Raw genomic sequence first — 56838 nt, 5'->3', positions numbered from 1 at the left:
CATTAAAAAATAGAACGGCTGCCTGGATATTGAACCGAAGTTTAATTTTCAGGCAGCCGTTTTTATATAAAATAATTGTATAAATACAATAATTGTGTATTGACAATTGATAAAAATGTTTTATATTTGTATATATACAACATTTACGATTAAGCAATTAAATGAAGGATCTTGGTTATAAAATCAACAGCAATAAAATTGGTCTAGTCTGGCGATGTAACTGGAAAATTTGAATCATATTGTCTTGCGAAGGCGGGTGTTTATTTAGATGGAGTAGTGTTCTAAGTGAAAAAAATAAAAAAATATTAATCAGAGGAGAATTAAAATGAAGTTATTATTACGCGTAGTTGTTTATGTAATGACATTCGTTATATTTTTTGGAGGGATTGGTGTGTATGGATATATTCGCACCAATCAGGAATATTGGAATCCTGCTCGACAAACACCAATCCCTGCTTTACAACGCGTGAGTGTGCCGGAATATAATCCAAAAAAACCAACAGTAGCTGTGATTTTATCCAATCAGACCACCGAAGTGTTTGATTTTATGGTTCCTTATGAAATGTTTGCGATGACTGAATCTTATAACGTGTATGCAGTTGCTCCAGACAAAAATATGAAAACACTCTCTGGGGGTTTGGATCTGATTCCGCACTATTCTTTTGATGAACTGGATCGATTATTAGGAAGAAGTCCAGACCTTATTGTAATCCCCGCCATGCCCATAGTTGACGAAGTAAAGTATAAACCTGTCCGGGAATGGATTCGAAAACATTCTGATACAGAATTGTTAAGCATATGTGCTGGAGGGTTGAATCTGGCGGATACAGGTCTATTAAAAGGGAAAGAAGCAACAACTGACTGGAAAAGTTTTGATTATCAAGAAGTTAATAAATATCCTGATACAAAGTGGAGAAGGGATTTGCGTTATGTAGTAGACGGGAACATTGTTTCTTCAGCTGCTATTACTTCTGGAATCGATGCCGTCCTCTATGTGATTTCAAAGCAATTAGGCGAACCAATGGCGGAGGAAATAGCAAATAAGATCCATTACCCTTCTTATCATTTCGTGAAAAATCCAAAGGTAGATCCATATTATGTGGATGGAAGTGAATTGATTTATACGTTCAACACAGCATTCCAATGGCACAAAAAAACAGCAGGGGTATGGTTGTATGATGGGATGGATGAGGGGGCGCTTACCACGATTTTTGATACTTATGCAAATTCTGGAACAACAAAAATCTACACCGTCTCAAATGCCAAGCAGCCTATTGTTACGAAGTATCACCTTAACCTAGTTACCCGATATCACATGTGGGATGTGCCGAAGCTAGATCGAATGTTCGTTCCGGGGGAAGAAGCGAAGTCTTTAGCTGCAGAAGAAGTCAAGGATTGGAACGTAAGGGGTAACAAAGTAAACCTCGAGTTTATTCACAGCGGCTACTCAGACAGATTTATGTTTGATGTTACACTCGAAGATTTAGCGAAGCAAGAGGACGTCCTAACCGCTAAATATGGTGCCAAGCGAATAGAATATCGTGCTGAAAATCTAAAATTCCAAGGCAGTCCGTTTTCCTATGAATCTTTCGGGATACCAGTTTTAATCAGTTTAGCTGCAATACTTACAGCTTTCTTTATTGATAGACGATTCTTTCGAAAAGAGAAGAAAGGGCGTCAAACAATAGCACTTTGATGAGTCGAAATCTTCGCTTTTTATGTATCTTATTGTTGGTACATTGGTTTATGTAGATACTATTTTTTATCTCAAAGTTTCCCGAAATCTTGTTGCGCATAAATACTGGGAGGGTTATCTCATGAATTCTTTTCTTTTGAATTGGGCAATATTTATTTTTATGGCTGGCCTTATCCTATCTTTGCCACTTGGAGCGGTATTTTACTTGAAAAATAGTCAGCTTAACGATTTTTTTACGAATCCGAGAAAACTTAAAGCGGCACATTTGGATTATATTATGCAATCATTTTCGATAGGTTTGGTCTTCCTATTAGAATTTACTATGAATATTAAATTGCCTATATATATGGTTATTCCTTTAGCATTTGGAACGTTTTGTAACCCGTTTATTTTTTTATTAGAAGCCACTCCATTATATAAAGCAGCCGTTAGCAAAATCATTTATCAAATACTTAAAGTCATAAGCCCTGCATCCTTATTTTTTGCTTGGATTGCCATTATGATTACATCCTTGCCTGCTTATATTTCTTGGCTGCTGCTATTTTTCACACTTATGCTTGGATTAGGAATCATAACAAATAAAAAGAAACTTGCCCTCATTACAAAGGGTACTCAATTAAAAAAATGAAATTATTGACTTTTTCAACAAACTAGTTAATCCAATATGAAAGTGTATAAGAATATTATTAGTAGGCGATACCTACACGTGATTTTTTATAATCGCTTGCTTCTATCTGTTTAAAGGTAAATTCTGCTGTATCCGGTACGGATATTTCAGCCCCACCCTCCGGCAAAAAGTCTCGCTCTATTCGATATCTGCCTACCCTTTCTCCATCCGGCAAGTACGTAGGACAGACAATCGTCCAATCGAGTATTGATTGTTTAAGCAATTCGTAAACTTTATGATGTTCTTCCGCTGCACGAGTTGATTTACGCTTGGATTCACTGGACTGATAACGCAATAAATTTGGCGTGGTTCTACTTTGCAGGATACCTGCAGTTCCTATAGTTATAATTCGTTGTATACCTTCGTTTTCCATTGCTTCGATAATAAATAGCATACTTTCTGATAGAGTGGTAGTGCCATCAGTATTTAGTGCACTAATAACTACATCAATCCCATGCATTGCACGTACGATATCATCTTTATTTAAAACATTCCCTTGAATAATGGTTAAATTTTGATTATTAATTTGAATCTTCTCTGGATTGCGAACTAATACAGTAACATGATGTTTGTCATGAAGGGCATAAGTCACTATTTGACTTCCAACTCGTCCAGTTGCACCTAAAATTAAAATATTCATAAGAATGAGGCTCCTTTTGTGTCTTGTTCAACTAACGGTGGCCGCGAAGATGGTGCTTCGATGGCAACTCTTTTTTATTGTTAGGGTAGCATGGTTCAAGAAGAATTTGTTATTAAATGTATCTAACATAAAAAAACACTAGATATTTTGTTAGATGAAAACGTAAAGCCATGTCCAGCTATAGCCAATGATAGGGAACTGAACAAAAATAACAGAAAAGAGTTTGGAAAAATGAAGTGACCCAATAAGTAACCTCTATAGTAATTAGACCAACTCGTTTTGTTAGGACTAAGTGAGGTCAGACCCCGGATTTTGTCCATTTGTGGGTCTGACCTTTATTTAAACCGGAAAAACGGCAATACCAGCAGGAGCGTCTCCGACTTTAATCGTATCAATTACTTTTTGGCGTTTAATATTAATCACGGAAACCGTGTCTCCGAGGTTATTAATAATATAAGCGAATTTGTTGTCCTTTGTTATTGCGACAAGAACTGGGCCATCGCCAACTGTTATTGTTTTTATGACCTTATTCTTTTTAATGTCAATGACAGAAACCGTGTCGTCACCAAAATTAGTGACATACGCTAATTTATTGTCAGGCGTAACAGCAGCTCCAATAGGTTCATTTCCCACTTTGATTGTTTTCACGATCTTTCGTTTTTTAGTATGAATAACTGACACTGTGTTATCAAGTCTATTGGTGATATAGGCAACTTTTCCATCGTTAGTAAATGCGATCTGGTCTGGACCTTTGCCAGTTTTTATCGTTTTAATTACTTTACGGGTTTTCTCATCGATTATTGTTAGTGTATTGCTGTTGAAATTAACAACGTAAACTTGACTGGGACCTTTACCGGGCAACACATTAACCCCACTAGGATTGTCACCCACTTTAATAGTAGCTAGGAGTTTTTTACCCTTTAAATCCAATACTGAGACAGTATCATCAGCTGCATTCGTAACATAGACAAATTTTTTTGAGGTACTAACATCGGTTGGAAGCCTCCCAACTTTGGTTGTGCGAATAACTTTATTTTTTTTTCTATCAATCACTTGAAGGGTGTTATCGTTCATATTTACAACATAGACAAATTTGCCGTTGGGTCCGACTGTGATCTCCCAAGGCTTATCACCTGTTTTAATAGTCTTAATAACTTTTTTTGTTTTCGTGTTAATAATCGATATTCTATCATCCCCAGAATTGGATACGTAAACAAGGTGTAAAGGAGTTTTACCACGCAAAGGGATTCACCACCTTTTATACATTCTTAGTAATGTATCCTATTCGATTTGCTGCTTTATAGAAACGGCTTATATCTTTATTGATTTTGTTTTTTTATTTCCGGTTCAATCCATTTTAGGACTTTTTTACAAGAAAGGGCTTTGTTCCTGAGCCTCGAAATCTATCTTGTGCTAACTGGGCATTTAGTAGAAGAATGCTCTTCTAAAAAGAAAAATGCCCAACCGATGTGGAAGGGCATGTTTTGTCATTTTTCTTTTGCAATTTCTGTTCTATTAGGTGCAAGTGGAGGTTGTTCTAGCCATTTATTTTTCACCATAATATTAAACCAGTTTTTTGTCACCATTAGATTTTGTAAAATAGTTGCTTCATAAGTGGTCACGAGGTCCGTTCGCATGGCTGTTGCAAGACCTGCCCCATGATAGGTTTGTGCAATTTGAAACAAAAATCCCATGTGGTACATTAATAACTTATCAGAAAATGGAGAGTCTGTTGAAATTGTTACTTCAGTTTCCATTGATTTTGGAACTGGTAAGTTATCAGCTTGGAGTATTTTTGCCAATGCTTTTATTTGTCCATCAGCCGTTTTCTCAGAATCAGTTAAAAATTTTCTAACTTCTTTGGATTCTGCTACCTGGCTGAATGCAATAGAAAGGGTTTTAGCCATTATACTTTTTTTCAGGTTAAAAGAAATACTAATGATTTCTGTAGCAGCAAGAGTTCTTCCCTTTCCAAAAAGACCATCTTTGAAATCATTGCTGGTAATAAATTGAGGGTGTTCATATGCATAGAATAATGGGTCTCTCTGAAAAAGCCCTTTTTCAAGCAATAATTCAATCGTTTGGTGATACATCTTTTTTGCATCATGGTCACAGGAGTCGTAAAAGTCCCTTAAGTCTTTTCTAACAGAAATGCTTAATGCAGTGATATGTCCTAATAATCCATGTAAGGTCATAATGTGTAAATAATTCAGGCAGAAAGCATCTGAAAACAATCTCTGTTTTCCTGCATGCAGGTCTGATTCATTAAACCCAATTGGGACTGGAAATCCCTCATTCTCAAAAAAAGTGATCATTTGTGTCTTTTGTTTTTCAAATGTCTTGAGAGCATCGTGAAAAATCGCCTTTATTGCTTCATCTTCAATAATTGAGTACATATATTTATTTATTACGTCTACCGCTGTTCCGTTTACATATTCACCCCACAAAGAACCAATTTCAGAAGATGTAAGTTTTAACTGTTCAGTATCCATATTTTCACCTCCCATGTATGTATTATTTCCCAATTTCAGTTGCGATATGTTTTCCTAGTTTTTATGTGACAAGAGAACCGTCCCTATGCATCATTTGCAACAATTGGTTTATTAAAAGCTAAAGAATAAGCGCAAATGATCTCCACCTTTAATCAGGACGGGGATTATTTACGTTTATTTTTATAAATGTAGACATATTCCTCATTCCTGGCATTAGTAAACACGGCTTCCGATTTTTGGGGTATTTCTATCAACTTTTGTAGGCTATTTTTTTGAAAATTGTATTCAGAAAATATTAAATATACTGATTGTTAACCGTTGACAGTTAACCGAAATTGTCTTACTATTAAAAATAGTTTGAGAAAACGCTTGCAAAGTGGTTTAGAAAGGGGGGCGCTTTCATTGGAATCGATTGTTAGAGATACACTAAATACCCAAATCTATCAAATATTAAAGAAACGTTTATTGGAAGGTGACTACATTCCTGGTGATAGATTGGTAGAAGCAAAACTTGCGGAAGAATTCGGTACCAGCCGCGGACCGGTGCGTGAGGCTTTAAAAATCCTTATTCAAGATGAGTTGCTTGTGCAACAGGGGAACGCCATACATGTGTTCAGCCCTTCAACATCCGATATGATTGATATTTATCAAGTTCGGCAGCAAATGGAATCGCTCGCAGCTAAATTAGCTGCACAAAAAATTGAATCCTCAGAATTAGAGGTGCTTGAAAAGATCGTTGAAGAAACTAAAGCAGCATGGTTAAAACAGGATAAAAATCATGTAGTGGAACTGAGTATCAAATTTCATGAGATGATCCTAAAGGCATCCGGTAACCGCCAGCTAATTTCCTTAACAAATATGATTCGGGATAAAGTGACCTATCTAAGGAACAGTGTGGTGAGAGAAGCCATGCAGGATGAGAGCCCTATCGAAGAACATTCACGCATCCTTTCAGCACTTAAAGAAAGGGATGGGGATAAAGCTGCAGAGGTAATGCTTGAACACATTGAGCATGACCTAAGGGCACTTATATCACTTTATAAGTAGAAATCTTCTTTAGCTTTAAACAGATTGAGACTATGGGGGGATGAATACATATGGGAAAAAAAGCGTTGGAAGGCTTAAAAGTGCTGGAAATGGGACAGCTAATTGCAGGTCCATTTGCCTCTCGGTTGTTAGCTGAATTTGGTGCCGAGGTTATAAAAGTCGAACCTCCCGCTAAGGGTGATCCAATCCGAGAATGGCGGGTTATGGAAAACGGTACAAGTCTATGGTGGTATGTTCAATCCAGAAATAAAAAGTCCATTACCATTGACCTGAAGCACCATGAAGGACAAGAGCTGATACGCGGACTGGTGAAAGAAATTGATATTTTAATAGAGAACTTTCGCCCAGGAACATTGGAAAAGTGGGGTCTCGGATACGAGGAATTAAAAAAAATTAACCCAGGTCTGGTTATGATTCGGGTGTCCGGGTATGGACAGGATGGTCCATACAAAGATAAACCGGGGTTTGGATCGATTGGGGAAGCAATGGGAGGTCTTCGCTATATCACGGGATATCCAGATCGTCCGCCGGTACGAGTAGGTGTAAGTCTTGGAGATTCCTTGTCATCGCTTTATGCGGTGATCGGTGCATTAATGGCGGTTTACCATCGTGATGTGAATGGTACGGGTGAGGGGCAGGTAATTGACGTTGCCCTCTATGAATCGGTGTTTAGTTTAATGGAAAGTATTCTTCCCGAATATGATCGTGCAGGATTGATTCGGGAAAGATCGGGAAGTATGCTGCCGGGGATTACACCATCGAATACATATGTTTGTTCGGATGGAACGTATATCGTTATTGGTGCGAATGGAGATGCCATTTTTAAAAGGCTTATGCATGCAATGGGACGAGAGGACATTGCTAAGGATCCGCGCTATGAAAACAATGCCAAACGATCTGAACATGCTGCATTCTTAGACGGTCTTATCGAAGAATGGACGAAAAGTTTGCCATTCGAGGTAGTAAAAGAAAGTTTAGATAAAGCGGGGGTCCCGGCGGGTTCCATTTATTCTGTGGAGGATATAGTAAATGACCCGCATTATCAAGCCAGGAAAATGATTCAGGAAGTAGCCGTTGATGGTCTTGGCATGTTGAAGATGCCCGGAATTGTACCAAAGATGAGTGAAACCCCTGGTGAAATCCAGTGGGCAGGACCAGAATTGGGGCAGCACACCGATGATGTTCTTGGCGGAAAGCTAGGCATGACTGAAGAGCAAATAAAGGATCTAAAAGCAAAAGGGGTTATTTAAGAGAAAAACAATCCCATCCAATTGAAAAAGCTTGGAATTTCTAAAAATAAGAGGGGGTGTCTTATGAATCTTCCGGATAAAGTAGAAATAATTGAAGTCGGACCCAGGGACGGGATTCAGAATGAATCTAATTTTATCCCGACCGAAAAGAAAATAGAGCTAATCAATGCACTTAGCAAAACTGGAATCAAACGGATGGAAGCAGTTTCTTTCGTTCATCCGAAATATGTGCCGCAAATGAAGGACGCAAAAGAAGTTCTAAACGGCATAGAAAAAAGCCCTTCCGTTCAATATATGGCGCTGATTCCTAATGAGAAGGGATATGACCGGGCGATAGAAAGCGATGTGCATTCACTATCACTGGTAGTAGGTGCAAGTGACAGCTTTAATTTAAAAAATGTAAAAATGAGCCGGGAGCAATCTATTACTAATCTTGCAACGGTAATCAAAAAAGCAAAAGCAAATGATATTTTTATCCGCTATAGTATTGCAACTGCTTTTTGGTGCCCGTTTGAGGGAAAAGTAGATGCTGATCTGGTTCTCAAAATGGTCGAGGAAGCAGAAATGCTCGGTGCAGATGAAATTGTTCTTGCCGACACCATTGGAAGAGCAAATCCAAAGCAGGTCTTTGAGTTATTTCAGGCTGCCCTTTCATTAAAAACAAAAGCAAGTATTTCTGCTCATTTTCACGATACATATGGCCTGGCACTTGGAAATGTTATGGCTGCCTTAGAAGCAGGGGTCACTCGGTTTGATGCTTCGATCGGCGGTCTTGGCGGGTGTCCATTTGCCCCTGGTGCAGCTGGTAATGCGGCAACAGAGGATCTTGTTTTCATGATGCATGAAATGGGCATTGATACGGGAATTGACTTCGAGCAGCTTCTAGCTTGCATCGAATTACTGAAACCATATACTAATCGGGAATTGACGGGTCATCTTCATAAAGTAAAAGGTTGCCAATCCTAAATAGAGGGACACAATAACTGAACACGATAGGAAGAACAGGGGATTTTGAGAGATTTATATTTAAATATTGAGAGGGAAGGGATGTAAAATGAAAAAGGTAATTTCAAGTTTTCTAGCCTTAATTTTATTAATGGGAATTTTGACAGCTTGTGGGGGAAAGGCAACAAATCAAGCAGCTCCTGCAAAAGGGGAAAAAGCTGAAAGCAACAGCGGCGTAGACGGGTACGAAGAAGCTACCATTCGTTTAGCGTACAATCTTCCTCAAGACCATCACATTTCTGTGGGTATTGAAGAATTTGCAAAAAAGGTTACTGAAAAATCCGGCGGTAAGGTAAAAGTGCAAGTATATCCAGCTGGACAGTTGTTAAGTGATAAGGAAATGAACCAGTCGATCCTGACAGGCGGGGTAGAGATGGGATTAAACTCGTCAACACTTTGGGCTTCGACCGTTCCTGCCATGGGAATCTTTGACGTCCCTTATGTTTTTCATGATTATGACGCTGCTGGTAAAGCACTTTCAGGTGAAATGGGTAACAAACTAAAGTCTGCTATGGAACAAAAGGGTGCAAAGGTATTATTATTTGCTGACTATGGTTACGCTCAATTTGCTAATAATGTTAGACCGCTTAAATCGCCTGGAGATTTTAAAGGCTTAAAGATCAGAAGTATTGGCGAAATTCCATCAGAACTAATTAAAGCATATGGAGCTTCTCCAGTGTTTATGGGCGCTGGGGAAGTTTATATGGCATTACAGCGCAATACAGTTGATGGTGCAACATCTGGAACAACTGCGATGCTTCAAAGAAAATATGATGAAGTGGTTAAATATTTAACCATTAACAATTATGCATATTTGGAGTTTATTTTAGCCGTTAATAAAGGCTATTGGGATAAGCTTCCTGCCAAAACACAAAAGTTAATTGAGGAAACTGCCGCCGAAACAGAACAATCGATTCGTGAAAAAGCAAAGGCTGAAGATGCGAGAACTGCTAAAGAACTAGAAAAGAAGGGTGTAGAAGTTTACGTTGTTCCTAAAGAAGATCTAAAAGTTTGGAAGGACGCGGCTAAACCAGTATATGATATTTTCGAAAAACAAGCCGGAGATCTTGGTAAGGAACTTCTAGACCTTGCTGAAAAACAAAACTAAATTAGTAGAATTATATAATCACCTGGGAGGACATGTCTCCCGGGTGAATTTTTAAATAATGTCGTTTCTGACATAGTTTGGAGGCAAAAATGGATTTATTTAAGACGCTTTATAAATTCATCGATAGAATCATTCGTCTTGGGGGAATCATTTCAGGCATATTCGTAGTGCTTATGACAGGAATGATCTTTTATGAGATCGTGTCTCGTGCTATTTTCAATTCCCCAACGATATTTGCGACAGAATTATCCATTTATTCGTTGATTGGAAGCTGTTTTATCGGAAGCGGATACGCGTTAAGAACCTTCTCACATATTACAGTGGATCTTGTAACAAATGCGGTGCCATTAAAAGTAAAAAATATTTTGGACGTTATCTCCAATCTTTTAGGGCTCCTTTTTAGTGTCATTTTCACATTTTACGCGATCCTGCATGTACAAGGGACTTATACAATTGGAACAACATCCTCATCATTATTAAGGGTGCCGATGTATTTACCGGAAATGATGCTTCCTATCGGCGGGGTATTGCTTTGCCTGGCATTTATTTTACAAATCATTGATGGTTTTAGTCGGAAAGGAGAGACTCACGCATGAATATATTTTTCCTTGGAGGAATGGGGACTCTCCTATTAATTGGTCTGCCCGTTGCCTTTACGCTAGGTTTACTTACGATAGGCGGAATGTATTTCTTTAATGGCGGAACACTAGCTTTCAATCAAATACCGATTATTTCATATAAGGCATTAGATTCATTTGAGCTAACGGCTCTTCCGTTATATGTATTAATGAGCCAGATTTTATTAGTTTGCGGTGTAGGGAAAGATTTATATGAAATGGCAAGCAAATGGTTCAGACATTTACCTGGCGGGCTTGCCATTGGAACTATTTTCTGCTGTGCCATTTTTGCTGCTATATCAGGTTCAAGTGTGGCAACCGCTATAACCGTTGGTTCAGTGGCTATTCCAGAAATGGTTAAACGAGGCTATACGAAAAAATATGTTTTAGGTTTAGTAGCCGCAGGCGGTACATTAGGGATTCTGATCCCGCCTAGCGTTCCGATGATTCTTTATGGAAATATCACTGGAGAATCTGTAGGCAAACTTTTCATTGCAGGTATTGTTCCTGGATTAATCCTTACATTACTTTTCACCATTTTTGCCTCCTGGCAGACAAGACATATTAAGGAAAAGGCAGCCACATGGGCGGAAAGATTTGAGGCATCCAAAAAGGCTGTATGGGGGTTAATCCTGCCCGTTATCATTATCGGCGGTATTTATTCAGGCATGTTTACACCAACAGAAGCAGCTGCAGTGGGGGTAGTCATTAGCTTATTAGTCGCTGGATTGGCTTATAGAAATTTAACGTTTAAAAATATGAAGGAAATCTTATTCTCAACCGTTCAAACAAATGCAATGATTCTTTTCATTATTGTTGGTGCTATGCTGCTAGGCTTTATTTTAACTGTTCTAAGAATCCCACAAACCATTACTGAAATGGCTACATCATGGGATGTTTCCCCTTGGGTCATTTTTATATTAATAAATATCGTATTGTTGATTCTAGGGTGTTTCTTGGAGACGGTTTCCATTATCGTGATTACTGTTCCAATTTTATATCCAATTATTACGTCGTTAGGTTTTGATCCAATCTGGTTCGCTATTATTTTGGTTGTTAATATGGAATTAGCATTAATTACACCACCTGTCGGTTTAAATTTATTCGTATTAAAGGGAGTAGACAAATCTGCCTCTATGTCAGAAATTGTTAAAGGTGTTTTTTCATATGCGATAATCATGGTATTATTCATCGGACTGCTTGCGCTATTCCCAGAAATAGTCACATTCCTTACTAATACGGGGAATATAAAATAAGGAACAGTACTTGACCGGCATCATTAGGATGCCGGTTTTTTTGTGACGGGCAGGGTAAATTTTGTAAAAATTGTTCAGGAAATTTTACACTTAATAATCTGTACATACGGCAACGGTTCCATTAAGTGATCTTAAAGTTAAAAAAGTTAGCTGTACAATTTTAACGAATGATACCAGTGCTTTTCTAATAGGTTTATAAATATCCGATCATAACAGTTGAGGTTTGACGAAAGTGAGGAGGATTTATGATGCCTATACCACTGAAGGAGCCAGTTCTAATTTTTGGTTTAGCTGTGTTAATTTTTCTGCTGTTCCCTATACTCATGGGAAAATTAAAAGTGCCTGCAATTATCGGTCCCATTATCGCGGGAATTATTATCGGACCAAACGGGCTGGAAATATTGGCACGTGATTCAACAATCGAATTGCTTGGAACAGTCGGATTGTTGTTTATCATGTTTATAGCAGGACTTGAGCTGGATCTAGATGGTTTCAAAAGATACAGAAATCGCAGTATTTTATTTGGCTTACTCACGTTTTCAATCCCTTTAATTCTTGGAGTCATATTGGGTTTATGGCTGAATCTCAGTATATTATCGGCCATTTTATTTGGTACCATTTTTTCCTCCCATACGCCTTTAGGGTATCCCGCCATAAGCCGGCTTGGCATTGCGAAAAACAAAGCTGTGACAACAGTGATTGGCGGTACATTATTAACAGATAGTCTAGCTATGCTGTTTCTTGCTGTCATAACAGGGGCAGCTGAAGGCCATTTAAACTTTGGATTTTGGATGTACTTGATTATTGCAACAACGCTCTTTGCTGTAGTTGTTCTCCTAATCACCCCTTCCCTGACAAAGTGGTTCTTTAAACGCTCCAATAATGAAGGAACGATCGAATTTAACTTCGTCTTGGCCATTCTATTCGTCGCCGGGGCGATATCATTATTTGTGGGCTTGGAACCAATTATTGGAGCATTCCTGGCCGGTTTAGCCCTGAATCGATACATTTATGATCATGGTCCATTAATGAACAGAATCAGATTTACGGCAAATGCATTGTTTATTCCCTTCTTCTTATTATCCGTGGGTATGTTAATGGATCTTCGTGTTCTTGTAACCAGCTCCGATGCGATCCTGCTAACCTTGTTAATCCCAATTGTAGCGATTGGCAGTAAACTGTTTGCCAGTTGGACAACAGGGAAAGTATATGGTTATTCCACAGCGGAAAGGAAGGTAATGTTTGGGCTTTCTACATCACATGCAGCAGCAACCTTAGCCATAACACTTGTTGGATATCGCCTTGGTTTATTTGACCAGCAAATCATAAATGCTGTCATTATTATTATTTTAGTTACGTGTATTATGGGCCCGTACTTCTGCGAAAAATATGGCAGGAAATTAGCCATTGCACGAGAGGAATCGGTAATGGATGAAACACTTCCTGAGCGTATATTAATCCCGATGGTAAATCCAGATACAATGGAATCCCTGTTGGATTTAGGATTTGTCGTAAAAAACGCAAAAAAGACAGAAGAGCCGCTTTACCCATTATCAGTCGTTCAAAAAGACTTAAAACAAGCAAACAATGAAGTAGCTCAAGCAGAAAGAATGCTTGAACACTCCGTCATGTATGCATCAGGGGCAGATGTTGCTGTTAAGCTGTTGACACGGGTGGATTATAATATTGGAAGAGGGATCGAACGCGCCGCTACGGAAGAACGAATCACAACCATCATTGTGGGGTGGGATGGCAAAAGCGAAGGAGGCCGAAAAATCTTCGGGAGAGTCATTGATAATTTCCTTGAACATACGTATCAACGCTTGCTTATAACCACTATCAAGCAACCGTTAAATACGATTGAAAGGGTCATTCTTTTGTTGCCCAATAATATCGTGCACAAACCAGGTTTTGCTGATTCCATATCCATTATGAAGAGCATTGCCTCACAGCTCAGTGCTACAACGAAGGGTCTTGTCATTCGTGATGATTTAGACATGTATGAAAAGACATCTCAGCAAGTACACCCTAATGTAAAAATCGAGTTCGAATCCATCGATAGCTGGAATTCCTTTTATAAAAATCATTTAAATAATGTTAAATCAACGGATCTTGTGATTGTATTAAGTGCCAGAAGGGGAACCGTAGCATGGCACCCGGAACTGGAGGCTTTACCGAAAAAAATTGCTTCAATGAATCTGGAAAACTTCATCGTGTTCTACCCAACAGAAATGAAGGAAACAGACATTCGTGGGTCACGGGGTACCGAGATCCCAAAGGAATTGCTCTTTAAGAAAGATTATGATGATTAAATGACACTTTTAATATTGGAATTACTGGAAAAAACGATAACAACACGATTAAAATAAAAATTCTAATCTATTTAAAGTTTAGGGGAGATATTCATCAATCTAGATGGTTGAAAATGACCCCACGAGCAATAGTTATGGTCACTTATCCAAAATATAGCGAATACTGAAGAAACACAATTATTTAATGACCCAACGTGGCTTTTTTTATTGTCAAACCGGCCTGTTTCGTGTAACAAGAAAAAAGTAAAATTCTAGACTTTTGCTAATAAAAGTACAATGAAGAAAAGTTTACAAATAGGCAAATATCTATTCCTTTGTAAATAGGGACACATACACTATTTTTGAAACAAATTGAGGAGGAGATATAAAATGGAAAGACAATTCTTTGGAAGCGGTATGGGTTATGGTATGGGTATGGGATATGGAGGCTACCCTGGTTATGGTATGGGATATGGAGGATATCCTGGTTATGGTATGGGATATGGAGGATATCATGGTTACGGTATGGGTTATGGAGGATACCCATTCCATCACGGATTTGGAGGATACCCATTCCATCACGGGTATGACGGCTATCCACTCCATCATGGTTGCGGCTGCTGTTAGAGATGGTTTGAATTTTTAAGCAAATGTTTAGTATCAAGACGCAAAAAATAATTGCAAAATTGGTTAGACAGCTAATTAATAATACAAATGAAAGCAAATAGGTTTAGTTTGATTGTAATATATAATAGTCCCGGCTGCTTGGGGTTAAAGATTCAGCTGCCATTTTTGGTGGCTGTTTCTTATCAAGCAAACGGAATTCTTATGTTAAAGATGGGATGGTCTGCGGCGATCCCGTTTTCTTATTGTCTAAAAGGGCAGTTGAAGAATCAATTAATGATTAACGTTGCATTTGACCAAGAAATGCGAAGCAGGAGGAGTTATCTCCCCCATAGTCTTGTGGTATTAAGTGGTACTATAACTCGTCCGTTTATTTGTTTATGAATGATTGGGTTTTTAAAAGGATCATATGCCTCACTATCATTAACAGAGGAACGCGCCCGAACATCTATACCTAATATGCTTCGGATGCCATTGCTGTTTGTCATATAATCATCTCCTTCTATAGGTATTGATGTAATTATTTTCTTTTAAACAATAAAAAATACATAAAAAAGATGGATAATATAAAGCTAAAGTTATCCTTATTTGACCTAAATTGCGAAGTAAAAAAGAAGCGTTTTAAGGCGCTTCAATTAAATCCTATATTTCATGCTCTTTCAAGTATTAAAAACATTGTAAGGTGAACCTAACCTGATCAAATTGCTTCATTGCTAATTCCTCTTTTTTTATACAAAAGTAAAGCAGCCCGCAATCTCCCCACATCACCCCTAAATCCTCTTCATCGGAGTCGATTTGGAACAATAATAACGGTTCCTTTTCTTGGTCATAAAGTTCTTCAAACACATCGTTTTGCACATTAAATGGTTCGCCAAGCATGTAGTGAGCGGGGGATGTGTTGCCTTCTTCATCTTCCTGCTGCATTAATTCTTGACGAAAGTTCCAAAAGCGCTCTTCGTCGTCTTCGTTTTCAAATGTAAGATTAGCAGGATTTTCAGATATCGTAGAGATGTTCTTGAAATTCACCTTGTATGCATTTAATGGATAATAGTCATTGGTGATCTCCGGATATTCTTTTCTTTTCAATGTGGTCAAATCACCATCAAAATAAAGTACTTTAAAGCATCCCTCATCCTCTTCAAAGCCCCAAGGCTGCTCAGCGACATCGTAAAAAAGATACAATATCCCGTTGCTGGGAAGCAAGTTATCTTTATCATATGGCTTTATTTCTTTAAGGTTAAATTGGCCGACAAACGTTAAGTAGCCTTTATCATATTTGGGGAATTCCATTTCATCAGGCAGATCTGGCAAACCTCCTAATTTCGAAGAACCAATTGGAATAAACTCGTTTACCTTTGTTTTTTCTATTTTAATAGAACTCTTCAATGCTAAGATAATATCTGATTTTTTATGGTACAACCCATATTCGCGAAGTAATGTGTCAATGTGCTGCATAAACCAGAATCCCCCTTTTTCAGCCGTTTTTTTACAACTATCAAAAATCCGCTTTAAATGTATTATATAAAAAATTTCAAAGCTTGTTTGTAACGTTTCGGTAAATGCTGATTATAAGCACTGCATATGGTCATCGTACTGTTGATTACTTATATAAATTGGTAACATAATTTCGTAACTTTCTGTGGTATAATTATCCAAAACAAATGGAGGTTCGCAAATGAATGCAATTTTTCCAATCGTAACTTTCTTATTTTACATAGTTCCTATTGTATTTGTGATTTGGTTTCTGGTTAAATTCCTTAATATACAGCAGGAAAAAAATAATATTTTAAGAACTATAGCTGACAAGCTAGATAAGCTAAATAAGTAGACGGGAAACACCGTCTCTTAATCGCCAAAGCATTTGCTGGAGAATCTAGTCCTTATTTTTCAACCATCTAACGACCCCATAAATAATAAGCAGGAACGCCCCCATCTCGATTGCATGGTCGGCCAAGTTAAGAATTCCACCGGAGCGAATGATAAAATCTGTCACCTGCCCAAACAAAAGTCTATCAATGCCATTTCCAATCGCTCCTCCGACTAGGAATCCAAAACTACTATCGATGAGGGCACCCTTCATTTCTTCGTTTCTTCGAAAATATAAAACACCTATTACAAAAATCACAGCTACAACCCCGAAGAGTCGTGCATTACCTTGAAATAGGCCTCCTGCCATTCCGCTATTTTCGATATGTGTGAGGTGTACTCCCCATAATGAAAATGTTTCATTGATATCAATGTAGGCCCGAATTAGAAACTTAGAAAGCTGATCCATCATAATAACGAGGATGGCAATTACATAAAATAGCATATATTGTCCTTCTTTCCTGCAGAATAACTTGCATCCTAATCATCATTATAATGGAAGGCTATGGAAGAAGTAATTGGTTGTAATTATTCATATTTTGTTGAATGAAATTATCTCAAATTCGAGACATTTTGTTTGACTAATACAAATTTAAGGGGTACTATGGTTACATAAAGTATATTTGGTAACTAAAAATTACCTTATATATCGTACCAAAAGCAAAAAAGGCATGCCAATACAGTAGATTTACTGAGAATTATTTTTTGTTGAATAGTGATTATATATTGAAGCCGGCTAATTCTAAAATAAAAAATATTCCGTTGACAAATAATAGTTGTGAGGTCGATAAGTTAGTTGATTTTTCCTTACAGATGTTAAAAGTATATAATTTTTATATAAAATTGGAGGAATGCATCATGGGTAAACTAGACGGTAAAGTAGCCATTATTACAGGGGCAGCACAAGGTATGGGTGCTATGCATGCTCGTAAATTCGTGGAAGAAGGAGCAAAAGTAGCCATTACTGACCTTAACTTGGAGGGTGCACAAAAACTAGCCGATGAATTAGGGGAAAACGCAATCGCTCTTAAATTAGATGTTGCTAGTGAAGAGAATTGGATAGAAGTTGTAACAAAAACAGAAGAAACCTTTGGTCCTATCAATGTGTTAGTAAATAACGCAGGGATTGGTATCTTCAAAACATTGGAAGAACTAACTGTCAAAGACTTTGAATTAACATTTAAAGTAGATGAGCTTGGAGTATTCCTAGGAATGCAAAAAGTAGTGCCTTCTATGAAAAAAGCTGGTGTAGGTTCCATTGTTAATATTTCATCTGTAGATGGTTTGGTGAGTGCACCAACGGCTATTGCTTATAGTGCTTCTAAACATGCTGTAACTGGTATGACAAAGGGTGCAGCTGCTGAGCTTGGACAATATAACATCCGTGTAAATTCTGTACATCCAGGAATTATCAAAACTCCTATGGCTGACCAACCAGATGTAGAAGAATATCTAAAGCAACTTGAACAAGATATTCCTCTAAGAAGAAGAGCAGAAGTAGAAGAAGTATCTAATTTAGTTATATACCTTGCTTCTGATGATTCAAGCTATTCAACTGGAGCCCAATTTGTAGTAGATGGTGGAATGATCTCTGACTTATAATTGATAAAAACAACTCATGGTTGGAAAAGAAAAATAAGGATGCATGGGGACGGTTCTTTTGCATCATTTTAGCTGTTCTCAGCTCATTTGCCGGAGATGGACCCTAAACCGGCATAGTAAGAAAAGAAATAGGTTTGTTACACTATTTGGCGCATTTCTATTAAGAAGAAATGCGCCAAATTTTATTTTTGAAAAATAAATTTATTTATGAAATGCAGCAAGCCAATAAAATGGAGAAAATGACTTAGAAATGTTTTTTACATAAAAAAGCACTGATTATTAAATAGTAACAGCTGAATTTCTTTCTACTACATTCGTGTAACAAATAGATTCATTTGTTAAAATTTTTTTGCTTTTGTTTGAATTTATTTTAAGAGATTGTTAAATCTTGAACAATCCTCCCTGAAGCCAAAATACATTTGCTATGCTGTGAATGTATTGAAACTAAATTGCGGAGGTGTTGTTAATGTTAGTAAATTGGTTAAGACAAAGGAAAACTGCATCTGGTATTTTACTTGTTCTTCGTTTATATCTTAGTTACGTTTGGCTCACGGCGGGGTGGCACAAATTATCAAGCGGAGATTTTGACGCTTCGGGATTTTTAAAAGGAGCAATCGCTAACCCAGTTAAAGGTCCTGAAGGTGCGGTTGTTTTTGGCTGGTATGTTGATTTCTTAAAACATGTTGCATTGCCTAATGCCCATATCTTCAATACGATTATTCCTTTAGGTGAATTTCTTGTTGGTTTAGGATTATTACTAGGATGCTTAACAACAGCTGCCATGTTCTTTGGTCTATTGATGAACTTCTCTTATTTATTTGCTGGAACGATTTCTTCGAACCCATTAGATATTTTATTAGGAGTTATAATCCTATTTGCAGGCGCTAATGCTGGAAGAGTCGGACTAGACGGCTGGATAAAGCCATTCATTAGAAAAACAGTACTTAAACGCAAAGTAAAAGGCAACAACCAAACCGTAAAAGATAACCAATCAGTCATAGACAATAAACCTGTCAACCTAAATTAGATGCATGGGGACGGTTCTTTTGCTTCATTTTCAGTCGTTTTCAGCTGCATTTGCCGGAGATGGAACCTGAACCGGCACTGTGGAATGGGACAAGAGAACCGTCCCTATGCATCATTCAAGAGGGATAGCCTCCATTACAAGTTTGAATGATGCAAAACAAATGTAAGAGGCATATTTTCAGGCGAAGCATTAATTTAGCAGATTGAACAAACGACAGCGTAACCGCTGCTGTTTTGTCAATCTGTGAAACCAAAAAGACCTGCCATCAGGCGGCTTGAAAAAAATAAACACAGCAATCTCATCAAGAGTGCTGTGAGTCCTAATATTTTTAACTTGAATTGTCGCGAAATAAATCAATATACAGGTTTCCTTTTGATCCTACAACAGCGTAGGAAATTTCAGAGACCTGAACGTTTCTCTTTTTTAATTCTGCCAAGAACCATTCTTTATCGTATTCGTGGTTAGAAAAATTCTTATCTAATATTTCTCCATCAATAACCAGTTCTACAGGACCTTACTTGAGGGTGGGACCAAATTTAGGTCCTTTCGCATTACATTTTGGTATTCTGCTTTTTTTAAAACCGATAGAGAACCATTTACTTCTAAAATGGCACATTCAACTTCTTCTATATTAAAGATATCTTTTCCTCGTAATGCCTGTGTAAGCATATCTAATGAATAACCAATCTTCTTAAGTGATGCTTCCATGATTTTTCCTTCTTGAATTAAGAAAATTGGTTTCCCTGCAATCCATTCTTTATAGCGGTGTTTTTTAACAGCGAGGGTATTCAATGTAAAAATAACAGCACCCATGATAACGAATGAAAGGATAAAATACCGGAACTTAATATTTATATTGAATGCTAGATTTCCTGCAATGGTTCCCATTGTAATCGTAGCGATGAAAAGGTGATACGTCTTTTGGAATATGGTCTGTTTCCCAAGAATATGTAAAAAAACCCATAACATGATAAATGCTGTTAAGGTTCTAAAGATGATTTCTAAAGATACTGGCATCACTGTTCTCCCTTGCAAAAGTCAAACCTTGGCATCTTAAGTTAAAGATATTATGTTCTTCCTGCAAGTGGATTATCCGGTGTGTTCATAATTCATAAACTATCCATTTTAAATTAAAAAATGTAAATACGAACGTTCCCTTAATGGTGTTTCTTTAAAAATTTCAACACTTCGTTAAAAGCATTTTGAAATGATTGTTCATTAAATTTAGCAGAGTGCGGGTCACTAAATCCGTGTTGACCGTTAAATTTATGGATCTCGATATTTTTTTGAACAAGGTTTGAAATTAACTGATCCACATTAAAGGATTGTTCCTCTTCTGGAAAGAATAACACCGTTGGACATTGCGGCACGATTTGTTGGTAATTTCTAATTCTCGAACCATAATAGGCAACGACTCCATCCAGACAATCTTCCTCACTGCACAGCCAAGCAGCAGTTGCGCCAACGCTAAATCCAATCAGATATACTTTTTCGTAATCGTTTTTAACATCTAACAATAGGTTCTTTATTTTTTTAACAGCTTCGGAGAAACCTACATTGTTCATAAAATGATGGTAGGCAATCTCTTCTTCAGAATAAGTAAAAGGGTGTTCCCGCTCTAACAAGTTCGGGCAGATCACATCAAAATCGTGTGTTGATAATAATTTACAAAAGTCTTCCATATGTTGATTAATGCCATAGATTTCGTGTATGACAATAATCAAATGACTTGAATTCTTCAGTATTTGGAGCATTTTATCCCCCATAAAGTGTCAATATTTTAAAGTAAGCTTTCCGCAAATTGCTCTTCGGAAATGACTTTAAATCCATTTCTTTTTAGTAAGGCAGAAGTGACTCCTATTCCCTCTATTTTTTCGCCAATAAATTTGCCGTTATAGATCATCGAACTCCCGCAGGACGGACTGTTTTCCTTAAGAACCACTAAAGTCGCCTTTATTTCTTTTGCTTTTTCAAGTGCAGCATAAGCTCCGTTTAGATAAAGCTGGGTAACATCATTTCCTGATTGATCTACTACTTTCGCCTTTCCATCCAGAACATCTTCACCGTTACCGCCTATGATTTCAGCAGGCGCTCTTGGCGTTGAAAAGCCGCCAAGTAATTCTGGACAAATGGTAATTGCTTTATTTTCCTCTACTAGTTTCCTAATTTCATTATTTAAACTATGTGTACCGTTATATCGCACTTCCAACCCCGCTAAACACGAACTCACCAATATCATTTACGAACCCCCTTTCATGTAAATTTTAGCATATTCCTAGGGGGCGGCTGCCTTTTGGGATAGTTTATTCTTATTAGCTAATAGAATTAGTAAAATTAAAAATTTTGAACTGATTTCCTAAAAAAAGACATTCCTTGAAAGAATGTCTTTTGCTAAATTATTTGTTTCTGTATTTTTTTATCTTTGCTGAAAATAATAAGTTCAGGGTGATAAAATGGCAACTGCTAAAATCGGCGATAATATTGTATTTAAGCGTGAAGGGAAAAGCTATGAAGGAATTGTTACGGTTGTAAGAGAAAATTCTGTTATTGTTGAGTACGGATACAATAAAGCAAAAGGCGAACCCATTACAACCATAGTCAATCATAAAAATTATAAAATTACTTAGTCAACTTTGTGAAAAAATAACTTAAAGTAAACGGGTGCAAGAGTTCAACAAGGGGCTGCGGGAGCGGCTCTTTTTCTTGTTCCGCCTTAAATTATGTAAAGATTCAGAACACTGCACCAATAACGATAGAGGGCCGTGACGGTGATCCGACCGCCAATTATCATTTCTTAAATGAATAGGTGGTTGAATGCCAATGCTTAGAACTTGTTTTGGCTTTGCCAATCCAACCTGATTTTAATAGTTCCTTTGCTATCAACATATTAAAAAATCCGTGTTTGCAACAAAATGATGCATGAGAACCGTCCCCATGCATCATTTGTTATGTCCAACATATTGAAATGAGTAAATATGGGTTTTCGTTAGTTCAATGGCTTCTTGGATAAAATGTTCAGGCGGTTCTTTGAAGCCATTTTCGATCCAATTTTGGAGGAGTCCATAGAAGCCATAGGCTGTATAGCGTTTAAAATAATCCATATTAACTGGGATATTATTGATCGTTTCGAAAATAAATTGTTCCTTATAGATTTTTATGATAGTTTGAGGAAACCGAGTATGCAATCCTGGTAGGGTGTCATCGTAGTTGATCAATGTAAAAAAATTCTGGTTTTTGTAGATATAAGAAACGATATTAAAAGATGGTGCACCTATCTTGGCTGTAAAAACCTTTTGGCCAGATACATATGCTTCGCCTACTGAAGTTTCTAACCCCTGAAGCATGGAAACAAGTAAATCCTCAGCCAATTCCATTTTATCTATGTAATGGATATAAAAGGTACTGCGATTATAGGCGGCGTGATCGACGATGTCTTTTACCGTGACGGAGTGGTAGCCCTTCTCTTTTATGAGTTCAATCAGTGCTTGCTTTAAATGTGCTCTTGTTCGATTTTGCCGTTGAGACGTTGTATTTTGTTCATTATTCATGAAAAAAACTCCCTCAATATAGACAGATTTAGCAGAAGTGTCTAACTAGTCGACACTTAATGATATCTTAATGATTGTTAGTTGTGAACAAAATAGTACAATTAAATTGTGAACAATAAAGCACAGATAATAGATTTATCTATTATTTTTCTCTAGACTGTGCTAAAGAATTCTTGAATACGAGGAGGATTTAGGATGGGAAAATTACAAGACAAAGTAGCTGTGATTACCGGTGGAGCATCTGGTATTGGGGCAGCAACAGCACGTTTATTCGTTTCAGAAGGGGCCAAGGTGGTTCTTGTTGATTTAAATGAAGAAAAAGGGAAAGCTTTTGAAGCAGAATTGAAAACGCTTAATGCTGAAGCTCTTTTTATAAAAGCAAATATTACGAGTGAAGAAGAAGTCGCCAATATCTTTAAACAAACCGTTGAAACATTTGGCAAAGTGGATGTGGTCTTCAACAATGCGGGGATCGGACGTGTACATCCTTCACATGAGTTAGAATACTCAGAATGGCGCAACACTGTAAATGTTGACTTAGATGGCGTCTTCTTAGTAGCACGTGAATCCATCCGTGAAATGTTAAAAACAGGCGGTGGTACGATTGTGAATACGGCATCCATGTACGGTTGGGTTGGATCACCAGGTTCAGCAGCTTATAACGCAGCAAAAGGCGGCGTGATTAACTTAACTCGTTCCCTTGCGCTTGAATATGCAGAACAAAATATTCGTATTAATGCATTATGCCCTGGTTTTATCGATACACCCATTATTCCGGAAGAAAGCAAGCAAGCTTTAGCTGAAGTGACACCAATGAAACGTTTAGGTAAAGCAGAAGAAATGGCAAAAGCAGTATTATTCATGGCTTCTGATGATTCTTCATTCATGACTGGTAATAGTTTGACTGTTGATGGCGGTTATACGGCTCAATAATAAATCCTGTGAATTAAGTGTAAATGATGACTTTTCATGGGTATATATCTTTAATGTGAGATAATTTATTTCGAAATATTTTTTTTTAAAAAACAAAGGGAGGAAATTTTCATGAGTAATCGTTTTGATGGAAAAGTGGTATTAATTACTGGTGCAGGTTCTGGTTTAGGCCAAGCTTCAGCCCTACAAGTTGCAAAAGAAGGAGCCAAGCTTTCGCTTGTAGATTTAAACGCTGCTTCATTAGAAGAAACGAAAAGACAAGTCTTAGAAGTTGCACCAAACGCAGAAGTGTTACTGATCACTGCGAATGTGGCTGATGAACAAGCAGTTCAAAACTATGTAAATGAAACAGTTGAGAAATTTGGTAAAATCGATGGTTTCTTCAACAACGCAGGAATCGAAGGAAAACAAAACCTGACAGAGGATTTTGGCATTGAGGAATTCCAAAAAGTAGTCGGCGTCAATTTAAACGGTGTGTTTTATGGAATGAAACACGTATTGAAAGTCATGAGAGAACAAGGCTTTGGCTCCATTGTTAATACTGCCTCTGTTGGAGGTATTCGCGGGGTAGGTAACCAATCAGGTTATGCAGCAAGTAAACATGGCGTGGTCGGCTTAACAAGAAACTCTGGAATTGAATACGGCCAATACGGAATCAGCATCAAAGCGATTGCACCAGGCGCTATCATGACACCGATGGTCGAAGGTTCATTAAAACAAATGGATCCAGTTAACTGGGAAGAGGTCGGAAAACAATTTGTTCAGCCAAACCCAATGAAACGTTTTGGTAAACCAGAAGAAGTGGGCTATTTAGTGGCATTCCTGCTATCTGACCAAGCCAACTTCATCAATGCAACCGTTATTCCAATTGATGGCGGACAATCTTATAAATACTAGGAAGTGTGGAGATGGTTCTCCTGCTTCAACTAATCTAGCGATAGGCGCATTTCTATAAGAAGGAATGCGCCTTTTTATATTTTAGAGGAAAGGAACCAGGGGAAACGGCGGCCAAGGTACCCGGTGCAAGGTTTGTTAGGTTTTGGTAAAATTGGTTATGGATGCATTATTTTTAAAAAATACATCCAATGAATGAAAAGGGGTGGGCCTAATGTTAGTGAGAGAAGTGACTGAAGCTGAATACCTAGAAACTATGAAACTATCTGAATACGCATTCCAATATAAGGTTCCAGAGGACAGCATACCGGCTCGGAAAGAAGCATTGAAAAACCACAAAATTTTAGGAATCTGGGATGAGGGCAATCTAGCTGCAAAACTACATATTATCCCGTTAAGCGTTTATATGATGGATGCTGAATGGAAAATGGGCGGCATTGCCGGAGTCGCTACTTACCCGGAATACCGAAGAACCGGTTACGTCAAATCACTCATGATCGAATCCTTAAAACAGATGCATGATGATAATCAGATCGTATCTCTTTTACACCCGTTTGATATCGGTTTTTATCGGAAATATGGGTGGGAGATTTTAACTGATAAGATAAAAGTGACGATTAAAAAAATCAATCTTAAGTTCCTCGAACCGCAACAAGGTTTTATAAAAAGATATTCAAAAGATACCCATAATGAGGAGATAGAAAGGATTTATCAGCAGTTTTGCAGTCAGTATACAGGGATGCTGAAGCGTGAGACCGATTGGTGGAAGCGGAGCGTGTATGATGATCATTCCCAGCTTGCTGTCTATTACCGTTCCGAAAAAGAGGCTTTGGGTTATATGCTGTACTATGTAAAGGATCAAAAAATGAAGGTGCTGGAGCTCGTTGCACTTGACCATGAAGCAAGAATTGGGCTTTGGAATTTCATCTGCCAGCACGATTCCATGGTTGACACAGTGACGATGGAACTTGCTGGTCATGATCCGTTTCCTTACTTTCTGCCGCAGCCGAATGTGAAACAGGAGGTTTCGCCTTATTTTATGGCAAGGATTGTGGATGCTGAGGAATGCTTAAAGAGATTTCCTTTTGTTCATGAAAATGAGCCCCTATTCCTGCATCTTGAAGATTCACACGGACCCTGGAATAATGGCAGCTACCTGCTCGGTAACGGAGAAATAAAGATGTTTAAAGAAAAAACAGGCAGCCAATGTGTCCATCCCCCTAAAAAAGGGATTCGTCTGAACATCAATTCCCTATCAGCCATCCTATTTGGCTATAAAAGACCAATGGAACTATATGAAATGGGCTACTTAAAAGGCTCCAAAAACGAGATTGAACTGTTTGAGAAGAAGGTCCCGCCAATCAAATCAGCATTTTTTGATTTCTTTTGATCTTTTATGATGCATGGGGACGGTTCTTATGCATCATTTTTAGTCGTCTTCAGTCCGTGCTCCAAAGACGGAACCTGAATCAGCACCTCAGAATGAGACAAGAGAACCGTCCCTATGCATCATCCATAAAATAATTCCGTCAAAAGTAGACGGAATTATTTTTTTATTGAAAATATAAAAATATTATATATAATATAAAATATATTAAAAAGTCCAACAATTATATTTAAGGGGGGATGCTTGAAGTTGGAGGTATGATAGTACCTTTCTAACGAATAAGTACGGACAAACTATATTGCGTGGATATATTTGGAAGCGTATACACAAAGAATGAACATGTCGACAAGGCTTTATATGCAAACTTCGCAACTGAATGGTAAAAACCAATAATTTCAGCAAGATAATATTAGAGAAGAACAGTTAGCCAATACAACAAAAGACCAATAATAGGGGATTGATGAATATGAATAAAAAAGGCGGCATTTTTTACGGATGGTGGATATTGGCAGCAGGCTTCATGATTATGACGTTTCTTTATGCTCCTATTGCAAACCTCGTCTCGCTTTTTACGAAGCCTGTTACAGAAGAGCTTGGAATTGGAAGAGCCGAGTTTACCATGTATTACACCATAATGGCTACAACTGCCATGATTACAGCTCCAATTGCCGGCAGATTAATGAAAAAGCTGGATATACGAGTATACATGACTTTATTTACCGTTTTAGGCGCAGGGGCATATATTGGGTTTTCCTTTTCAACTGCACTCATTCATTTTCTTATATTTGCAGTACCAATGGGTATGGCTCTAGCCGGGGCTGGTATGATTCCTGTCTCTGTTCTTATTACAAATTGGTTTCATGCCAAACGCGGATTAAGCTTAGGAATCGCCTTATCGGGAACTGGTTTCGGGTCAATGATTCTCAGTCCTTTAGTTACTTGGATGATAACAGACTACGGTTGGAGAACAGCCTATCTTGCAATTGGTATTTTAATATTAGTTGTACTCATTCCTTTAATTGTCTTTGTAATAAAATTAAGCCCTGCTGATAAAGGTCTATCACCACTAGGTGAAGAAAAAACGTCAAATAGTCTGCCAAATAAAGAATTAGTTGGATTAAACCAAAAGGAAGCATACAAGACAGTATCTTTTTGGGTTCTTTGCTTAGGAATTGTCGTAGGGGGAATTGTTGTTAATAGTATGATTATTAACCTGGTTCCTTATTTAACCGATATCGGTACCCCAGCTCAGCAAGCCGCCTTGCTATTATCATTAGCTTCAGCGATGGTAATTGTTGCGAAGCTATTAGTCGGTAGATTATATGACAAGATCGGATTAATCAAAACGTTGGTATTTATCGTTGCATCCGATATCATTTGCTTTCTGTTTTTAATGAAAGGAAATCTATTAGTTCCTGGCATCCTATATACCGTCTTTTCAGCATTAGGCTCAACGGCCGTTACGGTAACACCTGCTTATCTTACGGCAGCGCTCTTTGGTGAGAAAGAATACAGTGCAAAATATGGAACTGTATCTTTATTTACATCCTTAGGTGCGGCGATTGCTCCAATCGTATCTGGATTAATTTATAACATTAATCATTCCTATGGATTATTGATCAAGATGTTAATTGTTTTTGCGGTTGTAGAATTTGTATTATTTTTCGTAGCAGTGAAAACAAAACCAAAGTTTGCTTTAAATTCAGATATCCCGAGAAAAGAAGCAGTCTAATGTTGTTTTTAAAAATTTAAAAGATTACCATACCCTGCCCATAAAGGTGGGGTATTACAAGTAAAAGGAGGACCAGTATAATGACTTCTACTTTACCAATTAAGGTGAATTTTTTTGAGGAATCACAGAAATATGAAGAGCAAATCATAAAAGATCGCCGCTATTTACACCAGCATCCGGAACTTGGTTTCGATCTTCCAAATACGCAAAAATATATCCGGCAGCGTTTGGATGAAATGGGGATTGAAAATAAGCCATGCGGTGTCGTGCCAGAGGAAATTGCCAAAAAATATGCGAGAGCAGGATTTGGCTTACAGGAAAATTGTACAGGTGTAGTGGCAACGATTGGTAAAGGTGAACCTTGTATTTTGCTCCGTGCCGATATGGATGCCCTGCCGCTTGAAGAAGAATATGATTCCGAATATAAATCGAAGATTCCGGGTAAAATGCACGCCTGCGGTCATGACTCACACGTCGCCATGCTTTTGGGCGCTGCCCGAATGTTAAAGGATCATGAAGATAAGCTGCAAGGAACCGTTAAATTAATGTTCCAGCCGGGGGAAGAATGGGGCTATGGTTCTAAGTTAATGATTGATGACGGGCTGCTTGAAAATCCTAAAGTACATGCAGCGTTTGCCATCCATATTATGCCTGACCAAGAAGCCGGTACGTTATCTGTCACCAAAGGAACTGTATCTCAGGCAATGGATACGTATATTGTTGAAATTCAAGGAAATGGCGGGCATAGTTCACAGCCGCATAAAACCATTGATGCTAATATGATTATGAATCAACTATATACCAGCTTAAACTTACTATATACCCGCGAAGTGGATCCAAAGGCAAGTGTGACCTTCTCCATTGGAGCAATGAGCGGGGGGACAGTGACAAATATTATCCCGGATAAAGCAGTCCTGCAAGGGAATATGCGCAGCTTTGACCAACAATCGAGAGATCATATGTGCAAACGGATCCCGGAAATGATCGATCATATCGTCAAAGCGTGGCGCGGTGAGTATAACATTGTAGATTTCCATACACCAACAACCCACAATAATCCAGAATTTATTGATGAAGTTATGCCGGCATTAGAAGACATTGTAGGTAAAGAAAATGTTGTGGACCATGGCTGTTTGGGGGGATCAGAAGATTTTTCTCATATCTCTCAGGCCGTACCTTCTGCATTTGTCGTCTTAGGTACAGGTAAAGAAGGACAACCACCTGTCCACAACCCTCGCATGCACCAAAACGAAGACACCTTCAAATACGGCGCTGCATTACACGCCAATGTTGCAATGGAATGGCTAAAAGCCCAACATAAATGATGCATGGGGACGGTTCTTATGCATCATTTTCAGTCGTTTTCAGCTTATGTGCCGAAGATGGTACCTGAAATGGTACCGCGGAATGAGACAAGAGAAACGTCCCTATGAATCATCCTCTCAAATAAACCTTGCTTTTGTGGAGCAGGGTTTATTTTTGTGGGCTTAAGACAGCGCTCGGCAATTTTTTCTGTAAGTTAAAGCCGCGAACCTTTGATTTAACAGGGTTTTGGCCATTTTTACAAAAACGTTTGGTTAACTACATTTCCCTGGAAATTTGTCGAATAAAGGGGCTTTGTTGTAATGCTTTGAGAGCGACCATAGCCGCGTTTATGCAAGTAATCACGCATTTCTTTCCCCAGAGAGCATTGCGATGGGGGATACTGCAACTGAGAGTTAATAATTCTCGGTCGAAGATCTAAAGAGTATTTGTCACAGATTGTAGACAAAGGGGGTGCTACCAATGTATCAATGTCAGGCATTTCATGGACCAAAAATGACCATGGGCCAGCATCCAGAATGAAGCAGAAGAACCGTCCCCATGCCTCATTTCTTTGCCAATTCATCCCGATCCGCAGCCATTGGCGGCTGTTCCAACCATCCGTTTTCAATCAATATATTTGCTCCATCTTTTGCATACTCTGCTATTTCAGCAGAGAGCCTAACATATTGAAGCCCTATATCCTTTCGAGGGCTCACTGCCATACTTGTTCCATAAAATCCGATGCTAAGGGCGATTAATGATGTAGTATAAAACATCATTAGCTTATCAGAAAAGGTAAAAGCCGTTGACTCTGTTACTTCGGTATTCCATGTCATTGGTACAGGGAGGTCATCCTCACTAAGAAGGGAACCTAAAATTTCACAGTGTTTTTTAGCAATGTCCTTTCCTCTAACCAAGTACTCGGTAACCTCTTTTGACTGGGCAACTTGACTAAATCCCAGCAAGGTTGCTACCCCAAAAGCATTTCTTTGAATGTTAGTAAAGAGATTTGTAATTTCTGTACCTGTTAAACGTCTTTTTTCTCCAAAAAAACCTTTTAAAAAACTTTTCTTTTTAACAAAATCTATATCATCTGGTATGGGTAAATGGGGAGACCTGATATAAAGCCCTTTTGATAATAAAAGTTCCTTTACCTCTCTTAGAAATGGTGTTAATTGTGAAATGCATTCATTAAAATGGCTATAAACATCTCCCCTGACAGATAAGGACAGATTCATGCTATAACCTTGAAGGGCAATTTGAGCTGATTGATGGAGGTAATTTAACGCATATGAATCTGAATACAATCTAGGTGCAGATATATCGACATCTTCATCAAGTTTAAAACCATATGGAATTGGATACTTTTCTTTTTTGAAAATTTCAGTTAGAGTGTTAAGATTTCCTTGAGCAATATCAAAAGCCTTTTTAAGTAATGGTCTAATTTCTTCATCCTCAACCTTGGATAGAAAAAATTTGAACTTGCATGAAATAGCACTGTCATTGATGTAAGAAGCCCATAAAGATGTAATCTCTGCCGAAGTAAGCCCCACCTGATTTCCAAACTCCATAATCCAACCTCCAATGAATTAGACAAAATTCTCTAATATCAATTTCCCCAAAACACCCTGATATATGTAGCAGATGTAAAGACAGCCGAAAGGTAGGATACAACGCACAATTTGCCGTATCATCTCATTAATCTTTCATCAGATGATTTCTGTCAATCGCTTCCGGTTGTTTTTCTAACCATCCATGTTTAACCATAATATTGTATGAAATGGCACCAGCCTCCAAAGCATGGGTAAATACTTTGGTATAGTTTACGAGTATATCCGATCTAAAGCTGGAACCTAATGATGCACCATAATAAGTAAGAGCTGCATTTACTAAAAACCCTGCATGAAACATGATCAATTTGTCAGAAAATGGACTTACAGTAGAATCGGTAATTTCTGAATCCCATTTCTCAGGTATTGGCAAATGATCTTCTTGCAATATAGCGTCAAAGCTTTCAGCATCTTTCCCTGCTAATTTAACGTTTTTCAACATAAAGTTACGAACATCTTCATGTATTGCCACCTGACTAAATGCCAAACTTAATGACCTGATAAATCCAGTTTTCGTTGAATTAAAGAAAAGGGTGCTGATTTCAGAACTATTTAGTGGCCGTTTGTCGCCAATTAAATTTGAAATGAATCCTGGTGTTTCCATGAATTCCGCCCAATGAGGCGAAGGAATGGAGGGGACACTTGAATATTTCGGCTCGCTTTTAGCCAATTTCACTATTTTTTGGAACAATTCCTTAGACTCTTCCGTACATTTAAAAAAATAATTTTGAATATCTTCTCTTTCCGTATTTGTAACCGCTAAGCTATAAGCGGTTAACCCATGTATGGTCATAATATAGGAGTAAAATAGTAAAAATTGATCGGAAAACAGACGTGGGGCATTAACATTCACGTCATTCTCTGTAAATCCGATTGGGACTTGGTAATTTGCACTTTTCAAGAATGCGGTGATTTTCGTAATATGACCCTCAGCTAACTGTAAAGAGAATTCTAAGATGGATTTAATCTCATTATTTTCAACAATTTTAAGAAAATATTTGTAAACACAGATTGCCATACTATCGCCCATATACTGAAGCCAAAGAGCGGAAACTTCCGCTGCGGTTAATTTATTTGTCGACTTCTGCTTAAAAATCCCCAAAAAAATACCTCCAGTTTTTCCATTAATTATTCTGAAATTATTTTATGGTATTGATTATTAAGTATACAGATGAATTCGAGGGATTTTGATGCATGGGGACGGTTCTCATGCATCATTTTGGTCGTTTTTTTATTTAGAAGTTTGAGTGACATTATTTTTATACTTTTTTAAATTCGTTTAGTCACCCATTACTTATTACTACAGGAGAAAGTATAGATTGAAACCTAAAAAAAGCTGGTGGATTTTAATCATTGTATCCTTGGGTCTTCATTCCCTTTTGGGCTCCCTATTTGACATTTAATCCCGCATATAATCGTGTATCTTTCACAGCGGCGGTCATACAATTTCCTATCATGGAATCTGGACCGGCACCACAGATGAGGCAAGAGAACCGTCCCCATGCATCATTTTGCAAAGAACCAGCGACAAAATAATCGCGATATAAAGAATGAAAGGCAAATGGTAATCCAAGAAATATACCAGGCCCAGTGTATGTATGTAATGAGGTCGGTGTATTTTTCGATAATGATTTCACCGATTGTCAGCACCGTGCTATAGCCTACATAATATGCAAATTGAGTAAGAGTACTTCGGTTATTGGGATACCAGACATTAAAGGCGGCACATATGACTGGAAAAGCAAAGTACTCATATGTAAAGCTCGTCCGATTGACAGAAGGAAATAATCGGACAGGATATTCAAGCAGTCCAAGCTCCACGACTACTAAACCTATAAGAAAGGTAATAACCTGTTTGAACAATATAGCCACGACGGCAAGGCGAAATTTATTTTTCGGTATGAAAAAAAGAATCCCTGTTGACACTGCGTAGACGGATATTAAGATCCACCATTCCATTCTCATCAGATACCCCGCCGTTCTGTTTGAAACAAAGCTTTATCCTTAAAGAACCAATTGCACAAGACTTGACTCACGTAAAAGAGAAACCAAATGTAAATCCACATCCCCCACCACGTCAACCATTTATAATCTAATAAATCTGTAAATCTTTCGAGAGTAATATCAAACAACGTGACGGCAGAAACCCAAATAATAAAGTATATAAACCTGGACCATCGGCTGCCCTTTACTTTCTTATGCACGTAATATAGGGAAAACAAAATGGGATAAAACCAATAATCGATTGTAATGGGAAGATGGCTGGCTTTTGGGAACTCCCGAACAGGCGCACTAAACAAGCCAAAATGGAACGAAGGCATATCGCAAAGCCAGATGATACCTTGAAACATCATGAATGCCAAAATCCCCTTTCGCCAATCTTTACGTGGAATAAACAAAATAAAGCCAGCAAAGCCAAACAGCCACATTGCAGTCAAGATCAAACGCTCCATCTGCATGTCTAAGAAACTCCATCTCTCGTGTAGGATAATTTTAGAATGATGCATGGGGACGGTTCTTATGCATCATTTCCAGGTCATTCACTAAATAGGAACCCTGATTCGACACCGCAGGATGAGGCAAGAGAACCGTCCCTATGCATCAACAAGGATTGTTAAGTTTGAGTAAATTTTCTGAAAAAACCTTAAAAATTATATTTCCATTGTTTATAATTTTTATAGGTTAGGAAATTTTTCCAAACAGAACATCCACGAGGGAGGAATGGAATGACTGCGGGGGGTATTATAACAGGGGTAATAGTCGTAGGAGTTATCGTGCTATATATTTCGTCGGCGGGCAAAAGGCGGCCTAAATTAGTTAAGGAGAATATCCCGGCCAACTTAGGCGTGTTAAGTCATGTCCCGATACAGCCTTTGATTGATCAATTAAACACCTCACTAGAAGATGAATACATACAACAGGTAAAACAGCGCTTTTTAAAGGATTTTCCGAATCGGAGTGAAGATGAGTTTGAATGGCTGCTGTTTGAATTAAAGCGGTATTTTATCGTGGCCAACATTTTAAAGAAGGCGCCGATGTTTAGTGAAGACGTCGATGAAATCTGGCATGAAATGATTCTTTTTACAAAAAATTATCAGGCGTTTTCCGAGAAATTCTTAGGAAAAATGCTGCATCATACACCGAACACCAATCCCGAACCGGCACCACAGGAACGAGCCTTTTTTGACTGGATTTTTTCACAGCTGTTTGAAATTACTCAGTTCAGCTGGAAAACATGGGGGAGTTTTTTCAAGTACCCAATGGAGGAAGGGCTATTAAAAGAATTTAAGGAAAGCAGTACGGAAGCGTTGATTGAAAAATATTTTCAGCGGAGCGAGGAAAATAAAGACGTCCTTGAATTTTTGGTTAATCGGCTGAAAAAGCAATTAAGCGAAGCCGAAAATATGTATCATGCTAACCCGAAAGGTTCATTTTCGAAACAGCGGACGTATGGCGATATGGCTCCACTCGCGCTGGGGATGGTCTTTTTCTCGTATTTTTATTTTGATCATTATTGGGACTACATGAGAGCGTTTGCTTTTGCCGAAGCGGCAAAATATACAAGCGGCTGCACCACCGCTGTTTTTTGCGGATCCGCCTCTTCGGACGACTCTGGGAAGGATTCCGGGAATTGCGGCGGGGACAGTGGAGGAGGAGATGGCGGGGGAAGCAGCTGCTCTTCCTGCTCAAGCTGCGGAAGCGGATGTTCGTCTTAAGATGAAGCATGGGGACGGTTCTTGTGCCTCAAAAAAGTGAGGCACAAGAACCGTCCCTCTGCATCACTTTAGCTCGATAGTGATGGGGTCCATTTCTTTTGTTTCTAGTCCTTTTCCTGAGCCAAGGGAATAGTAGATGACTGGTACTAATGTTAGTGATTTTGCGTTTGGATGGATGGATTTAATCGTACTGCTCCATTCAAAGGATACTCCATTGTCACGGCTGACACCTCCGTTCCCATCAACGCTGTAGCTATTCCCTAAATCATCTTGTACACTTTTAATTTCTGCGGTTACATGCGGCCATTTGTCTAGAATACGGGCTTCCACCACTTGTTCGTAGTGGATCACTGTCGACAAACCATTCGTTTCAATGGACTTAATGTTAACTGTCACACCATGATTGGTAACGGACTGATTCACAAGTTTCGACTTGTTTTCCAAAGCGGACACTTCAAAGGCGAAATGCCAATCACCTGCAATGAATTCATCTGTTTCTAGATTTTTGAATGCCCCCGGTTCCCAGCTAATTTCAATACGGTCAGGTTTGCTTCCACGAAATGTAGGCGTTATTTTTTCTGTACCTACATATGTTGTGTCATTGACTTTTTTTATCGTGCCAGCCGCCCCAATTGCCTCTGCTCCCTTTACATTGAATGCTGATGACATGCCAGGACTTGTTCCTAAATCTTTATCAGTTTCAATCGCATAGGAAATCGTAATCGACGATCCATCAAATACAGCATCTTCAATCATGATGGACACACCATTACTTGACTGGGTTTGTGAAATAGATGTTGCGAATTTGGAATAGTTGCTAGTATAAGAGTTTTCATCTTTAAAGTAACTCATAATATTATTCATAAATGGAATCTGGGATGCGAGTGATGGTACGGCAAAACTCGCACCAATCGTGGCCCCGAGTGCAATCGTTGCTGCCACTGCCATATATTTAAAAACCTTTATTTTCTTCTTTGCGCCCACTCCCATAACATGCTGTTTCACGCGTTTTTTTTCAATCTCACTAACTGCCACAGGTTCGATTTCATCAATATTGAGATTCGCTAGCTTTTTATAGTAACTCATATAATGAATTGCTCCTTCAATTTCATATTTTCCGCTAATTTTTTCTTGCCGCGATACAATCGATTATCGACTGCAGCTTTTGATAGATGCAGTGAATCAGCAATTTCACTATTAGTCATCTCTAAAAAGTATTTCATGATAAAAATATCGCGATCTAGTTCAGCTAGTTTGCATAGTTCAAAAAGTAGCTCATTTTTTTGTTCCCGATCTAATACGGACTTTTGTAAACTCGTAGGTGAACTAATTTGTTCAAGTTCAACGGGAGGAGCCTCGCGTGCAGTCTGTTTTTCAAAGATTCGATAGTAATCAATTGATTTATACTTTGTGATGGTGCCGATCCACTTTTTGAAATCTGCCTCATCCCCATTAAATTGATGGCTGTTTTTCCAAACTTCTAAAAACACATCATTTATACAATCATCGACGGCATCACGTTTACCAAGCGGCTGTAATATTTTCAGTGAAATGGCTTTGACAAAGGGCATATATTCATCAATGACATACTCCAGGGCATCTTCTTTTTGCTTTTTTAAGCGTTTAATAAAATTCTTGTTAGAAACGGCCATATTATATCTCCTTCATTTTTTGAAAAAGCTTTTTCACTAACTATAACGAACCAACCATCCGCAAATTCTCAACTATTTTGAATTTATTTTACAATAATGAGGCATGGGGACGGTTCTTTTGCATCAAATCAGCGGATTACGTTGCACCAGGTACCGAATGTGGGCCAGGGCCGGACCGCGGAATGAGGCATGAGAACCGTCCCTGTTGATGTACCAGTCTCCATGCATCAAGACTTGATCGATTACCAAAAATAGGATATGATAGGTAATGTCAAGCTATCTTGTTTTGCAAGGTAGCTAAATTAAAACATAGTATCTTGTATTACAAGATAGCGATAAGGACGAAACGTTAATGTCTTTGAGAAGCCAATTATTAAAAGGGATTTTGGAAGGATGTATTCTATCAATTATTGAAAAAGAAACGGTTTATGGGTATGAACTATCACAGAAACTTCAACAATTTGGCTTGAATGATGTGAGTGAAGGATCCATTTATCCCATTTTGCTTCGTCTCCAAAAGGAGGGGTTAATTAAAGGTGAAATGCGCGCTTCCCCAACAGGTCCTAAACGGAAATACTACCAACTTACTATTCAAGGGGAAAAGGCAATAGCTGAATTTCGAGAGGAATGGGAAAATATTCAGAAACCTGTAGATAAATTGTTAAATAGGGGGTTGGATGATGAACGCTAAAGAGTTGATTGAACTAAATAATCGAAAACGAAATGAATTGACGAAAGAAAATGAAGAATATTACGGTAAAATGCTCGTTTATATCCGAGCGAGTTTGGCCGTTTCGGAGCAGCAATCAGAAGAATTATTAATGGAGCTTTTAGATCATATCATTGAGGCACAGAAAGAAGGAAAACGAGCTGTGGATATATTTGGAGAGAATCCATCTGCGTACTGTGATGAAATGATCAAGCAGTTACCTAAAGAACCGGGGAAAAGCACAGCCTATTTTATAGTCTTTTTGTTAGTGAAGCTGGCAGGCTTAATAGCTGTAGTGAATGGGATCGGAGACATCATAATCCACTATTTTAAAAATAGCGATCAGACAGTGTATGTCGGGACAGCCATTGTTACGTTTATAATCGTTGCTTGTATCATTTTCCTTGATGTGGTTCTAATCTTAAAATGGCTGCAACAATCTGTTTACAAAGTATCAAATAAAGTGAAAGATTTTGCGTTATTATCTTTCATTATGACACTATCCATACTCGGTATGGTTTTTCTCCCTAGACTTATTCCTAACTTTGGATATGTAATAGAAGTTGGAGGCTTTCTATACCTAATTGTCGGAGTCGCTGTACTCAGCATCTCCAAATGGTTAGACCGCAAATATTGTATTACAAAATAAAATTGAGGCATGGGGACGGTTCTTATGCATCAATTCAGGGATCTCGTTTGGTAGTATGTTGCAACATATACCGAATGCGGACCTTGTGCCGGACCGCGGAATGAGGCGGCAGAACCGTCCCCATGCATCATAAGAAAGGAATTAGGGCTGTCATGGAAATAAAAAAGGTATCAATTATTGGATTAGGGGCTTTAGGGATTTTGTTTGGCCATCATTTGACCAAGAAAATGCCAAAGAATGATTTAAGGATAATTGCCGATCAGGATCGAATTGGGAGATACCAAACTGACGGGGTTTATTGTAATGGTGAACGCTGTGAATTCCATTATGTAACACCAGAGGAAAAATGCGAAACAGCTGATCTATTGATTTTTGCGGTGAAATATGATGGGTTGGAGGATTCGATCCAAGCTGCAAGAAATCATGTCGGAGAAAACACAATCATTTTATCACTGCTAAATGGGATCAGCAGTGAGGATGTTATTGGCAAAGCGTTTGGGATGGATAAAATCCTATATAGTGTCGCCCAAGGTATGGACGCCGTTAAGGTTGGCAATGAGCTAACTTATGCCAATAAGGGAATGATTTGTTTTGGGGACCGGGAATTTGGAGTAATTTCAGATAAGGTTAAGAGTGTGGAGGCATTTTTTGAAAAAATGGAACTTCCTTATCAGGTAGACACAGATATGAAGAAGAGATTATGGGGCAAATTTATGCTCAATGTAGGTGTGAATCAAACGGTTGCTGTTTACAGGAGCGACTATGGTGAAATACAGCGGGAAGGACAAGCAAGAGATACGATGATTGCTGCTATGCGTGAGGTCATTGCACTGTCTGAGAAAGAAGGAGTCCATTTAACGGAGGCAGATTTAGACTATTGGTTAACCGTGCTGGGCACCTTGAGTCCTGAAGGAAAGCCGTCAATGGCTCAAGATGTTGAAGCAAAACGATTCAGTGAAGTGGATTTATTCTCTGGCACGGTTTTAGAACTAGGGAAGAAATTTGGCATTCCGACGCCTGTTAACAAAGAGCTTTACGAGCGGATTAAGTTGATGGAAAGTGAGTATGAATCATCGTATTTTTAAATAGTAAAAACAAAAGGGCAGACTCCCATAACAATTAACTAGCGGGAGTCACCCTTTTTTATTGGTTTCCACTCTGAAATTTTCGAAAAAATTTGAGGCAGAAGAACCGTCCCCATGCCTCATGAGTTTCGTTCGGAGGCCATTGGAGGCTGTTCAAACCATTTTTTTTCAATCATAAGACTCAATCCATCATCTAGGAAGGTACCAGTTTCCACGATGTATGACGCAAACATAGCGCTTAAATCTCTTCTTGCAACGACACTTAAGGCATTTCCATACCTGCTAATGGCGATTTCGACAAGAGAAAGGGCTTCGAACATAATTAATTGATCTGAAAATGGTGAAGTGGTGGAGTCTGTTATTTCAGATTCGTATGTGGCTAGAAAAGGCAAGCTCTCAATTGAATTTAGAGATTGGATTTTCTCTACTCGCTTTCCTGCTATATCCTTCCCTCTTTTACAATACTTTTGGACCTTCGGATCTTTTGCAATTTGAGAAAATGCCATAAGCATTATTTTTGCTAACATAACACCACGAAGACTATAGAATAGGCTATCAATTTCTATGGCACTAACGGGGCGTTGTTCCCCCCACCAACCTGCTAGGAAGGATTGTTCTTGAACTAATTCAGCCTGCTTAGGCGGGGCAATATAGACAGGTTGATGTTGGCACCCTTTTTTATGGATCGCTTCTGTAATTTTCTGATATAGTTCAGTCGAATTAAAAAGGCAATTTTTTATATAGGCAAGAACTTCAGGTGTTTCAGTTTTTCCCAATGTTAACCCGTATCCATATACCCCATATTCAGAGAGGATCTGAAGTACGAAAAGCACCAGTTTATCTGACATTAATCTAGGTGCATTTGGGATGGCATCTTTAATTATAGTGAAACCAATTGGTTGAGGAAAACCTGCTCTTTCATATAAATCTAAACCTTCTTTAACAATTTGGTGTGCTAGATCCTTAGAGCATTGTAATATCATTTTTAAATCTTCATCTTCCGCGTGTGAAGTCCAATGTTCAAGGAAGCAAAGATGTGCTTGATTACCAATAATGTATCTCCAAATATTCGAAATCTCTCCAGCCGTTGGTTTAAACTCCATATTTCTCTCCTAATTCATTCATTCTTTTCATATTGTTAAATTGAAGCAAGGGGACGGTTCTTATGCATCATTTCAGGTGTTTTGAGAAGTTTTCGCACTTACCCTGCACTAACACGGGCAAGATGCCGGATTTCGGGATGAGGCAGAAGAACCGTCCCCACGCATCAACAAAAAGGGCAGACTCCCATTACGATTAAGTAGTGGAAGTCTGCCCTTTGTTTATAGGGTTCAACTCTGATATTTGAGGCAAAAGAACCGTCCCCATGCATCACAACCAGTTCTGTGACCAGTCCTCTATGCTGTTCATGAGTGGTTTTAGTGCTTGGCCTTTGTCGGTTAGTGAATATTCGATTCGGACTGGAGTTTCCGGGAAGACTTCCCGTTTTACGATTCCCTCATTTTCCAAATCCTTCAACCTTTCTGAGAGCACTCTGCCGCTTACACCAATTGAAGATTCAATGGTGCAAAACCGCTGCGGACCAGATAAAAGCTGGTAAATGATCATACCGGTCCATCGTTGGCTCAATAACCCCATGGCTTTTTCAAAGCGAGGACAAATCGATTTATCCAATTGAATCAACTCCTTACTAATTATTATAAACATATTTAAAAATAATTAAATTGTTTTTTACAAATTACTTACTTGACACCATAAACTTATCGAAATATACTTACTTACATAAAGTAACTAACTAACAAATTGTTTTTAAAACAAAATCAAAATCAAAGGAGTGCATAGTAAATGGCAAGAAAAAATGAAGTGGTAACAACTATTTTACGAGTATTTTTGGGGGCAACCTTCTTAATACATGGGGTTGCAAAATTCCAAGGCGGCATTGAAAATACGGCTGGCTTTTTTGAAAGTTTAGGTATTCCGGGTTTTACAGCTTATGTGGTAGCTCTAATCGAATTAATCGGTGGCATCGCGGTTATTTTAGGAATAGGAACAAGGATAATTTCGATTCTCTTTGCGATTGTTTTGACTGTTGCCATTGTAAAAGTAAAAATCGCTGTCGGATTTCTTGGCAATGGTCAAATGGCAGGCTATGAGCTTGACTTAGCTTTAATGGCAATTTCAATTTATCTCGCTGCAGCAAATAAATCAGTTCTAGCGTTGGATAACGTCCTGTTTCGCTCTGAGAAAGCATAAAAAGGGGGCAACAAAAATGAATTTTCATCGTGAACCTATTACATTTGTAGGCCAAGTGAATCTAAAGGTAGAAAATTTACAACGTTCATTAGCTTTTTATCAACAAGTGGTTGGTTTTAAGGTATTGGATCAATCGGAGCGAACCGCTAATCTTACTGCTGATGGAAAGACCGTTTTATTATCGATCGAACAACCAACGAACGTGGTGCCAAAGCAGGGAAAAACAACCGGATTGTACCACTATGCCCTGCTTCTTCCGAATCGTTCAGATTTAGCGAGAATCGTGCAGCATTTTGCGGAAATCGGCTTGCGGTTCGGTTCCTCCGATCATCTTGTGAGCGAAGCTCTTTATTTATCCGACCCTGATGGAAATGGAATTGAAATTTATATCGACCGTGACCCTTCCGTATGGAATTGGAATAAGGGAGAAGTGGCAATGGCCGTTGACCCGTTGAATTTCTCCGACCTGCTTTCTGGCGGAAAACAGCCCGCATGGGAAGGGCTGCCGGCCGGCACGGTGATGGGACATATCCATTTACATGTTTCCGAATTAAGAAAGACTGAAGAGTTCTATACCAAAGGTCTTGGATTTGAAGTGGTAAACCGATTTGGAAATCAAGCACTTTTCATTTCCGATGGTAAATACCATCACCATATTGGCTTAAATACTTGGAATGGGGTAGGCGCGCCTGCACCTTCTCCTAATAGTGTTGGACTTGAAACATTTACGCTCATGCTGGCAAATGAGGAAAAGAGAAATAATATAATAAATCAACTGAAGAGTATTGGAGCATCTGTTGCTGAAGAAAATGGTTCGTTCATTACTTCTGATCCTTCAGGTAACCGCATCATCCTGAGAGTTTGAAAAAATTATCCATGATAACTGGGGGAATATCCTGTTATGCAAAAGGAAAAGAAAACGGGAATAGAAATTGGCCTCTATACACTTGGGGATATATGTGTAGACCCTCATACTGGTCAAACGGTCAGTGCAGGGCAAAGAATAAAGGAAATAATGGCTGCCGCTACACTTGCCGACGAAGCTGGACTTGATGTGTTTGGAGTGGGTGAACATCACCGCTTAGACTATGCCACGTCTGCCGTTCCAGTTGTTTTAGCGGCAATTGCACAAAAAACCAAACGAATTAAATTGACCAGTACTACGACCGTATTAAGCACGGTTGATCCTGTTCGTCTGTTTGAAGATTTCGCTACGCTGGATTTGCTTTCAGAAGGAAGGGCAGAAATCATGGCAGGCCGCGGGGCTTTCATAGAATCCTTCCCTTTATTCGGGTATGACATAAATGATTATGACGCCTTGTTCTCGGAGAATATCGATTTATTTTTAAAGCTTAACGAAAACGAGAGGATTACCTGGGATGGCCACTTTCGTTCCTCTTTAAAAAATGCTGAAATTGCTCCGCGGCCTTTCCAAAACCAGATACCCGTTTGGATTGGTGTAGGGGGAACGCCGGAAAGTGCAGCCCGTGCAGGCAGGCTAGGTGTTGGGATGGCTTTGGCAATACTCGGCGGCGACCCAGTTCGATTTAAGCCACTGGTAGAACTGTACCGTAATGCGGGCATTGCTGCGGGGCATGATTTGGAAAAATTAAAGGTAGGTGTTACGGGTCATGGGTATATTTCAAAAACAACCCAGCAGGCCAAGGATGAATTTTACCCTTATTATTCAAATTACTGGTCAAATGTAAACCGCCAGCGCGGGATGACAAGTGGAAAAATATCAAAATCAGATTTTGAACATATGACAGGTCCGGATACCGCCTTGTTTGTAGGAAGCCCACAACAGATTGTGGAGAAAATCCTTCGACAACACGAACTTTTTGGGCACCAGCGGTTTATGGCACAGATAGATATAGGCGGTATTCCATTTAAGAAAATAGCTGAAGGAATTGAATTGTTGGCGACAGAAGTAGCGCCAATCGTGCGGAGAGAAACAAGTAAATAAAAAATTTTAGGGGTGTCATGAAAATGGGCTTTATAGACAAACTATTTGGGAAACAAACGAAGGAGGAAATAGCTGTGACAACTGAAAAATTAAACATTGGAATTATCTTAGGCAGCACACGCCAAGGTCGTGTAAGCCCGCAGGTTGGAGAATGGGTCAAAGGGATTGCTGATAAACGCGGCGATGCTAACTACGAAATCGTCGATATTGCTGACTTTAATTTGCCATTTTTGGGAACAACAGATGGTTCCGAGCCAGGCATTGCTACTTGGAATGAGAAACTAGCCAGCCTTGATGGATTTGTATTCATCGTTCAAGAATACAACCACAGTATTACGGGTGCGTTAAAAAATGCCATCGATTTTGCTCGTGAAGCTTGGTATAACAAAGCTGCTGGTATTGTCAGCTATGGCTCGACTGGCGGAGCTCGCGCTGCTGAACATTTACGTGGAATTCTTGCCGAACAAAAAGTGGCGGATGTTCGCACACATCCAACATTGAGCCTATTTACCGACTTCGTAAATGGAACCGAATTTAAACCACAAGAATTACACCTCAACAATGTAAACGCCATGCTAGAAGAAGTTAATGCATGGAGCGGAGCATTAAAAACATTACGATAAAATAAAAATCACCAAAGAGGCTGACTCAACTTGAGCAGCCTCTATTTTTTTGAGGCATGGGGACGGTTCTCATGCCTCAATTCTTGTTTTTTCAGAAATATATACGGTACTATGTTTGAACACGGGTTTTTAGCTGTCACCGGTCGATGAGGCAAAAGAACCGTCCCTCTGCATCATTTAATACAGTAAAGCGTTAATTTGCTTCATTGCTTGAAAATTCTTAAATAATTATAATCTCTTAAATAAGGTAGTAGAAATGATTGGGATTCAAATTAGTAGAGGCATAAAGCTAGGAGGAGTAAGGGTTGGGGAAAAATCATCAAAGTGAGAAGTTGCAGCGAGGTTTAGATAATAGGCACATCCAGTTAATCGCACTTGGAGGTGCGATTGGGGTTGGTCTATTTTATGGCTCAAGTGCCACGATTCAAATGGCGGGTCCGTCTGTTCTGTTGTCATATTTAGTCGGAGGCCTGGTTATTTTCACCATTATGAGAGCGCTGGGAGAAATGGCTGTAGATGAACCGGTTTCAGGTTCATTTAGTTCATACGCCCATCGATATTTAGGTCCGTTTGCAGGTTACTTCACCGGGTGGACCTATTGGTTTATGTGGGTTGTCGTTGGAATGGCTGAGATCACGGTGGTTGGTGTTTATGTGAATTACTGGTTTCTAGATATTCCGCAATGGCTGACAGCATTGGCGGTACTTGTCGTGATTACACTAATTAATCTTGCCAATGTAAAAGCATTTGGAGAGTTTGAGTTTTGGTTTGCGCTGGTTAAAGTGGTTGCCATTATTGGAATGATTATTCTTGGATTAGGAATTATCCTTTTTGGCTTCGGAAATGGAGGTCAGCCGATCGCTTTTGAAAACCTTTGGTCTCATGGAGGATTCGTGCCAAACGGTATCAAAGGTATTTTAATGTCATTGGTTCTTGTCATGTTTTCATTTGGCGGAGTAGAATTGGTTGGAATTACAGCAGGGGAGGCAAAAAATCCTGAAAAGTCGATTCCATCAGCCATTAACAATGTTGTCTGGAGGATATTAATTTTTTATATTGGTGCATTAGGTATCATGATGGTTTTATATCCTTGGAATCAGATTGGCACGAAAGGAAGCCCGTTTGTGTTGATTTTTGACAAAGTTGGAATTCCGGGTGCCGCCGATATTATTAACTTTGTGGTCATAACAGCAGCATTATCCGCTTTTAATAGTGGGTTATTCAGTTCGGGAAGGATGCTATATAACTTATCATTGCAAAATAACGGTCCGCAATATTTCGGAAAGCTTAGCAAGAGTGGCAGTCCGAGACGTGGAGTCCTCTTCTCGTCATTTATTTTATTGGTGGCAGTAGTTTTGAATTATATTGTTCCTGAAAAAGTGTTCTTGTATATTTCTTCTGTAGCCACAGTTGCGGTTATCACTAGCTGGACGATTATCCTGATTGCACAATTAAAGTTCAGGCAATCAAAAACAGAAAATGAAATAGAAAAACTAGCATTTAAAATTCCGTTATATCCATTTTCAACCTACTTAGCCCTAACTTTTCTAGCACTTGTCATCATCCTAATGGCATTTATCCCAGAAATGCGAATAGCCTTATACGTAGCGCCTATTTGGTTTCTGATTCTTTATATAGGGTATAAAAAGGGACAGAGGGACGGTTCTCATGCATCAGTTTCTCGGACTACAAAGGAATAATAAACAGGCTTTACTTCAAATAAGGAGTAAAGCCTTTTTAGTTTTGGGATGAGGCAAGGGGACGGTTCTCATGCATCAATTTAGATGTTTTCAGAAATATGTGCCCCCATGCATCAAACATTGTTTAATACAAATCCTAAATAAAAAATACGATGTTCGTTTGCCTAAGAATCTTGGACTGTTTTTTCATTTGGAACGGTTATATTGCCATAATTAATATTGGTGAATGAGTTGGAAGAGCCATCGCCGAAACTAAAATTGCCGCCGATTATGATATTATTAGAAGTATGGCTGTTTTGAGTGGTTCCGCTAAAATTTACGTTTGCATTGTTGGAAAGTGCTTGTACCTTAAATTGACTTATATTGAGTGAGTTTGCCATTTCGAATCACCGTCCTTTCTCCATTTTATTTTGAAGAAAGGCATGTGTTTGTCCAGAGGCCTAGCAGTAAGGGAGTTTTATTGTGCTTTATGGATGAGGCAGGAGAACCGTCCCCTTGCATCATCCATGCATCAAAAATAGAGGGGGAATTGTATGAGTACATATGCAGAAAAAAAGAAAGCGAATCATAAAAGGTTAACGGCAAGAAATATTGTTAAAAGGGGATTATTTATTACGGTTGGTGCCATCATTATGGCTTATGGATTAGAGGCTGTGTTAATTCCAAACAATATGATTGACGGTGGGGTAACGGGCTTATCCATGATATTGAGCCATGTGACAGCCTTTAACCTTAGTATTTTCTTGGTTATTCTAAACCTGCCGTTCTTTTTCTTAGGCTATAAACAGATTGGGAAAACCTTTGCGATTAGCATGTTATATGGAATTATAGCCCTATCTGTGGCGACTTCTTTCATGCATCATGTAAAACCGATCGTAAATAATGAATTGCTGGCTGTTGTTTTCGGAGGATTAATATTAGGCTTAGGAGTAGGGTTAACCATCAGAAATGGCGGAGTGTTAGATGGTACAGAAACGTTGGCCATTCTAGTTGAAAAGAGGGTCCCGTTTTCTGTAGGTGAAATCATCATGTTTGTGAATGTGATCATCTTCTCAGTTGCAGCCTTTGTCTTCTCTGTCGAAAATGCTTTATTTTCGATGCTTACCTATTATATTGCCTTCAAAACCATTGACGTTGTGGTAAAAGGTATGGATGATATGAAATCGGTGTATATCATAAGTGATAACACCACGGAGATAGCGGATGCCATCTCCGAGCGATTAGGCCGGGGAGTGACCTTTCTGCACGGAGAGGGTTCCTATAGCGGTGAAGATAAACGTGTTATTTTAAGTGTCTTTACAAGGCTGGAGGAAACAAAAATGAAAGATATCATCAGAGAATTAGACCCCCAAGCCTTCATCATAGCAACAGACGTAACCGCAGTACATGGCGGCCGCTTTAAGAAAAAAGACATTCACTAATGGGATGATGGTGAGGCATGGGGACGGTTCTTATGCATCATTTCAGGCTTTCTAAAAATATACATAACCATGCAACGTTACGGAACCTGAGAACCCTGAGCCAGGCCCAAAATGAGACAAGAGAACCGTCCCCATGCATCAAGCCAGAACCACCCATGCATCAAACCACGTATGCTTTATGAAGATAACGTTCTATAAATTCTGCTAATCCATCTTTTTCGTGGTGTCCAGTCACGAAATCAGCTGCTGTTTTAACCTCTTCGCTAGCGTTCCCCATTGCCACGCCGGTACCGATATGACGAAGCATTTCTATATCATTGGGTCCGTCTCCAATGGCTACGGCCTCCTTTGGGCTAATTCGATAAGCACGAAGTAAGCTTTTTATGGCAGACCATTTGGAAACATTAGGAGCGAGCAGTTCAAATCCATTATTCCAATCGATGACTTCTGCTTCCTTTTTAAACAAAGCTGAAAATTTCGGACTTGGTGCACCTGTTAGAACACTATATTTCAATACATCTTGATAATTTGCCTGTCTTAAATCTCCAATATATCGTGGCGGAATTTGCCCAACTTTTGTCCAATATTCAATTTCTTCATTTGTTTCCTTACAATAAAGCCCATTTGCTGTATGAACAATAACATTAAAAGGATTTTCAGCGGTTAGCTGGTGAAATCGTGCTTCGTCCACTCGAACGGTTTGCATTTGCATAGCTTTTCCAGTCTGTCCATCGTGAATGGCGGCACCATTCAAACAGATCATCGGCGTTTGTAGGCCAATTTCTTTATGGTAGGGAGCAGTTACTTCATAGTGTCTGCCTGTGGCTAGAAACACCGTGACCCCCTGATTAATGAGCCTATAAATGGCCTCCATATTTCGGCAGGAAATGTTGTTTGAGGCTTTTAGCAGTGTACCATCCATATCGATAAATATCGCACGCACATTCATTTATTCTGCCCCCTCATTCGTTGGTAAACCAATCATAACATCTGAAAATTAAAGTCTTGTAAACTTAGTGTATAGATTAAATGAAGTTTATTGGGAGGCAAGTGATGGTTTTATGCAAGAACATAATAGCATTCCATTAACGGGTGCTTTCCTCAAAAATCTTTATGTTTTTTTCTAAAAAAACCATTGACCTTAACATTAATGTGAGGGTTTATAATAACCATAACATCATTAAGAAGGGGGGTTCTTCCCCATTGAAAATTGGTGAGTTATCCAGGCTAACTGGGGTGAGTGTTCGTTCATTACGGTACTACGAAGAACAAGGAATTCTAAGCCCTATGCGCTTAGCAAACGGATATCGCGAATATCATGATTTGGCAGTGGAACAAGTGAACACCATTAAGTTTTATTTAAATTTGGGACTCACGATTGAGCAAATCTCAGGTTTTTTAAATTGTGTCTTGAAAAATAAAGAAGCTTTCTGTAATGAAATTCTCCCCATCTACGAAGAAAAACTGCAGGAGCTGGATCATCAAATTCAGCTGCTTACAATGATTCGCTCTAATTTAATTGAACGGATAACCTCAATCAAGGAAGAACGTACCCGTATTGATGGTGGAAATTAGAGGGAGGTTTTACAGATGATTAAAGAATTAGATCTTCATAATTTTTATAAAGAAATTGAAAATGGGATTACACTGGTTGAGTTTGGTGCCAAGTGGTGTCCGCCATGCCGTATCCAGGAGCCCATTCTAGAGGAGTTATCATTGGAGTGGGGAGATAACATTTCGATCGCAAAGGTTGACACTGATAAAGAATCGGACCTGGCTGCAAAATATGAAGTTCAAGGAATCCCCACGCTTGTGATATTTAAAGATGGAAAAAAAGTAGACTCTCTTCGTGGACTCCATTATATAGAACAAATAAAATCAAAAATAGAAGGAGTACTCTAAACTAACGGCCAGTTTTACAGGAAAAAATTATCCTAACTGGTGATCTGCTGGGCAAGCAAAGTCAACTTTTTTGATGAACGGTGGAAAAAGAGTTTAAGGTCGGAGCTGTCGATATTGACAGCTTTTTTCTGATTTAGCAAACGAAAGCAGATTGGAATCCATCCAAAAAATAAGCTGGAAAGTTTGGAATTGCAATCAAGTTATTGTGTTTCTTTTTGTGATATCCTTGGGGGTAGTCAGGGAGGGGAAGAGATGAAACAATATATAGGTGATGGAATGCTGCTCGTTACAGCGATAATTTGGGGCAGCGGATTTGTTGTAACCGATATTGCACTAAACTATTTTACTGCTTATCAGGTGATGGCAGGTAGATTTGTTTTAGCTACAATTTTACTAACAGTGCTATTTGGCTACAAATTTAAAAAATTTACAAAAGCTGTCGTGAGGAAAGGTGCTATTCTAGGAACCTTTTTATATATGGGATTTGCTTTACAAACGGTTGGTTTGCAATATACGACACCATCTAAAAATGCATTTTTGACTGCCGTCAATGTTGTCATTGTGCCGATCATTGCTTACCTCATTTATAAGCGAAGAATTGATCGATTTGAAATGTACGGTTCGATCATAGCTATAGTAGGCATTGGCCTTTTATCCATGCAAAGCTCTATGATAATCAATATAGGCGACGCTTTATCCCTTGGGTGTGCAGTAGCCTTTGCTTTTAATATTTTTTACACCAACCTTTTTGTCCAAAAGGAAGATAGCATTTCACTGACGATAGTCCAATTCATCACAGCATCTTTGTTAAGTGTAGTCTCGGTGTTCATCCAAGGTGATATACCGACGGCGATTGAGGGAGAAGGAATGTATTCGATTTTGTACTTAGCGGTGTTTTCAACAACGATTGCCTATCTTACTCAAAATAGGGCACTTCAATTTACAACCGCTACAAAGGCATCCATTATTTTATCAACAGAATCATTTTTCGGAATGGTGTTGTCTGTTTTATTTTTACATGAAGTATTGACCGGTCGGATGATTATGGGGGCTATGCTCATTATGATGGCCATTTTAATTGCTGAAATAAAGCCATCTTTTAAAAAATACACTGTAAAAAAAAGCGCGTGAGTGAAATAGGTTATTTCACTGCTAACACGGGCACCGAAGAATGATGCAGGAGAACCGTACCCCCCACTGGCGAACCCTCTTTATTTGAAAAAATCTGCTGCTGCTTTATTTTATATGTATTTTTTCTATGAATCTCGCTTCTGTCCTTTAGAAACGGGCTTAGAGACAAAACTAGCAAAAAATCAGTCGGAATTGTCCTTGAGAAGGAGTAAAAACGAGCAGGATTTCATTGCCTCCACCGAGAATACAACTGTTGCAAAGGCTGTTTATTTTGGAGGGATTGAAATGGATAAAATACAATTTTGGAATTTAATAGAGCAATCAAAGACGTATGAAGAAGACCAGGTACAATGGCTGACAGAGGCATTAAGCAATAAAGAAGAGAGCGAAATACTGGATTATGAGTTTATTTTCCGAAGCTACATGAATGAAAGCTATCAATCACGTCTTTGGGGAGCGGCCTATCTCATCATGGGGGGGTGCTCAGACGATTCCTTCGATTATTTTCGTGGCTGGCTTATTTCGCAGGGGCGTGAAGTGTATGAGAAAACACTAAAGAATCCCGAGTTCTTGGCTGATTATATCTCCGATGAAAATTTGGGAGAAGAAGGCGTTCCTGAAAATGAGGATTTTCTGAATATTGGATTTGATGCCTACACCTTGAAAAAGGACGGGGATCTCGAGGACTGGGACGGGGATTTGTATGACGAAATGTTGGACTTGCTGACCGAAAGAGGACTAGACCACAACAGTGACATTGAATTTGATTGGGAAGATGAGGATGATTTAATGGAGATGTTCCCGCAATTATGGGAGCGTTTCGGAGAAGATCCGTTAGGTTAAAAAATGCCAAGAAAACACTTTTCGTTTTGGCTGGCGGCTGGTCTATCACAGCTGCTCTTTGAAGGATAAAAGAGGATACATTTCAAATTTCAAAGGGATTCAAAAATATTAAACCGTCTGTTTTTAGAGACGGTTTTTATTGTAAAATAATATAGAGGTTATTTTTGTTATTTTTATAAAATAGTAAAAATAAAAAATATTCAATATTCTATAGAATATTGTATTGACAAAGTATAGTCCCAAAAATAATAATGTATTTAAGAATTATCTGAAAACGGATACATACAGAGAGGTGAAGCAGTTGAGCCAGGGTTACTTGGATCTTTCGAAAGTAGAATCGGTGGAAAGGCAGCCATTAAATGTTAGGATCTATGAAAATTTAAAGGCCGCAATCATTAAAGGGGATTTACAGGCGGGCAACCGATTAACCGAAACGGAAGTGGCGAAACAAATGAAGGTAAGTCCAACGCCAGTCCGTGAAGCCTTTCGCCGATTGGCCGCAGAGGGTCTTGTGAAAATTGTCCCTTGGAAAGGGGTTGTCATCCAAAGTTTTTCGGATGAGGAAGTAAAGGAAGCGTATCAATGCCGGGAAGCATTGGAGACACTTGCGATTAGGCTGGCGGTCGAGAATATCGATGAAGAGGGGATTGAAAGGATCCGGGTATTGCTCGAACAATCCTTCGAGGCAGAAAATGAAACCGAAATTGTCCGGTTAAATTCCGAAATCCACTCGGTCATCATTGAGTATGCACGAAATGCGAAATTAAAGATGCTCTTGGGTTTAGTCAGTGACGTGATTTATCATGACCGCAATATTTCTGCTTATAATTCAAGCCGAAGAGAAAAGATCAATGCCGAGCATTTAGAAATCTTCCAGGCTCTAAAAGAGAAAAATGCGGACAAAGCGGAACAAGCGATGAGAGTTCATATTCAGAATGGACTCGAATATATCAATCAAGAAAACTTGTCAAAAAAGAAGGGGACCAAGTCTCCAGAATAAGGGGAAATCGTGAGAAGTAACAACCTCTCACTTTTTATCAAATATAGATTCTATAGAATATATTTTTTTAAATGCAAATTCTATAGAATATAGAAAAGTGGAAAAATTTATCAATCCAACCAGAACAAAGGGGAGAAAAATCAGATGAAAACGATTTTGATGAGCAAGGGAGCCCGAACAATTGTAGAGGTGTGCGCGGGTGTCCAACCAAATGAACAAGTATTGATTGTGACAGAACCAAAAATGCTGAATATTGCCAAGAGCATTTCCGCAGCCGTTGTCGCTGCAGGGGCAGAGCCGACAATGGCCATGATGCCGCCGCGGAACTCAGATGGGCAGGAGCCTCCGGCACCAATCGCCGCTGCCATGGAGGCGAGTGATGTGTTTATCAGTGCGGTCTATACTTCGATTACGCACACCAGCGCAGTCCGCAATGCTGTGGATGCAGGTTCAAGAGGGATCATGCTGACCCAGTTTCATGATGAAATGTTGATTGAAGGCGGAGTTCATGCTGATTTTAAAGCAGTTGAACCGATTTGCCGGGCAGTAGCCAACGCCCTTGAAGGAGCCAACGAAATCAGGCTTACCACTCCGCATGGTACAGACCTTACCCTTTCCGCGACAGGAAGACGCTCCAACGCCATGCCATGTATGGTCAAGCCGGGTGAATTTGCTCCAGTGCCAACGGTTGAAGCGAATGTCTCACCAATCGAAGGATCCGCTCACGGCGTCATTGTGGCAGATGCCAGTATTCCTTACATAGGGATTGGATTACTTGACGAACCGGTGACAGTAAAAGTAGAAGATGGAATGATTGTTTCCATTTCCGGCGGTAAACAGGCCGACATGCTTGCTGAAAATTTGGCTTCAAAAAATGATCCGAATGTTTATAACATCGCAGAAATCGGCGTGGGCCTCAACCCTAACTGTAAATTTATTGGCTCGATGCTTGAAGATGAAGGGGTATTCGGTTCCGTGCATATCGGAATTGGTACTAATATTACCTTAGGGGGAAATGTAAAAGCGGCCTGTCATTATGACCTCATCATGACCAAACCAACGTTAGTAGCAGATGGAAAAGTGATTTTACAAAATGGGGAAGTTCTCGTTTAAAAAAAGTCGGAATTTTTTGAAGGAACTGACTTTTGTAAGCGTTCGCTGCCTATTGCAAACGTGATGAATTTATAAAATAGAACTGATATAGGGGGAAATTATGATGAAAAGAATGTTTAGTGTATTTGTTCTTTTAATGGTTATGATGCTGGCAGCCTGTGGTGTTCCAAACCCTTCTTCTAATGAAACAAGCAAAGAAAGTGGTTCGAAAGCAGAGCCTCAAACAGAGACGAAAGAAATTACGATTGCAGCCAATGGTGGAAAAATTGAAAAGTTAATCCGCGATGATTTGGCGCCAAAGTTTAAAGAAAAGTATGGCATCACGATTAATTTTGTAGCCGGTTCTTCCAATGAAATTTTAACAAAAGTCCAGCTGCAAAAGGATAACCCGCAAATCGATATCGCCATGTATGATTCCCCTGTAGCGGTTCGTGCTGAGGAAGAGGGCTTGACTGAGGCCATCGCGAAGGAAAGTATTAAAGGCTTAGACAGTATTGATGAACGGTATTTAATTGATGAACATAGTGTTCCTGTCTTAGGCTACTCCGTTGCGGTCGGCTATAACACGGATATTTTTAAAGAAAAAGGCTGGAAGGCCATCAGTTCTTGGAATGACCTGATTAGTTCCGATTATAAAGGGATGACAGCTTTCCCTGATGTCTCCAGCAACTCAGGATTTACGATGTTTCTGAGCTTGGCAAAAGCAAATGGCGGCGGCATTGACAATATGCAGCCTGGAATGGATAAAGGGAAGGAATTAGCTGCCTATTCCGATACGTTCTATAAAAACTCAACACAGATTCAACCGGCTATGCAACAGGGCGCTGCCGTGACGGTACAAGCCAGCTATACGATCGCAGGCTTACATGATGCGGGTGTTCCGGTCAAAATGGTGATTCCAAAAGAAGGGGCTCCATTGCAAGCGATCGTCGCGACAGTCGTGAAGAATTCTAAAAATAAAAAGGCTGCTGAAGATTTCATTAATTTCATGGTAACAGAGGATTCTCAGAAGAAAATTGCCGAAATTGCCTTCTATCCGGTCGTGAAAAATGTAAAACTCCCTGAAAACTACGATTCTATTATCGGTTTTAAAGATAGTGACCCTGTTTATAAGCCTGATTTCGCAGGCATCGCAAAAATCCAGCCGGAATGGACCGAAAAGTGGACGAAGGAAGTTACTCCTGAGCTTGGGAAAAAGGTGAAGAAGTAATTAGCATCAACGAACATAGGAGGGATTGAAGATGACTACTAGTGATGTGACGATTCGTGGTGTCAGTAAAAGATTTGGAACAAATGTCGTTTTGCAAAATATTGACTTGGATATCAAGCAAGGTGAGCTTCTTACCTTGCTTGGCCCCTCCGGCTGCGGGAAAACCACGACACTAAATGCCATTGCCGGGTTCCTCGATCCGGACGAGGGAGAACTATATATCAAAGGAAAAAAGATGAATGGCGTCCCTCCCTATAAACGGGACCTTGGAATGGTGTTTCAAACGTATTCTTTGTTTCCGCACATGACCGTGCACGAAAATCTTGTGTTTGGTCTTAAGCTGCGTAAGTTAAAAAAGGATGAAATGGAAAGCAGAATTAAAAGAGCACTAGAATTGGTGAAATTGACAGGCTTAGAAAAGCGGTATCCACGGGAGTTATCAGGCGGACAGCGGCAACGGGTGGCGATTGCCCGTGCGTTGGTTGTGGAGCCAGAGTTATTGCTGCTGGATGAGCCGCTAAGTAACTTAGATGCCAAACTGCGCCATGAGCTTCGTGCGGAAATTAAAAGGTTACAAAAAGAAGTCGGGGTTACCACGATTTTTGTAACCCATGATCAGGATGAAGCGCTCTCCATGTCAGACCGGATCGTCGTTATGAACCAAGGGAAAATTGAGCAAATCGGCACCCCGACCGAAATCTACCAAAATCCGCAATCAGAATTTGTCTTCCAGTTTATCGGGAAGTCGAATCGGTTTGAAGGATTAGTGGTAGAGGCTGACGCTGACCATACCGATGTCGAAATTGAGGAAGGCTGGGTCATCAAAACGAAAAAAGATAATGTCATCGGCAAGGACCGAATATTCCATGCTCACGATGTCGTCAATCTGTATATTCGGCCGGAATTAATTTCGATAAAGTCAGTTGACCAAGGGCTGGGCGTGGCTGACACTGAACTTGTCCAGCAAAGGGCCGTCATCAAGCAAATGAATTATCTCGGTTCACAATGGGAAATTGAGGTATCCGTTAAGGGGCAGCACCATGTGCAAATTATCGGACCAACGATTGAGAATTCCTGGTCGGTAGGGACGGAGGTGTTGGTGGAATGGAAAACCTCGGATATTCGCCTGACCAAAAGATGAGCGCGGACCTGCCACTGGCACCGAAAAGAAAAGTAAACGTCTTTCGAAAATACATGGCAGCCATGCTGCTTCTTGCACCACTGCTCTTATTTATCCTTGCATTCTTTGTCGTCCCAATGATTTACGTGTTTTATTTAAGCTTCATTGAAGTGGAGGGGCTCGATGTTTCCAATGCCAGTTACAGCATCGGTAACTATCTGACGTTTTTCACAGACCCCTATTTTTTAAGATCGCTCTGGATGACGATTAAGGTCAGTGTTTATGCGGTGATCATCGCTCTTATCCTTGGCTACCCCATCGCTTTGACAATGGCGAAAAGCTCGGCGCGGGTGAGGGGCTACCTAACGCTCCTTGTCGCGTCACCCTTATTGATTAGTGTGGTTGTCCGCAACTTCGGCTGGTATTTGCTGCTTGTGCCAAATGGCGTTATTGATCAATTTTTAATGGGAATTGGAATTACAGATTCCCCGTTAAAGCTTCTGTTTTCCGTACCAGGGGTCGTAATTGGTTTGGCGAATTCGTTTCTGCCATTTATGGTACTGTCCATTGCTACAAGCCTGTATAATATTGACCCATCTTTAGAAAAAGCAAGCAGTATTATCGGCGCAAGTCCGTTAAGAACCTTTTTCACGGTGACGCTGCCGCTGAGCTTGCCAGGGGTTGTGGCCGGGATTGTCTTGGTTTTCAGCATGTCGATGAGCTCGTACGTAACGCCTGCGCTCATGGGAGGCGCGAACGTGCCGGTTCTTCCGATCGTGATTTATGAGCAAATCAATACGTTATTCCGGTGGACGTTCGGTTCGGCGATCTCTTATATCTTGCTTGGGGTTACGTTAATTTCTGTTACGATTTTTTCAAGGATTTTTGAAAGGAAGTTCAAGGAGGTGTTCCGATAATGAAGGGTGTTAGGATTACTGTTACTATAATTGGTTTGATTTTTCTGCTGATTCCTCTCATTGTGACCATTGGAGCATCGTTTACCACAGCAGGTTATCCAACGTTTCCGCCAAAAGGATTTTCCCTACAATGGTATGAAAAAATATTAGACCGACCTGAGTACATGGATGCCTTTTTCAATAGTGTGAAGTTTGCTTTCTTGGCAGCGTTCTTTTCGGTCCTGCTCGGTACTATTGCAGGTCTGGCATTGGCCAAATATGAAGTGCCGGGAAAAACCTTTATCGTTTCGCTGCTGACATCGCCTTTAACGATCCCGCATTTGGTGCTGGGGGCAGCGTTGTTGATTTATTTCACGCCGATGCTGCTGGCAGGTAAGCCAACGGGCTTTCTGATTGCCCATATTGTGATTTGTGTGCCCTATGCGATACGATTTGTGTTGACGGGCTTGAGCGGCTTTGATTATACGCTGGAGCGGGCGGGGGCGGTGCTTGGCGCTAATCCGTTCGTGGTATTTTGGAAAATCACGCTGCCGATTATCCGGCCTGCGATTTTGTCTGGTGCGATGTTTGCCTTCCTGATTTCGTTTGACAACGTCACCGTTTCGCTGTTCATGGTATCAACCGATATGAGAACCCTGCCACTCGAATTGTTCTTCCATATGCAGGATTCCTATGATCCAATGGTCGCCTCCGTTTCAAGTATCGTTATCTTCATATCCGTCATATTTATCGTGATATTTGAAAAAATCTATGGAGTCGGAAAACTGTTTGGCGGGTCGCATTAACTTCTTAGCAGAACCCTGGGCTGAAGCGCCTAGGGTTCTTTTTGTGCGGAGGGGCAGGGGCGATGCATGGGAACGTTCGAGACTACCTGAATAACAAACCCTACCTCGGTTTTATAAAGACAAAAAAGAGCGGCTGAGTCGGGGTTGAAATGTCTTTAATCCCCCATCATAAGGTCAATGAAGAGCAAAACGACCCAAGCCAGGGTGGAAAATGGCCTTTATAAAGTCAATGAAGAGCAAAACGACCCAAGTCAGGGTGGAAAATGGCCTTCATAAAGTCAATGAAGAGCAAAACGGCCCAAGCCAAGGAGGATAATGGTCTACATAAGGTCAATGAAGACCAAAACGACCCAAGCCAAGGAGGAAAATGGTCTTCATAAGGTCAATGAAGACCCAAACGCCTCAGGCCAAGATGGAAAATGGTCTTCATAAGGTCAATGAAGACC

The 56838-nt window shown here is 39.4% G+C and carries 59 protein-coding genes; 39 read left to right on the top strand and 20 right to left on the bottom strand.

Annotation, left to right across the window (positions count from 1 at the left end; translation table 11 throughout):
* The first annotated feature begins 325 nt into the window (after positions 1-325).
* Complete coding sequence (locus tag KHB02_RS04800) at positions 326-1696, top strand: DJ-1/PfpI family protein (RefSeq protein WP_213146236.1); 1371 nt, start codon at positions 326-328, stop codon at positions 1694-1696.
* A 121-nt stretch (positions 1697-1817) separates the two neighbouring features.
* The gene (locus KHB02_RS04795) at positions 1818-2324 is read left to right on the top strand and encodes a hypothetical protein (RefSeq protein WP_213146237.1); all 507 of its coding nucleotides are present in this window, start codon (positions 1818-1820) and stop codon (positions 2322-2324) included.
* Positions 2325-2382: 58 nt separating this feature from the next.
* Here KHB02_RS04795 and KHB02_RS04790 read toward each other — a convergent pair whose 3' ends face one another.
* The 3 genes from KHB02_RS04790 to KHB02_RS04780 form a co-directional block, all read right to left on the bottom strand.
* Positions 2383-3003 carry an NAD(P)-dependent oxidoreductase gene (locus KHB02_RS04790; protein WP_213146238.1) on the bottom strand — a complete coding sequence of 207 codons (621 nt, stop codon included), beginning with the start codon at positions 3001-3003 and terminating at the stop codon, positions 2383-2385.
* Between the two features lie 339 nt (positions 3004-3342).
* Complete coding sequence (locus KHB02_RS04785) at positions 3343-4245, bottom strand: YVTN family beta-propeller repeat protein (protein ID WP_213146239.1); 903 nt, start codon at positions 4243-4245, stop codon at positions 3343-3345.
* A gap of 245 nt (positions 4246-4490) precedes the next feature.
* Positions 4491-5495: a DUF3231 family protein gene (locus KHB02_RS04780; protein WP_213146240.1), complete on the bottom strand. Its 1005-nt coding sequence runs from the start codon at positions 5493-5495 to the stop codon at positions 4491-4493.
* A 402-nt stretch (positions 5496-5897) separates the two neighbouring features.
* On the opposite strand from KHB02_RS04780, the gene KHB02_RS04775 reads away from it, so the two are divergent.
* The 8 genes from KHB02_RS04775 (at position 5898) to KHB02_RS04740 (ending at position 14715) form a co-directional block, all read left to right on the top strand.
* Entirely contained in the window at positions 5898-6542 is a 645-nt protein-coding gene (locus tag KHB02_RS04775; RefSeq protein WP_213146241.1) for a GntR family transcriptional regulator, read from the top strand.
* 50 nt (positions 6543-6592) lie between these two features.
* Positions 6593-7792, top strand: coding sequence for a CaiB/BaiF CoA transferase family protein (locus tag KHB02_RS04770; protein ID WP_213146242.1), 1200 nt, complete (start codon positions 6593-6595; stop codon positions 7790-7792).
* A 63-nt stretch (positions 7793-7855) separates the two neighbouring features.
* Entirely contained in the window at positions 7856-8758 is a 903-nt protein-coding gene (locus KHB02_RS04765) for a hydroxymethylglutaryl-CoA lyase (protein ID WP_213146243.1), read from the top strand.
* Positions 8759-8846: 88 nt separating this feature from the next.
* Positions 8847-9905 (top strand): TRAP transporter substrate-binding protein, encoded by a 1059-nt coding sequence (locus tag KHB02_RS04760; protein ID WP_213146244.1) that lies wholly within the window; start codon positions 8847-8849, stop codon positions 9903-9905.
* 89 nt (positions 9906-9994) lie between these two features.
* Positions 9995-10501: a TRAP transporter small permease gene (locus KHB02_RS04755; protein WP_213146245.1), complete on the top strand. Its 507-nt coding sequence runs from the start codon at positions 9995-9997 to the stop codon at positions 10499-10501.
* Positions 10498-11778, top strand: coding sequence for a TRAP transporter large permease (locus KHB02_RS04750; RefSeq protein WP_213146246.1), 1281 nt, complete (start codon positions 10498-10500; stop codon positions 11776-11778). Before KHB02_RS04755 ends, KHB02_RS04750 begins: the two co-directional genes overlap by 4 nt.
* Positions 11779-12023: 245 nt before the next feature.
* Positions 12024-14090 (top strand): cation:proton antiporter domain-containing protein, encoded by a 2067-nt coding sequence (locus KHB02_RS04745; protein ID WP_338088261.1) that lies wholly within the window; start codon positions 12024-12026, stop codon positions 14088-14090.
* Positions 14091-14529: 439 nt separating this feature from the next.
* On the top strand, positions 14530-14715 hold the full coding sequence (locus tag KHB02_RS04740) for a hypothetical protein (RefSeq protein WP_241113723.1): 186 nt from the start codon (positions 14530-14532) through the stop codon (positions 14713-14715).
* A gap of 644 nt (positions 14716-15359) precedes the next feature.
* On the opposite strand, the gene KHB02_RS04735 is transcribed toward KHB02_RS04740, so the two are convergent.
* Positions 15360-16148: a YwqG family protein gene (locus KHB02_RS04735; RefSeq protein ID WP_213146248.1), complete on the bottom strand. Its 789-nt coding sequence runs from the start codon at positions 16146-16148 to the stop codon at positions 15360-15362.
* A gap of 220 nt (positions 16149-16368) precedes the next feature.
* Here KHB02_RS04735 and KHB02_RS04730 point away from each other — a divergent pair, with 220 nt between their 5' ends.
* Positions 16369-16521 (top strand): hypothetical protein, encoded by a 153-nt coding sequence (locus KHB02_RS04730; protein ID WP_241113722.1) that lies wholly within the window; start codon positions 16369-16371, stop codon positions 16519-16521.
* A gap of 45 nt (positions 16522-16566) precedes the next feature.
* Here the strand turns inward: KHB02_RS04730 and lspA are convergent, their stop codons facing one another.
* Positions 16567-17004: a signal peptidase II gene (gene lspA, locus KHB02_RS04725; protein WP_213146249.1), complete on the bottom strand. Its 438-nt coding sequence runs from the start codon at positions 17002-17004 to the stop codon at positions 16567-16569.
* Between the two features lie 413 nt (positions 17005-17417).
* Here lspA and KHB02_RS04720 point away from each other — a divergent pair, with 413 nt between their 5' ends.
* Positions 17418-18161 carry an SDR family NAD(P)-dependent oxidoreductase gene (locus tag KHB02_RS04720; protein ID WP_213146250.1) on the top strand — a complete coding sequence of 248 codons (744 nt, stop codon included), beginning with the start codon at positions 17418-17420 and terminating at the stop codon, positions 18159-18161.
* A 466-nt stretch (positions 18162-18627) separates the two neighbouring features.
* Positions 18628-19188: a DoxX family membrane protein gene (locus tag KHB02_RS04715; RefSeq protein ID WP_213146251.1), complete on the top strand. Its 561-nt coding sequence runs from the start codon at positions 18628-18630 to the stop codon at positions 19186-19188.
* A 328-nt stretch (positions 19189-19516) separates the two neighbouring features.
* Here the strand turns inward: KHB02_RS04715 and KHB02_RS29995 are convergent, their stop codons facing one another.
* The 4 genes from KHB02_RS29995 to KHB02_RS04700 form a co-directional block, all read right to left on the bottom strand.
* The gene (locus tag KHB02_RS29995) at positions 19517-19672 is read right to left on the bottom strand and encodes a hypothetical protein (protein WP_420848064.1); all 156 of its coding nucleotides are present in this window, start codon (positions 19670-19672) and stop codon (positions 19517-19519) included.
* A 20-nt stretch (positions 19673-19692) separates the two neighbouring features.
* Positions 19693-20205, bottom strand: coding sequence for a DUF421 domain-containing protein (locus KHB02_RS04710; protein WP_213146252.1), 513 nt, complete (start codon positions 20203-20205; stop codon positions 19693-19695).
* A 140-nt stretch (positions 20206-20345) separates the two neighbouring features.
* Positions 20346-20942 carry a dienelactone hydrolase family protein gene (locus KHB02_RS04705; RefSeq protein WP_213146253.1) on the bottom strand — a complete coding sequence of 199 codons (597 nt, stop codon included), beginning with the start codon at positions 20940-20942 and terminating at the stop codon, positions 20346-20348.
* A 26-nt stretch (positions 20943-20968) separates the two neighbouring features.
* Positions 20969-21427 carry a 2-thiouracil desulfurase family protein gene (locus KHB02_RS04700; RefSeq protein ID WP_213146254.1) on the bottom strand — a complete coding sequence of 153 codons (459 nt, stop codon included), beginning with the start codon at positions 21425-21427 and terminating at the stop codon, positions 20969-20971.
* A gap of 214 nt (positions 21428-21641) precedes the next feature.
* On the opposite strand from KHB02_RS04700, the gene KHB02_RS04695 reads away from it, so the two are divergent.
* Positions 21642-21815: a DUF2187 family protein gene (locus tag KHB02_RS04695; protein WP_213146255.1), complete on the top strand. Its 174-nt coding sequence runs from the start codon at positions 21642-21644 to the stop codon at positions 21813-21815.
* A 312-nt stretch (positions 21816-22127) separates the two neighbouring features.
* On the opposite strand, the gene KHB02_RS04690 is transcribed toward KHB02_RS04695, so the two are convergent.
* Complete coding sequence (locus KHB02_RS04690; RefSeq protein WP_213146256.1) at positions 22128-22736, bottom strand: TetR/AcrR family transcriptional regulator; 609 nt, start codon at positions 22734-22736, stop codon at positions 22128-22130.
* A gap of 195 nt (positions 22737-22931) precedes the next feature.
* Between KHB02_RS04690 and KHB02_RS04685 the strand changes: the two genes are divergently transcribed.
* From KHB02_RS04685 to KHB02_RS04665, 5 genes are all read left to right on the top strand, one after another.
* Positions 22932-23669 (top strand): SDR family NAD(P)-dependent oxidoreductase, encoded by a 738-nt coding sequence (locus KHB02_RS04685; RefSeq protein ID WP_213146257.1) that lies wholly within the window; start codon positions 22932-22934, stop codon positions 23667-23669.
* A gap of 111 nt (positions 23670-23780) precedes the next feature.
* Positions 23781-24566 carry an SDR family oxidoreductase gene (locus KHB02_RS04680; protein WP_213146258.1) on the top strand — a complete coding sequence of 262 codons (786 nt, stop codon included), beginning with the start codon at positions 23781-23783 and terminating at the stop codon, positions 24564-24566.
* A 211-nt stretch (positions 24567-24777) separates the two neighbouring features.
* On the top strand, positions 24778-25953 hold the full coding sequence (locus KHB02_RS04675; RefSeq protein WP_213146259.1) for a GNAT family N-acetyltransferase: 1176 nt from the start codon (positions 24778-24780) through the stop codon (positions 25951-25953).
* Between the two features lie 463 nt (positions 25954-26416).
* Positions 26417-27682, top strand: coding sequence for an MFS transporter (locus KHB02_RS04670; protein ID WP_213146260.1), 1266 nt, complete (start codon positions 26417-26419; stop codon positions 27680-27682).
* Between the two features lie 80 nt (positions 27683-27762).
* Positions 27763-29007 (top strand): M20 metallopeptidase family protein, encoded by a 1245-nt coding sequence (locus KHB02_RS04665; protein ID WP_213146261.1) that lies wholly within the window; start codon positions 27763-27765, stop codon positions 29005-29007.
* A gap of 543 nt (positions 29008-29550) precedes the next feature.
* On the opposite strand, the gene KHB02_RS04660 is transcribed toward KHB02_RS04665, so the two are convergent.
* From KHB02_RS04660 to KHB02_RS04645, 4 genes are all read right to left on the bottom strand, one after another.
* Positions 29551-30558, bottom strand: coding sequence for a DUF3231 family protein (locus tag KHB02_RS04660; protein ID WP_213146262.1), 1008 nt, complete (start codon positions 30556-30558; stop codon positions 29551-29553).
* A 127-nt stretch (positions 30559-30685) separates the two neighbouring features.
* On the bottom strand, positions 30686-31699 hold the full coding sequence (locus KHB02_RS04655; protein WP_213146263.1) for a DUF3231 family protein: 1014 nt from the start codon (positions 31697-31699) through the stop codon (positions 30686-30688).
* A gap of 404 nt (positions 31700-32103) precedes the next feature.
* Positions 32104-32556, bottom strand: a complete 453-nt coding sequence (locus KHB02_RS04650; protein WP_241113721.1) for a CBO0543 family protein — start codon at positions 32554-32556, stop codon at positions 32104-32106.
* 5 nt (positions 32557-32561) lie between these two features.
* Positions 32562-33056 carry a CBO0543 family protein gene (locus KHB02_RS04645; RefSeq protein WP_213146264.1) on the bottom strand — a complete coding sequence of 165 codons (495 nt, stop codon included), beginning with the start codon at positions 33054-33056 and terminating at the stop codon, positions 32562-32564.
* Positions 33057-33323: 267 nt separating this feature from the next.
* Here KHB02_RS04645 and KHB02_RS04640 point away from each other — a divergent pair, with 267 nt between their 5' ends.
* Positions 33324-34313 carry a glycine-rich domain-containing protein gene (locus tag KHB02_RS04640; RefSeq protein ID WP_213146265.1) on the top strand — a complete coding sequence of 330 codons (990 nt, stop codon included), beginning with the start codon at positions 33324-33326 and terminating at the stop codon, positions 34311-34313.
* Positions 34314-34376: 63 nt separating this feature from the next.
* Here the strand turns inward: KHB02_RS04640 and KHB02_RS04635 are convergent, their stop codons facing one another.
* Both KHB02_RS04635 and KHB02_RS04630 read right to left on the bottom strand, forming a co-directional pair.
* The gene (locus KHB02_RS04635; protein WP_213146266.1) at positions 34377-35399 is read right to left on the bottom strand and encodes a DUF4179 domain-containing protein; all 1023 of its coding nucleotides are present in this window, start codon (positions 35397-35399) and stop codon (positions 34377-34379) included.
* Complete coding sequence (locus tag KHB02_RS04630) at positions 35396-35965, bottom strand: sigma-70 family RNA polymerase sigma factor (protein WP_213146267.1); 570 nt, start codon at positions 35963-35965, stop codon at positions 35396-35398. The genes KHB02_RS04635 and KHB02_RS04630 overlap by 4 nt, the downstream gene beginning before the upstream one ends.
* 352 nt (positions 35966-36317) lie before the next feature.
* Here KHB02_RS04630 and KHB02_RS04625 point away from each other — a divergent pair, with 352 nt between their 5' ends.
* The 3 genes from KHB02_RS04625 to KHB02_RS04615 all read left to right on the top strand — a co-directional run bounded on the left by KHB02_RS04625 (position 36318) and on the right by KHB02_RS04615 (position 38408).
* Complete coding sequence (locus KHB02_RS04625; RefSeq protein ID WP_213146268.1) at positions 36318-36656, top strand: PadR family transcriptional regulator; 339 nt, start codon at positions 36318-36320, stop codon at positions 36654-36656.
* Positions 36643-37323: a DUF1129 family protein gene (locus KHB02_RS04620; RefSeq protein WP_241113720.1), complete on the top strand. Its 681-nt coding sequence runs from the start codon at positions 36643-36645 to the stop codon at positions 37321-37323. The genes KHB02_RS04625 and KHB02_RS04620 overlap by 14 nt, the downstream gene beginning before the upstream one ends.
* Positions 37324-37475: 152 nt before the next feature.
* Positions 37476-38408: a ketopantoate reductase family protein gene (locus tag KHB02_RS04615; RefSeq protein WP_213146735.1), complete on the top strand. Its 933-nt coding sequence runs from the start codon at positions 37476-37478 to the stop codon at positions 38406-38408.
* Between the two features lie 119 nt (positions 38409-38527).
* Here KHB02_RS04615 and KHB02_RS04610 read toward each other — a convergent pair whose 3' ends face one another.
* On the bottom strand, positions 38528-39511 hold the full coding sequence (locus KHB02_RS04610) for a DUF3231 family protein (protein WP_213146269.1): 984 nt from the start codon (positions 39509-39511) through the stop codon (positions 38528-38530).
* A gap of 268 nt (positions 39512-39779) precedes the next feature.
* Positions 39780-40082 (bottom strand): winged helix-turn-helix transcriptional regulator, encoded by a 303-nt coding sequence (locus KHB02_RS04605; RefSeq protein WP_277398168.1) that lies wholly within the window; start codon positions 40080-40082, stop codon positions 39780-39782.
* A 171-nt stretch (positions 40083-40253) separates the two neighbouring features.
* Here KHB02_RS04605 and KHB02_RS04600 point away from each other — a divergent pair, with 171 nt between their 5' ends.
* The 5 genes from KHB02_RS04600 (at position 40254) to KHB02_RS04580 (ending at position 44950) form a co-directional block, all read left to right on the top strand.
* On the top strand, positions 40254-40661 hold the full coding sequence (locus KHB02_RS04600; RefSeq protein WP_213146271.1) for a DoxX family protein: 408 nt from the start codon (positions 40254-40256) through the stop codon (positions 40659-40661).
* A gap of 16 nt (positions 40662-40677) precedes the next feature.
* Complete coding sequence (locus tag KHB02_RS04595; protein WP_213146272.1) at positions 40678-41526, top strand: VOC family protein; 849 nt, start codon at positions 40678-40680, stop codon at positions 41524-41526.
* 36 nt (positions 41527-41562) lie between these two features.
* Positions 41563-42627 carry an LLM class flavin-dependent oxidoreductase gene (locus KHB02_RS04590; RefSeq protein WP_213146273.1) on the top strand — a complete coding sequence of 355 codons (1065 nt, stop codon included), beginning with the start codon at positions 41563-41565 and terminating at the stop codon, positions 42625-42627.
* A gap of 23 nt (positions 42628-42650) precedes the next feature.
* Positions 42651-43250, top strand: coding sequence for an NADPH-dependent FMN reductase (locus tag KHB02_RS04585; protein WP_213146274.1), 600 nt, complete (start codon positions 42651-42653; stop codon positions 43248-43250).
* Between the two features lie 305 nt (positions 43251-43555).
* Complete coding sequence (locus tag KHB02_RS04580; protein ID WP_213146275.1) at positions 43556-44950, top strand: amino acid permease; 1395 nt, start codon at positions 43556-43558, stop codon at positions 44948-44950.
* Positions 44951-45114: 164 nt separating this feature from the next.
* Here the strand turns inward: KHB02_RS04580 and KHB02_RS04575 are convergent, their stop codons facing one another.
* Entirely contained in the window at positions 45115-45330 is a 216-nt protein-coding gene (locus KHB02_RS04575; RefSeq protein WP_213146276.1) for a spore germination protein, read from the bottom strand.
* Between the two features lie 153 nt (positions 45331-45483).
* Here KHB02_RS04575 and KHB02_RS04570 point away from each other — a divergent pair, with 153 nt between their 5' ends.
* Entirely contained in the window at positions 45484-46371 is an 888-nt protein-coding gene (locus KHB02_RS04570) for a YitT family protein (RefSeq protein WP_213146277.1), read from the top strand.
* Between the two features lie 160 nt (positions 46372-46531).
* Here the strand turns inward: KHB02_RS04570 and KHB02_RS04565 are convergent, their stop codons facing one another.
* On the bottom strand, positions 46532-47320 hold the full coding sequence (locus KHB02_RS04565; protein ID WP_213146278.1) for an HAD family hydrolase: 789 nt from the start codon (positions 47318-47320) through the stop codon (positions 46532-46534).
* A gap of 254 nt (positions 47321-47574) precedes the next feature.
* On the opposite strand from KHB02_RS04565, the gene KHB02_RS04560 reads away from it, so the two are divergent.
* From KHB02_RS04560 to KHB02_RS04515, 10 genes are all read left to right on the top strand, one after another.
* The gene (locus tag KHB02_RS04560) at positions 47575-47946 is read left to right on the top strand and encodes a MerR family transcriptional regulator (protein WP_213146279.1); all 372 of its coding nucleotides are present in this window, start codon (positions 47575-47577) and stop codon (positions 47944-47946) included.
* Between the two features lie 15 nt (positions 47947-47961).
* Positions 47962-48273 carry a thioredoxin family protein gene (locus tag KHB02_RS04555; RefSeq protein WP_213146280.1) on the top strand — a complete coding sequence of 104 codons (312 nt, stop codon included), beginning with the start codon at positions 47962-47964 and terminating at the stop codon, positions 48271-48273.
* Positions 48274-48525: 252 nt separating this feature from the next.
* Positions 48526-49404 carry a DMT family transporter gene (locus KHB02_RS04550; protein ID WP_213146281.1) on the top strand — a complete coding sequence of 293 codons (879 nt, stop codon included), beginning with the start codon at positions 48526-48528 and terminating at the stop codon, positions 49402-49404.
* Between the two features lie 285 nt (positions 49405-49689).
* Positions 49690-50247, top strand: coding sequence for a DUF4240 domain-containing protein (locus KHB02_RS04545; RefSeq protein WP_213146736.1), 558 nt, complete (start codon positions 49690-49692; stop codon positions 50245-50247).
* Between the two features lie 301 nt (positions 50248-50548).
* Positions 50549-51247 (top strand): GntR family transcriptional regulator, encoded by a 699-nt coding sequence (locus KHB02_RS04540; RefSeq protein WP_241113719.1) that lies wholly within the window; start codon positions 50549-50551, stop codon positions 51245-51247.
* Between the two features lie 144 nt (positions 51248-51391).
* A complete protein-coding gene (locus KHB02_RS04535; RefSeq protein ID WP_213146283.1) occupies positions 51392-52360 on the top strand; it encodes an aminopeptidase in 969 nt (322 codons plus the stop codon).
* 100 nt (positions 52361-52460) lie between these two features.
* Positions 52461-53570: an extracellular solute-binding protein gene (locus KHB02_RS04530; RefSeq protein WP_241113718.1), complete on the top strand. Its 1110-nt coding sequence runs from the start codon at positions 52461-52463 to the stop codon at positions 53568-53570.
* A 31-nt stretch (positions 53571-53601) separates the two neighbouring features.
* Positions 53602-54711, top strand: a complete 1110-nt coding sequence (locus KHB02_RS04525) for an ABC transporter ATP-binding protein (protein WP_213146284.1) — start codon at positions 53602-53604, stop codon at positions 54709-54711.
* Positions 54675-55607: an ABC transporter permease gene (locus tag KHB02_RS04520; protein ID WP_213146285.1), complete on the top strand. Its 933-nt coding sequence runs from the start codon at positions 54675-54677 to the stop codon at positions 55605-55607. Before KHB02_RS04525 ends, KHB02_RS04520 begins: the two co-directional genes overlap by 37 nt.
* Positions 55607-56392, top strand: a complete 786-nt coding sequence (locus KHB02_RS04515) for an ABC transporter permease (protein WP_213146286.1) — start codon at positions 55607-55609, stop codon at positions 56390-56392. The genes KHB02_RS04520 and KHB02_RS04515 overlap by 1 nt, the downstream gene beginning before the upstream one ends.
* Positions 56393-56838 lie beyond the last annotated feature (446 nt).

This window comes from Neobacillus citreus, from assembly GCF_018343545.2.
GTDB classification, from domain to species: domain Bacteria; phylum Bacillota; class Bacilli; order Bacillales; family Cytobacillaceae; genus Neobacillus; species Neobacillus citreus.
The sequence above is the reverse complement of the archived record's forward strand: the minus strand, read 5'-3'. Positions and strand labels throughout refer to the sequence as shown.

What these genes read in the sequence shown, in the direction of transcription:
- KHB02_RS04565 (WP_213146278.1), bottom strand. Translation starts at nt 47,320, where the DNA reads ATGAATGTGCGTGCGATATTTATCGATATGGATGGTACACTGCTAAAA.
- KHB02_RS04545 (WP_213146736.1), top strand. Translation starts at nt 49,690, where the DNA reads ATGGATAAAATACAATTTTGGAATTTAATAGAGCAATCAAAGACGTAT.
- KHB02_RS04795 (WP_213146237.1), top strand. Translation starts at nt 1,818, where the DNA reads ATGAATTCTTTTCTTTTGAATTGGGCAATATTTATTTTTATGGCTGGC.
- KHB02_RS04550 (WP_213146281.1), top strand. Translation starts at nt 48,526, where the DNA reads ATGAAACAATATATAGGTGATGGAATGCTGCTCGTTACAGCGATAATT.
- KHB02_RS04740 (WP_241113723.1), top strand. Translation starts at nt 14,530, where the DNA reads ATGGTATGGGATATGGAGGATATCCTGGTTATGGTATGGGATATGGAG.
- KHB02_RS04710 (WP_213146252.1), bottom strand. Translation starts at nt 20,205, where the DNA reads ATGCCAGTATCTTTAGAAATCATCTTTAGAACCTTAACAGCATTTATC.
- KHB02_RS04595 (WP_213146272.1), top strand. Translation starts at nt 40,678, where the DNA reads ATGAATTTTCATCGTGAACCTATTACATTTGTAGGCCAAGTGAATCTA.
- KHB02_RS04630 (WP_213146267.1), bottom strand. Translation starts at nt 35,965, where the DNA reads ATGGCCGTTTCTAACAAGAATTTTATTAAACGCTTAAAAAAGCAAAAA.
- KHB02_RS04515 (WP_213146286.1), top strand. Translation starts at nt 55,607, where the DNA reads ATGAAGGGTGTTAGGATTACTGTTACTATAATTGGTTTGATTTTTCTG.
- KHB02_RS04615 (WP_213146735.1), top strand. Translation starts at nt 37,476, where the DNA reads ATGGAAATAAAAAAGGTATCAATTATTGGATTAGGGGCTTTAGGGATT.
- KHB02_RS04765 (WP_213146243.1), top strand. Translation starts at nt 7,856, where the DNA reads ATGAATCTTCCGGATAAAGTAGAAATAATTGAAGTCGGACCCAGGGAC.
- KHB02_RS04525 (WP_213146284.1), top strand. Translation starts at nt 53,602, where the DNA reads ATGACTACTAGTGATGTGACGATTCGTGGTGTCAGTAAAAGATTTGGA.
- KHB02_RS04590 (WP_213146273.1), top strand. Translation starts at nt 41,563, where the DNA reads ATGCAAAAGGAAAAGAAAACGGGAATAGAAATTGGCCTCTATACACTT.
- KHB02_RS04760 (WP_213146244.1), top strand. Translation starts at nt 8,847, where the DNA reads ATGAAAAAGGTAATTTCAAGTTTTCTAGCCTTAATTTTATTAATGGGA.
- KHB02_RS04625 (WP_213146268.1), top strand. Translation starts at nt 36,318, where the DNA reads ATGTCTTTGAGAAGCCAATTATTAAAAGGGATTTTGGAAGGATGTATT.
- KHB02_RS04700 (WP_213146254.1), bottom strand. Translation starts at nt 21,427, where the DNA reads ATGATATTGGTGAGTTCGTGTTTAGCGGGGTTGGAAGTGCGATATAAC.
- KHB02_RS04530 (WP_241113718.1), top strand. Translation starts at nt 52,461, where the DNA reads ATGATGAAAAGAATGTTTAGTGTATTTGTTCTTTTAATGGTTATGATG.
- KHB02_RS04800 (WP_213146236.1), top strand. Translation starts at nt 326, where the DNA reads ATGAAGTTATTATTACGCGTAGTTGTTTATGTAATGACATTCGTTATA.
- KHB02_RS04675 (WP_213146259.1), top strand. Translation starts at nt 24,778, where the DNA reads ATGTTAGTGAGAGAAGTGACTGAAGCTGAATACCTAGAAACTATGAAA.
- KHB02_RS04645 (WP_213146264.1), bottom strand. Translation starts at nt 33,056, where the DNA reads ATGCAGATGGAGCGTTTGATCTTGACTGCAATGTGGCTGTTTGGCTTT.
- KHB02_RS04620 (WP_241113720.1), top strand. Translation starts at nt 36,643, where the DNA reads ATGATGAACGCTAAAGAGTTGATTGAACTAAATAATCGAAAACGAAAT.
- KHB02_RS04745 (WP_338088261.1), top strand. Translation starts at nt 12,024, where the DNA reads ATGATGCCTATACCACTGAAGGAGCCAGTTCTAATTTTTGGTTTAGCT.
- KHB02_RS04555 (WP_213146280.1), top strand. Translation starts at nt 47,962, where the DNA reads ATGATTAAAGAATTAGATCTTCATAATTTTTATAAAGAAATTGAAAAT.
- lspA (WP_213146249.1), bottom strand. Translation starts at nt 17,004, where the DNA reads ATGCTATTTTATGTAATTGCCATCCTCGTTATTATGATGGATCAGCTT.
- KHB02_RS04585 (WP_213146274.1), top strand. Translation starts at nt 42,651, where the DNA reads ATGGGCTTTATAGACAAACTATTTGGGAAACAAACGAAGGAGGAAATA.
- KHB02_RS04665 (WP_213146261.1), top strand. Translation starts at nt 27,763, where the DNA reads ATGACTTCTACTTTACCAATTAAGGTGAATTTTTTTGAGGAATCACAG.
- KHB02_RS04570 (WP_213146277.1), top strand. Translation starts at nt 45,484, where the DNA reads ATGAGTACATATGCAGAAAAAAAGAAAGCGAATCATAAAAGGTTAACG.
- KHB02_RS04730 (WP_241113722.1), top strand. Translation starts at nt 16,369, where the DNA reads ATGAATGCAATTTTTCCAATCGTAACTTTCTTATTTTACATAGTTCCT.
- KHB02_RS04720 (WP_213146250.1), top strand. Translation starts at nt 17,418, where the DNA reads ATGGGTAAACTAGACGGTAAAGTAGCCATTATTACAGGGGCAGCACAA.
- KHB02_RS04650 (WP_241113721.1), bottom strand. Translation starts at nt 32,556, where the DNA reads ATGGAATGGTGGATCTTAATATCCGTCTACGCAGTGTCAACAGGGATT.
- KHB02_RS04670 (WP_213146260.1), top strand. Translation starts at nt 26,417, where the DNA reads ATGAATAAAAAAGGCGGCATTTTTTACGGATGGTGGATATTGGCAGCA.
- KHB02_RS04610 (WP_213146269.1), bottom strand. Translation starts at nt 39,511, where the DNA reads ATGGAGTTTAAACCAACGGCTGGAGAGATTTCGAATATTTGGAGATAC.
- KHB02_RS04600 (WP_213146271.1), top strand. Translation starts at nt 40,254, where the DNA reads ATGGCAAGAAAAAATGAAGTGGTAACAACTATTTTACGAGTATTTTTG.
- KHB02_RS04520 (WP_213146285.1), top strand. Translation starts at nt 54,675, where the DNA reads ATGGAAAACCTCGGATATTCGCCTGACCAAAAGATGAGCGCGGACCTG.
- KHB02_RS04640 (WP_213146265.1), top strand. Translation starts at nt 33,324, where the DNA reads ATGACTGCGGGGGGTATTATAACAGGGGTAATAGTCGTAGGAGTTATC.
- KHB02_RS04705 (WP_213146253.1), bottom strand. Translation starts at nt 20,942, where the DNA reads ATGCTCCAAATACTGAAGAATTCAAGTCATTTGATTATTGTCATACAC.
- KHB02_RS04715 (WP_213146251.1), top strand. Translation starts at nt 18,628, where the DNA reads ATGTTAGTAAATTGGTTAAGACAAAGGAAAACTGCATCTGGTATTTTA.
- KHB02_RS04750 (WP_213146246.1), top strand. Translation starts at nt 10,498, where the DNA reads ATGAATATATTTTTCCTTGGAGGAATGGGGACTCTCCTATTAATTGGT.
- KHB02_RS04575 (WP_213146276.1), bottom strand. Translation starts at nt 45,330, where the DNA reads ATGGCAAACTCACTCAATATAAGTCAATTTAAGGTACAAGCACTTTCC.
- KHB02_RS04680 (WP_213146258.1), top strand. Translation starts at nt 23,781, where the DNA reads ATGAGTAATCGTTTTGATGGAAAAGTGGTATTAATTACTGGTGCAGGT.
- KHB02_RS04770 (WP_213146242.1), top strand. Translation starts at nt 6,593, where the DNA reads ATGGGAAAAAAAGCGTTGGAAGGCTTAAAAGTGCTGGAAATGGGACAG.
- KHB02_RS04735 (WP_213146248.1), bottom strand. Translation starts at nt 16,148, where the DNA reads ATGCAGCACATTGACACATTACTTCGCGAATATGGGTTGTACCATAAA.
- KHB02_RS04790 (WP_213146238.1), bottom strand. Translation starts at nt 3,003, where the DNA reads ATGAATATTTTAATTTTAGGTGCAACTGGACGAGTTGGAAGTCAAATA.
- KHB02_RS04635 (WP_213146266.1), bottom strand. Translation starts at nt 35,399, where the DNA reads ATGAGTTACTATAAAAAGCTAGCGAATCTCAATATTGATGAAATCGAA.
- KHB02_RS04685 (WP_213146257.1), top strand. Translation starts at nt 22,932, where the DNA reads ATGGGAAAATTACAAGACAAAGTAGCTGTGATTACCGGTGGAGCATCT.
- KHB02_RS04535 (WP_213146283.1), top strand. Translation starts at nt 51,392, where the DNA reads ATGAAAACGATTTTGATGAGCAAGGGAGCCCGAACAATTGTAGAGGTG.
- KHB02_RS04755 (WP_213146245.1), top strand. Translation starts at nt 9,995, where the DNA reads ATGGATTTATTTAAGACGCTTTATAAATTCATCGATAGAATCATTCGT.
- KHB02_RS04660 (WP_213146262.1), bottom strand. Translation starts at nt 30,558, where the DNA reads ATGGAGTTTGGAAATCAGGTGGGGCTTACTTCGGCAGAGATTACATCT.
- KHB02_RS04695 (WP_213146255.1), top strand. Translation starts at nt 21,642, where the DNA reads ATGGCAACTGCTAAAATCGGCGATAATATTGTATTTAAGCGTGAAGGG.
- KHB02_RS04690 (WP_213146256.1), bottom strand. Translation starts at nt 22,736, where the DNA reads ATGAATAATGAACAAAATACAACGTCTCAACGGCAAAATCGAACAAGA.
- KHB02_RS04780 (WP_213146240.1), bottom strand. Translation starts at nt 5,495, where the DNA reads ATGGATACTGAACAGTTAAAACTTACATCTTCTGAAATTGGTTCTTTG.